The 52125-nt window shown below is 65.1% G+C and carries 67 protein-coding genes and 1 tRNA gene (1 of these 68 only partly in view); 39 read left to right on the forward strand and 29 right to left on the reverse strand.

Annotated features, from left to right (window positions below; genetic code table 11):
• Positions 1-208 precede the first annotated feature (208 nt).
• Positions 209-301, forward strand: a tRNA-Leu gene (locus tag ACODSM_RS14900).
• Between the two features lie 141 nt (positions 302-442).
• Positions 443-1453 (forward strand): tyrosine-type recombinase/integrase, encoded by a 1011-nt coding sequence (locus ACODSM_RS14905; protein WP_488805809.1) that lies wholly within the window; start codon positions 443-445, stop codon positions 1451-1453.
• On the opposite strand, the gene ACODSM_RS14910 is transcribed toward ACODSM_RS14905, so the two are convergent.
• The 18 genes from ACODSM_RS14910 to ACODSM_RS14995 form a co-directional block, all read right to left on the reverse strand.
• A complete protein-coding gene (locus ACODSM_RS14910) occupies positions 1416-1646 on the reverse strand; it encodes a helix-turn-helix transcriptional regulator (RefSeq protein ID WP_488805810.1) in 231 nt (76 codons plus the stop codon). The two genes, ACODSM_RS14905 and ACODSM_RS14910, sit on opposite strands and share 38 nt — an antisense overlap.
• The gene (locus ACODSM_RS14915; protein ID WP_488805811.1) at positions 1643-1840 is read right to left on the reverse strand and encodes a hypothetical protein; all 198 of its coding nucleotides are present in this window, start codon (positions 1838-1840) and stop codon (positions 1643-1645) included. Before ACODSM_RS14915 ends, ACODSM_RS14910 begins: the two co-directional genes overlap by 4 nt.
• Positions 1837-2190, reverse strand: a complete 354-nt coding sequence (locus ACODSM_RS14920) for a DUF4031 domain-containing protein (RefSeq protein WP_440597074.1) — start codon at positions 2188-2190, stop codon at positions 1837-1839. Before ACODSM_RS14920 ends, ACODSM_RS14915 begins: the two co-directional genes overlap by 4 nt.
• Positions 2190-2630, reverse strand: a complete 441-nt coding sequence (locus ACODSM_RS14925) for a hypothetical protein (RefSeq protein ID WP_488805812.1) — start codon at positions 2628-2630, stop codon at positions 2190-2192. The genes ACODSM_RS14920 and ACODSM_RS14925 overlap by 1 nt, the downstream gene beginning before the upstream one ends.
• Positions 2630-3565, reverse strand: a complete 936-nt coding sequence (locus ACODSM_RS14930; RefSeq protein WP_488805813.1) for a hypothetical protein — start codon at positions 3563-3565, stop codon at positions 2630-2632. The genes ACODSM_RS14925 and ACODSM_RS14930 overlap by 1 nt, the downstream gene beginning before the upstream one ends.
• A gap of 10 nt (positions 3566-3575) precedes the next feature.
• Positions 3576-4010 (reverse strand): hypothetical protein, encoded by a 435-nt coding sequence (locus ACODSM_RS14935; protein WP_488805814.1) that lies wholly within the window; start codon positions 4008-4010, stop codon positions 3576-3578.
• Positions 4011-4073: 63 nt separating this feature from the next.
• On the reverse strand, positions 4074-4715 hold the full coding sequence (locus ACODSM_RS14940) for an ASCH domain-containing protein (protein ID WP_488805815.1): 642 nt from the start codon (positions 4713-4715) through the stop codon (positions 4074-4076).
• Positions 4712-7030, reverse strand: a complete 2319-nt coding sequence (locus ACODSM_RS14945) for a ParB/RepB/Spo0J family partition protein (RefSeq protein WP_488805816.1) — start codon at positions 7028-7030, stop codon at positions 4712-4714. Before ACODSM_RS14945 ends, ACODSM_RS14940 begins: the two co-directional genes overlap by 4 nt.
• Before the next feature lie 5 nt (positions 7031-7035).
• Positions 7036-7401 (reverse strand): hypothetical protein, encoded by a 366-nt coding sequence (locus ACODSM_RS14950; RefSeq protein ID WP_488805817.1) that lies wholly within the window; start codon positions 7399-7401, stop codon positions 7036-7038.
• Positions 7398-7712, reverse strand: coding sequence for a hypothetical protein (locus ACODSM_RS14955; RefSeq protein WP_488805818.1), 315 nt, complete (start codon positions 7710-7712; stop codon positions 7398-7400). Before ACODSM_RS14955 ends, ACODSM_RS14950 begins: the two co-directional genes overlap by 4 nt.
• Entirely contained in the window at positions 7709-8029 is a 321-nt protein-coding gene (locus ACODSM_RS14960) for a hypothetical protein (protein WP_488805819.1), read from the reverse strand. Before ACODSM_RS14960 ends, ACODSM_RS14955 begins: the two co-directional genes overlap by 4 nt.
• A 14-nt stretch (positions 8030-8043) precedes the next feature.
• The gene (locus ACODSM_RS14965) at positions 8044-8193 is read right to left on the reverse strand and encodes a hypothetical protein (RefSeq protein ID WP_488805820.1); all 150 of its coding nucleotides are present in this window, start codon (positions 8191-8193) and stop codon (positions 8044-8046) included.
• Positions 8190-8321: a hypothetical protein gene (locus ACODSM_RS14970; RefSeq protein ID WP_488805821.1), complete on the reverse strand. Its 132-nt coding sequence runs from the start codon at positions 8319-8321 to the stop codon at positions 8190-8192. The genes ACODSM_RS14965 and ACODSM_RS14970 overlap by 4 nt, the downstream gene beginning before the upstream one ends.
• Complete coding sequence (locus ACODSM_RS14975; RefSeq protein ID WP_488805822.1) at positions 8318-8854, reverse strand: hypothetical protein; 537 nt, start codon at positions 8852-8854, stop codon at positions 8318-8320. The genes ACODSM_RS14970 and ACODSM_RS14975 overlap by 4 nt, the downstream gene beginning before the upstream one ends.
• A complete protein-coding gene (locus ACODSM_RS14980) occupies positions 8851-9165 on the reverse strand; it encodes a hypothetical protein (protein ID WP_488805823.1) in 315 nt (104 codons plus the stop codon). The genes ACODSM_RS14975 and ACODSM_RS14980 overlap by 4 nt, the downstream gene beginning before the upstream one ends.
• A 131-nt stretch (positions 9166-9296) precedes the next feature.
• Positions 9297-9920 (reverse strand): BRCT domain-containing protein, encoded by a 624-nt coding sequence (locus ACODSM_RS14985; RefSeq protein ID WP_488805824.1) that lies wholly within the window; start codon positions 9918-9920, stop codon positions 9297-9299.
• 11 nt (positions 9921-9931) lie between these two features.
• Entirely contained in the window at positions 9932-10300 is a 369-nt protein-coding gene (locus ACODSM_RS14990) for a hypothetical protein (protein WP_488805825.1), read from the reverse strand.
• 73 nt (positions 10301-10373) lie between these two features.
• A complete protein-coding gene (locus ACODSM_RS14995; RefSeq protein ID WP_488805826.1) occupies positions 10374-10850 on the reverse strand; it encodes a hypothetical protein in 477 nt (158 codons plus the stop codon).
• A 41-nt stretch (positions 10851-10891) separates the two neighbouring features.
• Between ACODSM_RS14995 and ACODSM_RS15000 the strand changes: the two genes are divergently transcribed.
• Positions 10892-11116 carry a hypothetical protein gene (locus ACODSM_RS15000; protein ID WP_488805827.1) on the forward strand — a complete coding sequence of 75 codons (225 nt, stop codon included), beginning with the start codon at positions 10892-10894 and terminating at the stop codon, positions 11114-11116.
• Between the two features lie 14 nt (positions 11117-11130).
• Here the strand turns inward: ACODSM_RS15000 and ACODSM_RS15005 are convergent, their stop codons facing one another.
• Positions 11131-11379, reverse strand: coding sequence for a hypothetical protein (locus ACODSM_RS15005; RefSeq protein WP_488805828.1), 249 nt, complete (start codon positions 11377-11379; stop codon positions 11131-11133).
• A 261-nt stretch (positions 11380-11640) separates the two neighbouring features.
• Between ACODSM_RS15005 and ACODSM_RS15010 the strand changes: the two genes are divergently transcribed.
• The 33 genes from ACODSM_RS15010 (at position 11641) to ACODSM_RS15170 (ending at position 39165) form a co-directional block, all read left to right on the forward strand.
• Positions 11641-12123 carry a phage regulatory CII family protein gene (locus ACODSM_RS15010; RefSeq protein ID WP_488805829.1) on the forward strand — a complete coding sequence of 161 codons (483 nt, stop codon included), beginning with the start codon at positions 11641-11643 and terminating at the stop codon, positions 12121-12123.
• Positions 12120-12416 carry a hypothetical protein gene (locus ACODSM_RS15015; RefSeq protein ID WP_488805830.1) on the forward strand — a complete coding sequence of 99 codons (297 nt, stop codon included), beginning with the start codon at positions 12120-12122 and terminating at the stop codon, positions 12414-12416. Before ACODSM_RS15010 ends, ACODSM_RS15015 begins: the two co-directional genes overlap by 4 nt.
• Before the next feature lie 77 nt (positions 12417-12493).
• Entirely contained in the window at positions 12494-15193 is a 2700-nt protein-coding gene (locus tag ACODSM_RS15020; protein ID WP_488805831.1) for a virulence-associated E family protein, read from the forward strand.
• A 369-nt stretch (positions 15194-15562) separates the two neighbouring features.
• The gene (locus tag ACODSM_RS15025) at positions 15563-15880 is read left to right on the forward strand and encodes a hypothetical protein (RefSeq protein WP_156379503.1); all 318 of its coding nucleotides are present in this window, start codon (positions 15563-15565) and stop codon (positions 15878-15880) included.
• The gene (locus tag ACODSM_RS15030; protein ID WP_488805832.1) at positions 15867-16289 is read left to right on the forward strand and encodes a hypothetical protein; all 423 of its coding nucleotides are present in this window, start codon (positions 15867-15869) and stop codon (positions 16287-16289) included. The genes ACODSM_RS15025 and ACODSM_RS15030 overlap by 14 nt, the downstream gene beginning before the upstream one ends.
• A gap of 531 nt (positions 16290-16820) precedes the next feature.
• On the forward strand, positions 16821-17195 hold the full coding sequence (locus ACODSM_RS15035) for an HNH endonuclease (protein WP_488805833.1): 375 nt from the start codon (positions 16821-16823) through the stop codon (positions 17193-17195).
• A gap of 142 nt (positions 17196-17337) precedes the next feature.
• On the forward strand, positions 17338-17901 hold the full coding sequence (locus ACODSM_RS15040) for a phage terminase small subunit P27 family (protein ID WP_488805834.1): 564 nt from the start codon (positions 17338-17340) through the stop codon (positions 17899-17901).
• The gene (locus ACODSM_RS15045; RefSeq protein ID WP_488805835.1) at positions 17898-19616 is read left to right on the forward strand and encodes a terminase large subunit; all 1719 of its coding nucleotides are present in this window, start codon (positions 17898-17900) and stop codon (positions 19614-19616) included. Before ACODSM_RS15040 ends, ACODSM_RS15045 begins: the two co-directional genes overlap by 4 nt.
• The gene (locus ACODSM_RS15050) at positions 19613-20923 is read left to right on the forward strand and encodes a phage portal protein (protein WP_488805836.1); all 1311 of its coding nucleotides are present in this window, start codon (positions 19613-19615) and stop codon (positions 20921-20923) included. The genes ACODSM_RS15045 and ACODSM_RS15050 overlap by 4 nt, the downstream gene beginning before the upstream one ends.
• Positions 20924-20925: 2 nt before the next feature.
• Positions 20926-21786 (forward strand): head maturation protease, ClpP-related, encoded by an 861-nt coding sequence (locus tag ACODSM_RS15055; protein WP_488805837.1) that lies wholly within the window; start codon positions 20926-20928, stop codon positions 21784-21786.
• 26 nt (positions 21787-21812) lie between these two features.
• A complete protein-coding gene (locus tag ACODSM_RS15060) occupies positions 21813-23168 on the forward strand; it encodes a phage major capsid protein (RefSeq protein WP_488805838.1) in 1356 nt (451 codons plus the stop codon).
• 115 nt (positions 23169-23283) lie between these two features.
• Positions 23284-23496 carry a hypothetical protein gene (locus tag ACODSM_RS15065; RefSeq protein WP_488805839.1) on the forward strand — a complete coding sequence of 71 codons (213 nt, stop codon included), beginning with the start codon at positions 23284-23286 and terminating at the stop codon, positions 23494-23496.
• 11 nt (positions 23497-23507) lie between these two features.
• Positions 23508-23822 (forward strand): hypothetical protein, encoded by a 315-nt coding sequence (locus tag ACODSM_RS15070; RefSeq protein WP_488805840.1) that lies wholly within the window; start codon positions 23508-23510, stop codon positions 23820-23822.
• Between the two features lies 1 nt (position 23823).
• Positions 23824-24156 carry a phage head closure protein gene (locus tag ACODSM_RS15075; RefSeq protein WP_488805841.1) on the forward strand — a complete coding sequence of 111 codons (333 nt, stop codon included), beginning with the start codon at positions 23824-23826 and terminating at the stop codon, positions 24154-24156.
• Complete coding sequence (locus ACODSM_RS15080; RefSeq protein ID WP_488805842.1) at positions 24149-24634, forward strand: HK97-gp10 family putative phage morphogenesis protein; 486 nt, start codon at positions 24149-24151, stop codon at positions 24632-24634. The genes ACODSM_RS15075 and ACODSM_RS15080 overlap by 8 nt, the downstream gene beginning before the upstream one ends.
• Positions 24631-24996 carry a hypothetical protein gene (locus ACODSM_RS15085; RefSeq protein ID WP_488805843.1) on the forward strand — a complete coding sequence of 122 codons (366 nt, stop codon included), beginning with the start codon at positions 24631-24633 and terminating at the stop codon, positions 24994-24996. The genes ACODSM_RS15080 and ACODSM_RS15085 overlap by 4 nt, the downstream gene beginning before the upstream one ends.
• Before the next feature lie 27 nt (positions 24997-25023).
• On the forward strand, positions 25024-25245 hold the full coding sequence (locus ACODSM_RS15090) for a hypothetical protein (RefSeq protein WP_488805844.1): 222 nt from the start codon (positions 25024-25026) through the stop codon (positions 25243-25245).
• Positions 25246-25286: 41 nt separating this feature from the next.
• The gene (locus ACODSM_RS15095; protein ID WP_488805845.1) at positions 25287-26222 is read left to right on the forward strand and encodes a phage tail tube protein; all 936 of its coding nucleotides are present in this window, start codon (positions 25287-25289) and stop codon (positions 26220-26222) included.
• A 97-nt stretch (positions 26223-26319) separates the two neighbouring features.
• Positions 26320-26640 carry a hypothetical protein gene (locus ACODSM_RS15100; protein ID WP_488805846.1) on the forward strand — a complete coding sequence of 107 codons (321 nt, stop codon included), beginning with the start codon at positions 26320-26322 and terminating at the stop codon, positions 26638-26640.
• Between the two features lie 68 nt (positions 26641-26708).
• The gene (locus tag ACODSM_RS15105; protein WP_488805847.1) at positions 26709-27068 is read left to right on the forward strand and encodes a hypothetical protein; all 360 of its coding nucleotides are present in this window, start codon (positions 26709-26711) and stop codon (positions 27066-27068) included.
• A gap of 6 nt (positions 27069-27074) precedes the next feature.
• Positions 27075-31343 carry a hypothetical protein gene (locus ACODSM_RS15110; RefSeq protein ID WP_488805848.1) on the forward strand — a complete coding sequence of 1423 codons (4269 nt, stop codon included), beginning with the start codon at positions 27075-27077 and terminating at the stop codon, positions 31341-31343.
• Positions 31340-32842: a hypothetical protein gene (locus ACODSM_RS15115; RefSeq protein WP_488805849.1), complete on the forward strand. Its 1503-nt coding sequence runs from the start codon at positions 31340-31342 to the stop codon at positions 32840-32842. Before ACODSM_RS15110 ends, ACODSM_RS15115 begins: the two co-directional genes overlap by 4 nt.
• A 4-nt stretch (positions 32843-32846) precedes the next feature.
• Positions 32847-33701 carry a hypothetical protein gene (locus ACODSM_RS15120; RefSeq protein WP_488805850.1) on the forward strand — a complete coding sequence of 285 codons (855 nt, stop codon included), beginning with the start codon at positions 32847-32849 and terminating at the stop codon, positions 33699-33701.
• 1 nt (position 33702) lies between these two features.
• Positions 33703-35298, forward strand: a complete 1596-nt coding sequence (locus ACODSM_RS15125; protein WP_488805851.1) for a hypothetical protein — start codon at positions 33703-33705, stop codon at positions 35296-35298.
• Positions 35298-35744: a hypothetical protein gene (locus tag ACODSM_RS15130; protein ID WP_488805852.1), complete on the forward strand. Its 447-nt coding sequence runs from the start codon at positions 35298-35300 to the stop codon at positions 35742-35744. Before ACODSM_RS15125 ends, ACODSM_RS15130 begins: the two co-directional genes overlap by 1 nt.
• Positions 35745-35746: 2 nt before the next feature.
• The gene (locus ACODSM_RS15135) at positions 35747-36220 is read left to right on the forward strand and encodes a hypothetical protein (protein ID WP_488805853.1); all 474 of its coding nucleotides are present in this window, start codon (positions 35747-35749) and stop codon (positions 36218-36220) included.
• On the forward strand, positions 36220-36642 hold the full coding sequence (locus tag ACODSM_RS15140; RefSeq protein ID WP_488805854.1) for a hypothetical protein: 423 nt from the start codon (positions 36220-36222) through the stop codon (positions 36640-36642). Before ACODSM_RS15135 ends, ACODSM_RS15140 begins: the two co-directional genes overlap by 1 nt.
• Positions 36639-36938, forward strand: a complete 300-nt coding sequence (locus tag ACODSM_RS15145) for a hypothetical protein (RefSeq protein ID WP_488805855.1) — start codon at positions 36639-36641, stop codon at positions 36936-36938. The genes ACODSM_RS15140 and ACODSM_RS15145 overlap by 4 nt, the downstream gene beginning before the upstream one ends.
• A gap of 3 nt (positions 36939-36941) precedes the next feature.
• On the forward strand, positions 36942-37400 hold the full coding sequence (locus tag ACODSM_RS15150; protein ID WP_488805856.1) for a D-Ala-D-Ala carboxypeptidase family metallohydrolase: 459 nt from the start codon (positions 36942-36944) through the stop codon (positions 37398-37400).
• Positions 37397-37759, forward strand: a complete 363-nt coding sequence (locus ACODSM_RS15155; RefSeq protein WP_488805857.1) for a hypothetical protein — start codon at positions 37397-37399, stop codon at positions 37757-37759. The genes ACODSM_RS15150 and ACODSM_RS15155 overlap by 4 nt, the downstream gene beginning before the upstream one ends.
• Positions 37756-38058 carry a hypothetical protein gene (locus ACODSM_RS15160; protein ID WP_488805858.1) on the forward strand — a complete coding sequence of 101 codons (303 nt, stop codon included), beginning with the start codon at positions 37756-37758 and terminating at the stop codon, positions 38056-38058. Before ACODSM_RS15155 ends, ACODSM_RS15160 begins: the two co-directional genes overlap by 4 nt.
• Positions 38055-38234: a hypothetical protein gene (locus ACODSM_RS15165; protein ID WP_488805859.1), complete on the forward strand. Its 180-nt coding sequence runs from the start codon at positions 38055-38057 to the stop codon at positions 38232-38234. The genes ACODSM_RS15160 and ACODSM_RS15165 overlap by 4 nt, the downstream gene beginning before the upstream one ends.
• Positions 38235-38370: 136 nt before the next feature.
• The gene (locus ACODSM_RS15170; RefSeq protein WP_488805860.1) at positions 38371-39165 is read left to right on the forward strand and encodes a DNA adenine methylase; all 795 of its coding nucleotides are present in this window, start codon (positions 38371-38373) and stop codon (positions 39163-39165) included.
• 719 nt (positions 39166-39884) lie between these two features.
• On the opposite strand, the gene ACODSM_RS15175 is transcribed toward ACODSM_RS15170, so the two are convergent.
• Both ACODSM_RS15175 and ACODSM_RS15180 read right to left on the reverse strand, forming a co-directional pair.
• Positions 39885-40097: a hypothetical protein gene (locus ACODSM_RS15175; protein WP_488805861.1), complete on the reverse strand. Its 213-nt coding sequence runs from the start codon at positions 40095-40097 to the stop codon at positions 39885-39887.
• Complete coding sequence (locus ACODSM_RS15180; protein WP_488805862.1) at positions 40094-40498, reverse strand: hypothetical protein; 405 nt, start codon at positions 40496-40498, stop codon at positions 40094-40096. Before ACODSM_RS15180 ends, ACODSM_RS15175 begins: the two co-directional genes overlap by 4 nt.
• Positions 40499-40704: 206 nt before the next feature.
• Here ACODSM_RS15180 and ACODSM_RS15185 point away from each other — a divergent pair, with 206 nt between their 5' ends.
• Both ACODSM_RS15185 and ACODSM_RS15190 read left to right on the forward strand, forming a co-directional pair.
• Positions 40705-41337: a DUF6806 family protein gene (locus ACODSM_RS15185; RefSeq protein ID WP_015014841.1), complete on the forward strand. Its 633-nt coding sequence runs from the start codon at positions 40705-40707 to the stop codon at positions 41335-41337.
• A 159-nt stretch (positions 41338-41496) separates the two neighbouring features.
• Positions 41497-42021: a M48 metallopeptidase family protein gene (locus tag ACODSM_RS15190; protein ID WP_488805863.1), complete on the forward strand. Its 525-nt coding sequence runs from the start codon at positions 41497-41499 to the stop codon at positions 42019-42021.
• A gap of 100 nt (positions 42022-42121) precedes the next feature.
• On the opposite strand, the gene murI is transcribed toward ACODSM_RS15190, so the two are convergent.
• From murI to ACODSM_RS15205, 3 genes are all read right to left on the reverse strand, one after another.
• Positions 42122-43000: a glutamate racemase gene (murI, locus tag ACODSM_RS15195; protein WP_110961102.1), complete on the reverse strand. Its 879-nt coding sequence runs from the start codon at positions 42998-43000 to the stop codon at positions 42122-42124.
• A gap of 133 nt (positions 43001-43133) precedes the next feature.
• Positions 43134-43832 carry a DUF6882 domain-containing protein gene (locus tag ACODSM_RS15200; RefSeq protein WP_488805864.1) on the reverse strand — a complete coding sequence of 233 codons (699 nt, stop codon included), beginning with the start codon at positions 43830-43832 and terminating at the stop codon, positions 43134-43136.
• A gap of 172 nt (positions 43833-44004) precedes the next feature.
• Positions 44005-45561 (reverse strand): fumarate hydratase, encoded by a 1557-nt coding sequence (locus tag ACODSM_RS15205; RefSeq protein WP_110961104.1) that lies wholly within the window; start codon positions 45559-45561, stop codon positions 44005-44007.
• 191 nt (positions 45562-45752) lie between these two features.
• Between ACODSM_RS15205 and fumC the strand changes: the two genes are divergently transcribed.
• Positions 45753-47162 carry a class II fumarate hydratase gene (fumC, locus tag ACODSM_RS15210; RefSeq protein WP_110961105.1) on the forward strand — a complete coding sequence of 470 codons (1410 nt, stop codon included), beginning with the start codon at positions 45753-45755 and terminating at the stop codon, positions 47160-47162.
• 17 nt (positions 47163-47179) lie between these two features.
• On the opposite strand, the gene ACODSM_RS15215 is transcribed toward fumC, so the two are convergent.
• From ACODSM_RS15215 to ACODSM_RS15235, 5 genes are all read right to left on the reverse strand, one after another.
• Positions 47180-48346 (reverse strand): DNA topoisomerase IB, encoded by a 1167-nt coding sequence (locus ACODSM_RS15215; protein WP_110961106.1) that lies wholly within the window; start codon positions 48344-48346, stop codon positions 47180-47182.
• A gap of 188 nt (positions 48347-48534) precedes the next feature.
• A complete protein-coding gene (locus tag ACODSM_RS15220) occupies positions 48535-49233 on the reverse strand; it encodes a response regulator (RefSeq protein WP_488805865.1) in 699 nt (232 codons plus the stop codon).
• Complete coding sequence (locus ACODSM_RS15225) at positions 49230-50909, reverse strand: ATP-binding protein (RefSeq protein WP_488805866.1); 1680 nt, start codon at positions 50907-50909, stop codon at positions 49230-49232. The genes ACODSM_RS15220 and ACODSM_RS15225 overlap by 4 nt, the downstream gene beginning before the upstream one ends.
• Positions 50910-50915: 6 nt before the next feature.
• The gene (locus ACODSM_RS15230) at positions 50916-51194 is read right to left on the reverse strand and encodes a hypothetical protein (protein ID WP_488805867.1); all 279 of its coding nucleotides are present in this window, start codon (positions 51192-51194) and stop codon (positions 50916-50918) included.
• Between the two features lie 44 nt (positions 51195-51238).
• Positions 51239-52125, reverse strand: the 3' portion of a protein-coding gene (locus ACODSM_RS15235; protein ID WP_488805868.1) for a dioxygenase family protein. It continues 28 nt past the right edge of the window; the window shows 887 of its 915 coding nt (coding positions 29-915); the start codon falls outside the window, past its right edge; its stop codon occupies positions 51239-51241.

Here is a 52125-nt window from a genome sequence, read left to right on the forward strand (position 1 = left end):
GAGCGCAACCTTGCCAAGGTTGAGGTCGAGAGTTCGAGACTCTTTTCCCGCTCCATATTTGAAAAGGGAAGCTTAGGCTTCCCTTTTTTCTTGGTGGTACGGGGCGCGCTGTTTTCAAACAGCGGTCCTGACCAGAGATACGACAGGGCATTGCGCGCATGCGCTGCCCGGGTTACGCTGCAACGCAGGTATGCGCTCAGCAGCCGGCGCCCCGATGGTGAAATTGGTAGACACTGCGGACTTAAAATCCGCCGCTTTCCTGAAAAGGGGCGTGCCGGTTCGACCCCGGCTCGGGGCACCACTCGACTGACCACGTTTGCGCAGCAATTGCGCAAAGCTAGGCAAATCAAGGCTCTAGCGCTTCTCTCTTTGGTGGTACAGTGCGCCCGCTGCGCAATTTTGCGCAAGTGGTGCCCCCGAAATCCCCCCACCAATCCCCCCAATGGCAACCCCCATCAAAACCGCCCAAGGCACGTGGCGCATTCAGATCGAGGTGAAGGGCCAGCGCGACAGCAATACGCTGCCCACCAAGCGCGAGGCCAGCGAATGGGCCGCCAGGCGCTCGGCTGAGCTGCTGGCCACGGCCACCGGCCGCGCTGGTGAGGTGAAGACGCTCGGCCAGGCGCTGGTGCGCTACGGCGAAGAGGTGTCGAGCGATAAGAAGGGCTGGCAAAAAGAGTTGATACGTCTGCAGGCCTTCCCGCGCCAGCCGCTGTTCCCCGCCAAGCGCCTGCTGGCCGAGCTGACGCCCGCCGACATCGTGGCTTGGCGCGATGCCAGGCTGAAGGTGAATGCGCGCGGCTCGGTGCTGCGCGATATGGTGCTGCTGTCCCACGTCCTGGAGGTGGCCCGGCGCGATTGGCAGTGGTTGAACTCGAACCCCATGCGCGACGTGCGCAAGCCGTCAGAGCCTGATCACCGCGAGCGGATCATTTCCGGCCCCGAGGTGCGGCGCATGCTGCGCGCCTTGGGGTGGAGTAGGGGGCCCGTGCGGTCGGTGGGCCATGCGGTCGCCAACGCCTTCCTGCTGGCCCTGCAGACGGGGTGCCGGGCCGGTGAGATCTGCGGCATCCGCTGGGATGATGTGGGGGCGGGCTACTTCAAGGTGGACGGCAAGACCGGCAAGCGCGATGTGCCTGCCGTGCCGTCCACGATGCGCACCATTGAGCTGATGCGCGGCTTTGACAAAGACCTGGTGTTTGGGCTCAAGACGCAGAGCCTGGACGCGATGTTTCGCAAGTACCGGCAGCGGGCGGGCCTGGAGGGTTTTACCTTCCATGACAGCCGCCACACCGCTGCCACGCGCCTGGCCCAGCGCCTGCATGTGCTGGACCTGTGCAAGATGTTCGGATGGACCAGCACCACCCGCGCGCTGGTGTACTACAACCCGAAGGCCGTAGACATAGCCCAGCGCATCACGACTGGCGCTGCTCCCATTCAATCACCTCGCTGAGCAGCCACTTGCCGTCGCGGCCGGGGCGGGGGAAGTCCTTGTATTTCTCCATGCGGCTGCGCAGCGTATTGCGGCACACGCCGAATCGTTCTGCCAGCTGTGCGCGGTCCAAGCGTGTACCGAGCATGCTTGCCATCAGCTGCATGGCGCTGGCCATCTTGTCGATGCGTTCCAAAAGCTGTGCTTCGCTCATGGCGTGACTTCCTTCCGTGCGGCTTGCGTCATCAGGTGCGGCGGTGTGCCCGCCTGGTTGTAGGTGTCCCACAGCGCTTGACCGGTGGGGCAGCGCTGCAGATGGCCGGGGCGGGCTCCTGCAGCCCTGCAGGTGTTGCACTGGCTGTGGTGGGCTTGGTAGGCCTTGTCGGCGGTGTACCAGTCGGTGGTCATGTGGTGGATTCCTTCACAGCGCGCTTTGCGGCCCTGAACTCTTCCACCCAGGCCTCGGCCGTGGCGGGGTCGCCCAGCTGGCCGGTGGCGCGGCGGCGCAGGTTCATGGCGCTGGCCTGGCGCAGGGTGATCGAGATTGCGCCATGGGCGAGCGCCTGGGCGCGCTTGCTGAGTGCAATGTCGTAGTGGCTGTCATGGCGGGGTGGCGCCTGGTGCCAGCGGCGAGCAACGCCGATCTTGTCGGCCATGGCGTGCAGCTCTTCGTCGGTGTCGGCCAGCAGGTGCGACATCTTCATGCGGCCGAATTGGCCCATGGGGTAGAGGTGCATGTCGTCAACGTAGACGGGCATCAGCGCGCTCCCTTCTTCGTCGTGTCCAAAGGAAAGCCCCAGTTCGCCAGCTCGCGGGCCTTGGCGCGGGTCTCGAAGTGCGCTGCACCGAAGCCAGATGCCTGGCGCTGTAGGTGATCCAGCTCGGCGCGTGCATTCTCCAGCGCTGCCAGGTAGTACAGCTCAACCCATCCGTGGTCGAAGATGGTTCGGCCCTGGGGTGTGCCACGGTCAAAGACCCGATGTGCCTGGTTGGGCGGCAACGTGAAAACCTGTACCTGCAGGCCGCGCTCCTTGCATTGCCGCTCCAGGTGCTGGGCTTCTGCCCCTGTGGCGCAGAAAACGCGGTCGCCGTCTTTCAGGCCGTCGAGGAGCGCCGTGGTGCGGCCGGTTCTTCTGGCTGATTGGAAATAGACGCGGGCCGCGCCATAGATGGCTGCACCGATTCCAAAGTGGTCCATCAGGCGCCTCCCTTCGCATTGGCAGCGGTACTCATCAGACCCTTGGGCGCTGGAGATTTTGCTTCTGTCTCCTGGTGGGCGTGGCGCAGCCTTTCGGCTGCAGAGTTGTAGTTGCAGCAGCTCATCTCATCGAGAGCCAGCGCAACCTGGTCGCGGAGGTGTTTCAGCTGTGCGCCCCAGCCGTTCCAGTAGCCGTCCGATTCCACGTATGCACCCAGCGCCATCTTGAGCGGTGCGGTGCGGTTGTTTGTCGCCGGGTCGATTCCCGAGGCCACGCGCTGGTGCAGCATCATGGCGAAGTTGGCTACGTCCACCGGATCGCCCTTTGCCACGTGGTGGACCAGCATAGTGGCCAGCTTCTTGGGGCTGCAATGCTCAGGGCTATCCCAGCCGCTGTGGCCCTTTGCGCGGGCTTGAGCCAGCTTGTCCTTCATGGCTGTGACAAAGCGGTCTGCGGCCGCGTCGTCGGGTTGGGCTGCGGGTGGCACCAGCCCCAGCGCATCCCGCGCCTCGTACGTGGCCACCTTCTTGCGCAGGGCCTGCAGCTCGCGGGCGTAGTCGGTGGAGCTGGGATCTGTGAGCGACACAAGCCCGTGCTGCACGGCGTGGTGGATCACCTGCAGGGTTTCGGGGAGGTCGCGCCGATCCTGGGCGAGGTCGCTTGGAGCGCCGTCTCCATCGATGATGCGCCTGGCCTGGGCTCGTGCGGTTGCAACGATGCCGAGCAGCTCGGTGCCCAGGCGGGCGCTGTAGTCGGCCGCAAACGGTGGCGGGCGGCGGGCCTCGCGCACCGACACGCTCATGTCGTGGTTGCCCATGGCCAGGGGCTGGTGGGGTGTAGTCTCGATGGTGACCACCACGCCGCAGCGCTGGGCCTCGGTGACCAGGTTGAGGGCTGCGCGGTGGATGGCGGTGAGGACGGTTGGTGTGGTCATGGTTGATCCTTCAAGCGGCCATCAGGGCCAGGTCGGTTTCTGAGACGCGGACCACGTTGCCGCCGGTGCTGGCGGTGCGGGCCATGGTTTGCTGGACGATGCGGTGCAGCTCGCCTGCGCTGAGTTGCTGGAGCTGGTATTCGTGCAGGTCCACGGCCGTGGCCAGCGCGTCCAGTTCCTGGAAGTAGAGGGCGGTCTGCCGCCATGCACCCGAGGTGAGGGCACGGGCCTCGATGGCGCTGCAGGCCTGCAGGGCGCTGGCGATGTGGTCTGCCAGGCCGCGCACGATGCCGCTGTGCTCGATGGCTTCGGCGATGACCATGCTGGACTGCAGCACCTCGAACTGCATTTGTGTGGCCACGCCTTCGCGCACGGCCTTGAGACAGGCGCGCATGGGCGTCATGATGCTGGCCAGCTCTTCAGGCGTGTGCTTTGTGGCGCGCATCAGGGCGGTCACGAAGGGGGGAGCGCATTTCGCGGCGCTGGAGGGGCTTCTTGCGGCCGTGGGTCATGGCAGCCTCCGGAACTCGACCACCCACACCCAGGGGTTGGCGGCCCAGCTTCCGGGGCCGTTGATCTGCTCCCACAGTTGGGCATACCAACTGCGAGGGAAGTCCGCATAGCCGAACTCGCGTGAGATTCGGTCGATGCTTGGATGGCTGGGTGGTGCGCCCTCGGCCATGGCATCGGCCTCGCTGATGTCCTGCAGCCGCTCCACGCGCACGCTGGTGATTTCCAGGGTGATGCGGCTGGCCCAGCGTGGCATGTGAATGCTTGGGCGCAACTTCCCCTTGAATTTGGTGCCTCGTCCGTTGTTGCGCTGCTGATCGTCAGCCTCATACCAAAGCGCCGCTACATTGGGGATTCCGGACGGCTTGGTAGTGTCCCAAGTCAACTCGGCGCGCCACGCCTCCCGCACCCACAGCCTGTCGCCGGGCTGGCCGTAGGGGCAGGTGCTCAGAATCTTCTCTTTCCCATTTGGGTAGAGAGTGCCCCCGCCTTCGCTGCGCGGTAGATACCAGGAGTTAAACAGGCCGGCAACGGTTCCGTAGACCAATTGCGGCTTCATGACCCGCCGCGTCTGCGTCTTGCTGCCATCCAGCAGCGCGCGGACCATGGGCCCGCTGAAAAGAATGGGGCGTTCTTTCATGCCAGCGCCTCCAGATCCTCAGCGAAGAAGGTGCCGCGCTCGGCGTGTGCCGGTGGCTTGTTGGACTCGCGGGCCTTGATGCTGGCGCCTTTCACGCCGGTGACGGTGACCGTGCGGCCGCGCCAGCTCACGGCGTCGCAGGTGTCTTTGACCATGAGCACCATGCCCGATTTGATCATCAGCGCCTCGCCCCCTTCCACTGCTGCCCCTGTCTCTGCGTCTGCACCGGCCTCGCCATTGGGCGCAGCGGCGGAGTCGGTCGCCGTTGCTTCGGTCCAGCCGTTCGGGCATGGCCACGCGACCGACGGACCTATCGGCGCGGCGCTGTTGCTGGGCGCGGCTTCACCCGCGACACCGCCCGCAGGAGCGGGGGCGCCTTCGTTGCCTTGCGCCGTAGGCGCCTGGTCCTGGTTCCCTTCGGCCTCGGCCAGCGCAGCGGCGATCTGCGCAGCCGCCTCGGCCTTCGTGGTCTTGGGCGCGGTGGCGCGGGCTTGCGCAGCGGGGGTGGTTTTGCCCTTGGCCCCTTTGGCCTTGCCTCCATCGCGCGTAGGTATAGCTTGCGCAGCGGGGTTAGGGGTAGAAGCGGTTTTCGGGGCTGCAGCTTTGACGGGCTTGGCCTGGGCTTTGGCTGCTGCGCGCAGGTGCGCAATGGCTTCGGCCAACTCTTCCTTTTCGCGGGCTACGGCTTGGGCCTCGATGTCGTGTGCGTCCAGGCCCAGGGCGCGGGCTGCGGCTTTGACCATGGGGGTGCCGTCGTCTTCGCCGTAACGGTAGGCGTTCTCCACCAGTAGGCAGGCCAGCATGCAGCTACGCACCTCGCCATCGGTGGCGCGGTCAATGCGGGCCAGGGCGCGGGTTTGTGTGGCGTCCCATGCCTCATCTTCGACCTCGGGCAGCGAGCACACGGCCAGCTGGTCTTGAGCGTCCATGTCGCGCGTTTTGAGCTTGAGCCACTCGCGCAGTAGCTCGGCATCAGCCAGCACTCTGGCGGGCTGTGGGGTGCTGTGTGCGGCCTGGGTGAGCGCCTTGTACAGCGCAGTGCCTGCTGCGCGGCGTTGGCGGTGTGCTGACTGCTGTTTGAGGCTGGAGATGCGCTCTTCCAGGTTGATCTGCTTTTCAGTGGTCTTGAGCACACCACGCTGCACCAGCACGGCTTCGGCCTCTTCGGTGGGGACTGCCTCGATCAGCTCTTTGGTGGTGGGATGCTCGATGAGCACAGGCTGCGGGCCGTGGCCGCCCAGTAGGTCGCGCATGGTGGCTGGGTCGCGGCCAGGCAGGCAGTGAGTGGTGTCCAGCTTGGTGTAACCCTTGATCTGGCTGCTGTACGCGCTGGTGATGGCCTTGGCTTCTTTGCCGTCGATGATGCGCATGCCCTTGGCCTCGGCCTGGGCGCGCAGGGCAGTGGTGTGTGCGGCCTCCTTGGCGTGGTAGCAGGCGGGGTCGGTGCACAGGTCCGGGCTGTTCACATCGGTGAACAGGTCGGGGTTGGCGCCGGTGCGTTTGGGGCATTCCTTGCAGCTGCCGACGCCGGGGCACAGGTCCACCGCTGTGATGTTGAAGCGAGCGCTGTCTAGGCGCAGCATGACGTTCATCTGCAGCCAGGCTTCGAACTCGCGCACGCCGGTGGCGAAGTCGCCGCGATGGTTGCGGCGGGATGCCTCTGCCAGCGCCTTGGCCTGCAGCTTGGCATCAGGGATGCGGGCGATGCGCAGGGCGCGGCTGGCATCGATGAGTCCCTCCTCGGTGGCCTTGCGGGCCTCGGGCGACAGATCCAGCAGCTTGAGGCGGGCGTAGACGTAGCTTTTGCCTTTGCTCTTGCTGTCGCCCTTGCCGATCTTCTCTGCCACCTGTTCGACGGTGAGGTGGCTGTGCTCCATCAGAGCGCGGTAGCCCTCGGCCTCCTCCAGCTCGCTCATGTCCACGCGCTGCAGGTTCTCGATGAGCTGGATCTCCAGCGCCTGGTCATCTGTCAGCTCGCGGATCATTGCGGGCACTTCGGCCACCTTGGCGAGGCGGCAGGCGCGCAGGCGGCGTGCACCGGCTACCAGTTCGTAGGCGGGCAGGGGCGCGCCCTGGCGGCGAAAGCCGAAGGTTTCGGCCAGACGCGTGCCGGGCAGCGGCCGCAGCAGGATGGGCTGGTGCACGCCGGTGGCCTTGATGCTGTCGGCCAGCTCCTGCAGCTTGGCCTGGTCGAAGTGCTTGCGGGGGTTGGTGAGACTCTCTTCGATGAGGGCCACCTCCACCATGCGCATCTGCGGGCCTGCGGCCGGGGTGGGCAGAGCGGTAGTTACGGTGTCGTGCTGATCGGTTGCCATGGTGCTCATCCCTTCTTTGCGAAGCTGGTACGGCTGGGCAGGCGGAACGCGTCGGCGCTGCCTGGGCGGTAGGGGTTGGTGCGCAGCTCGGGGCAGGTGTAGGGCTTGCCGCGCTGGGTGCTGTTGCGCACCGGGGTGGAGTCGGTGGCCATCTCCAGGCGCTCGCTTTTGCGGCGGGCGAGCAGCTCGGCCTGGCTGGGCACGGGGCTGATCAGGGGCTTGCCGTGGGCCGATGTGGTGGTGGTGCCGATGGGCTGCAGGCCTGCCTGGCGCAGCGGTGCGGGCTTGGGGCGCACGATGTGCACGCTAGTTTCGTTGGGCTTGGCCAGCGTGATGCTGTCGGTGCCACGGGTGGGGCGGGCGCGGGTCATGCTGGCACCTTTGCGGTGGGGTCCAGGGGCAGGCCCATCACGCGGCGGGCCGCGCGGTGCACCTCGGGGCTGACTGCGTAGCCGTATTGGTCGGGGTTGAGCAGGTCTTGCACCAGCTCCATGGCCTTGTCGGTGCCGTGCCAGTAGCGCACGTCGCTGGCGCGGTGGGTGCACAGGTTGAGCAGGTCGGTGGCTAGAGCGTGGCCTGGGGTGAGGCGCTGGCCGGGGATGGGGGCGCCGCCCGTGGTGTACACCATGACGCCGCCGCCTGGTTGGTCGATGATGTGGATGGTGATGGTGTTGGAATTCATGCGAGATCTGCGCGCTCTGCGCTGGTTTGGTTGGGGTTGATCAGGTCGGCCTCGCACTCCAGGCGCTTGGCTTTGAATTGGGGGTTGATGGCCTGCAGGTCGGCCAGCTGGCCGCGCATGCGGGCGGCGAGGGAGCGCGCGGCCAGGCAGCTGGCGCTGCCCTTGTCGGGGTAGCGGTGTGTGATGCACACGGTTTGGCCGGTGGCGCGGTCTGCAATCTCCAGCTCCACCACGGGCAGGCCGTGGCGGGTGTAGCGGCAGGTGCTGCTGGTGACCTGGCCCCGGATGTGCAGCGTGAAGGTGCTGGTGGTGGGCATGGCGGGCCTCTTTGTCAGCGGGGCAGGCTCAGGTACACCCAGGCGAACACGGTGAAGAACACCGCAGCGCACAGGGCGAACATGCCGATGCGGGCGGCAATGCGCAGGCCCTGGTGCCGGGTGCGGCGGGTGCGCAGGCGGATGAGCTGGATGGGGGCGCTCATGGCAAAGCCCTGACGCTGATGCTGCGGGCTGCTGGGAAGCGTGTCATGGCGTCGATGACGGCCGCGCAGGTGCTGGGGAACAGGCCCGCGTAGGTGAGGGCGCCCACGGTGATGGTGCAGGGGATCATTTGCGGGCACCCCCCAGGGTGGAGCCGATGGACTCGAACCTGTCTGCCAGGCCTGTGAAAAGGCCTGGGCTGGACACGCCGCCCAGCGTGGACAGCGCACCACTCGCGGCAAGGCGGCGTATGCACGCGAGCATGGGGTCAAGCTCAAGCTGCCAGATGGCTTGCTTGGCGTCGGAGTGGTAGAGGTCGCAGGCGTCGCGCAGCCGCTGGCGGATCTGACGGCTCTCTTTGAGCTGTTGCCCCATTTCAAAGCCGCTGACCACCTCAATGATGTCCCGCACGCTTTGGCGGGCGTCTGCGCACATGGCGTCCAGGTCGAACGCGGGGGCGGGCGCTGGTGCTGGCTCGGGCTCTTCGCGCAGCACCAGGTCGAAGTGTGCGGCTGTGGGCTCCAGCGCCTTGCCGTCCAGCAGGTATTCCATGGTGACCACCGGGGGGTTGGTGGGGTGCATCTGGATCTGCAGGGCGGTGATCAGCGGCTCGGTGATGCCCAGCACCTTGAGCAGCGCGTTGTTGGTGGCGCGGGCGTTCATGCTGCACCGCCGTTGCGCGCCGCCACCAGCTCGCCAAAGTTGTCAACGACGAAATACTCGCCTGGCGTGTGCCTGATCCATTGCTGGCCGTCGCTGTCCGTACGGGTCTCGCTGCCCCACCAGGTGCCGATGGGTGCGGATGCATAGGCGCTCTTGTGCGACGGGTGGAACGCCCTTCGCACTCCTCCGCAGCCGCTGCGCAAGAACATAGGTCCGTGCGTGTCGTTGGGGAATTCGCTGGCCAGCGGCGTCGCGCCGCCGGGCAGGATGGTTGTGCACACGTGTGCACTGGGGGTGGGATGGGATTGCATTTCGGCCCTCATTTGGTGAACGTGGGACGAATTTAAACACGATGTTTATTTGCAAGTCAAACACGATGTTTAAAACAAGGCGCAAACAACAAGGCCCGCATTGAGCGGGCCTGTGTGCGTACTGCGGGTCTTTATGACTGCTGAAGGAGGTTCAGCCAGTCGCGTTCACGAAGGATTCCTATCTGGTGCCCTTCTTCACGCAGTTCCATGGCGCGGAGGATCTTGGTGCCGTAGGAGGTGTTCACCCAGTGGGGGGAGATATTCGTCCCGACGATGAGGTAGTGCACCTTTTTGCTGACGGCAGCGACCGGTGTGCATCCAGCCTTTTCTGCCAGGCGCTCGCATGCGGACCTTGTCCCGTAAACGAATTCGCCAGTAAGGCAGATGCGACTGTTCTGGAGTGGCGTTGCGGCCGTTTCGTCGAAGGGCAGGGCGGCAATCTCGGGTTCGACCGCGCCCGATTCGGCGAAGTCGGAGCCCACCAGCTGCTGCAGTGTTTGCAGAAGGTGGGCGCGCTCTTCTGGGGTGATCACACCGTCCGCCATGGCATCGGCAAGGTATCTGGCCACGGCAGATCCGGGCCAGCTCTGCGCAACTTCAGGATTGGCGCTGATCCAGGTGCTGAGCATCTGGATTTCCATGTCATGGAGATGGCCGTCAGCCACAATGCCCGTGATGATGCCGCTGAGCACCTGGGCAGACTTGACGAACTGGCGGTGCGCCAGAACGTTTTGAATGGCTTGTTCCTGGGCCATGGCGCTATTGGTCAGGCGCTGGTGCGCAGTTTTTCAAAGTCCATGGTGTAGAGCACGGGCACGCCTGTGCGGGTGCACGTCATGGACAGCTCGGTATCGGTGTCAACTTGCAGATCCTCACCGCGCAGGCCCTGCCACATGGCCACATACAGCAGGTGCCCCACTTTGGTTTTGGTCTTGATTGCGGCCTCAACGCCGCCCCGAAAGGGGAGCACGGGCAGCTCGCCTGCGGTTGCTTTTGCCGCAAGCTCGGGCGCGTCCACACGCTTTGCCAGGCCGGTGATCCATGCATTGATTAACCCCTTGTCGGGCCCCTCCATACGGACTGCGTAGTCTTCGCTGATGGGAGGCGGGTTGTGCGCGGAGTGCGTGACGATCATGCTATTGATTTGTGGACCGACTGAATTTTTTTAGTTACAAAGTTCACGGTATACACCCACCCTTGCGCCCAGGTCAGGCGTGTTTGTCAAGTTTGGGCTGTGTGGCTTGTTTCATGCGCGTGATGGCGCCCAGCAACTGGTCTTCGATCTTTTGCCGGTAGTCGGCATCGAGGAGCTTGAAGTATTCGTCGGGTGTGAAAGTGCTGAAAGGCCAGGTCTTTGCCACCTGGTAGGTGGCTGTCTTTTCATGAACTGCATGCGCTGTGGGCTGGGGCGTCCATGCGCTGGACGCCATCTGTTGCTCACCATACAGAACCCAGTTCGCGTCGCAGCCTATGTGCTTTTGGGCTTTGAGCGCGCCGCCTTCAGAGACGCCGCGCGCCTCCCAGTTCTTCATGACCTGGGGTGATATGTCGAGCAATCGCGCTACAGCAGACTGACCAGTCACATCCCGCAACTCCCGCGCTGCCGTGTACAGCCTCTCGGTGGTTGAGTGGATTTGTGCCATGGCTGTGATTGTTCCGGCACTAAACACCGCGTTGTTAAACATGGCGATTTGATTTTTATTAAACGCCGTGTTTAAATCGCGGCATGAACGCTCTGCAAAAAGACATCCAGATCATCACCGCCCTGGGTGGACCGTCGAAGGTGGCTGAACTGTTGCATCTGCCTAAAAAGGGCGGGCAACAGCGTGTGCAGAACTGGCTGGCGCGGGGTATTCCGGCGCACGTCAAGGTCGAGAGGCCGGACCTGTTCATGCCGGAGCTGGTGCAAGCACCCACCGCGCCCGCTGGGCAGGGGGTGGCGCATGCGTAGCAGGGCACTCGGTGTCAGTGCTTCGGCAGTCCGGTGCCTGGAGGTGGTCCGCTTTCCAGCTTTTCGCACGCCACCAGTATTCGCTGCGCCAGCTCGCGCGCTTGTGCCGTTTGAATCACGAACGTTGGGCTCTTGTGCGCTTGGTCTGGCGACTGCGTTGCGTGCGTCAAGTAGTCGAGGCGCAGCATGAGTGCGCCGTATGCAGGCACGGTGCCGATTTCCCACCCTGCTACGGGTGACAGCGCGATTTCTTCTTCTTTCATGCTCGCCCTTTCTGGCGGTGGTTGTGTAGGAACTCCCATCGTATGTCGGAAGAGGGCGGGCACCCCCTTTTGCACCCGCCACGCCCCAGGCCGCATCGCCGGGGCCTCTCTCCAACCCCTTCACATGGTGTGCCGCGCGCGGGCAGGTGCGCGGCGCTTTGTGCGGCTGCGTGGTGGTGCGCTTTTCTTTTCTCTTTGCCATGGCCGCAGTGTCTTGCTGCGTGCCTGTGTGTGTCTTTAGCGTTTGGATAGGTGGAGCAGATGGACATTCTTGATTCGGTGCGGCGCCAGGTGCGCCATTACCCCGGCGGCCTGGAGGCCGTGGCCGCGCGGCTGGGCAAGAGCCCTAGCACGCTGGAAAAGGAACTGCGCGCGGCGCCTCAGTACAAGCTGGGCGCGGTGGATGCGGCCGAGATTGCGGCCATGTGCGTGGACGCTGGCACGCAGCATTGCCTGGAGTACCCCACGCGGGTGGCCGAGGCGGTGGGCTGCACGCTGCTGGCCTTGCCGCCCCATGGCCACGGCCTGGATGAGGTGACGGCCGCAGCGGTGGCCGAGCTGATGCGCGACCTGGCCGAGGTGGTGACCACGGTGACCACCGCCGACCAGGACAACGAGATCAGCACCCGCGAGCTGCGCGACATTCAGGCAAAGTGGGCCGAGCTGGTGGGGGCAGGGCAGGTGCTGCTGCAGATGATGCAGGCCAAGCACGACCGCACCATGGCGAAGTGGGAGGGCAAGTGACGCGGCCCGCCGGTGAAGTGCGCCAGGCGCTTTTCAACGCCTGCACTCAGTTGGCTACACCTGAACGCGGTCCGACCCTGCGCGAGATGGCTGCAGTGGCCTGCGTGGGCCTGAAAGCGGCCACACATACGGTCAAGCACATGAGCCGGGCAGGGCAGGTGCGCATAGCGCGCGAGCGGCGCGTGGAGTACCGCAACCGCCCGGTAGCCGAGTATGTGCCTGCTGCCCTGGTGGATGGCCAGGACGATGGCTTTGTGGATTTGAGCGCAGTGCTGCGGGTATGGGGCGGCTGACACGTTATGACCCTTGCACTGAACGCCGCTGGCGGTGGAGACGCTGGCTTCTGTGACTTTTGCGGTGGGGTGCGTGCATGAGCGGCGCCCCATTGCCTCCGATTCAATTTGCTGCCCTGGCTGAAGCACTGCTGGCCAGCGCGGACCGGCTGGTGCCCCTGTGGTTGCCTGATGGCGAACGCCGGGGGCATGAGTATGTGTGCGGGTCGCTGAGTGGCGGCAAGGGCAGCAGCTGCAGCGTGAACCTGGTCAATGGCCGCTGGGCGGACTTTGCCAGTGATGAGCAGGGCGGCGACCTGCTGAGCTTGTACGCTGCGATCCATGGCCTGAGCCAGGCGAAGGCTGCTGTGCAGGTGGCGCGCGAGGAGGGGCTGGAGAGTGTGGCGGGGCTGGTGATGGCGCCTGCTGGTGGCACGCCACCACCGCCTGCGCCGCCCAGGCCCGCGCCACCGCCTAAGCCCAAAGCAGAGCCCGAGGGCTGGACCACGGTGGTGCCGGTGCCTGCGCATGCGGTGGCGCCCACGTTCAAACACTATCACCGCCAGCCGGATGACCTGGAGCACAAGGCGACCTACCGCGTGGGCGGTGCGCTGCACGGGTTTGTGGTGCGGTTTCGCACGTCTGACGGCGGTAAGGACACGCTGCCTTACACCTGGTGCCAGAGCGCCCGCGATGGCGCGGCCAAGTGGCACTGGCGGCAGTGGGACGAACCACGGCCGCTGTTCCTGCCAGGTGGCACGCTGCCGGGCGAGCGCACCGTGGTGCTTGTGGAGGGCGAGCGCAAGGGCGAGTGCCTGCAGGCGCTGCTGGATGCAGGCGCGCCGGGCGTGTATTGCGTGGCCAGCTGGCCGGGCGGCAGCAAGGCGTGGCAGAAGGCCGACTGGGCCTGGCTGCAGGGCTGCACGGTGCTGGCCTGGCCGGACTGCGATGCCAAGCATGAGCCGCTGACCGCTGCCGAGCGCAAGGCGACGCCCGACAAGGCCGCGCAGCTGGTCATTCAGCAAGCCAAGCCGCTGCTGCCGGTGCATGAGCAGCCGGGCATGAAGGCGATGCTGGGCATTGGCGCGCGGTTGAGGGATGCGCACGGCTGCACGGTGCAGCTGCTGCCCATCCCCGCGCCTGGTGATGTGCCTGATGGCTGGGATGCGCGCGATGCCATCGAGACGGATGGCTGGGACTTTGCGCGCGTGCAGGCGTTCTTTGCGCAGGCGTATGCATTGCCGCAGGACGTGAGCGCACCGGAGCCAGCGGCTGGAAAAAAAATCGATGGCCTCGTTAGCACCGGGAGCGGTGGTAACGGGGGGGATGGCGGGAGCGGGGGCCCTGGCGGTAGCGCGGCCCTGGGTGATGACGACGACGATGCGGGCATGACGCGCATCGGCGCGTACATGGTGCCCGACTGGCTGGTGCCGTACTACGACAAGGCCAACAAGCGTTGGCTGGCCAGCCGCAAGATGGTGATCCTGATCCTGGAGCGCGACCCGGCGCTGCGTGATGTGCTGGCCTACAACGAGCTGAGCAACAACGTGCAGGCCCGTGTGGCGTGGCCGTGGGCGTATGCCAAGGCGGGGGATGTGACCGATGCGGTGGACCTGCTGCTGGGCAAGTACCTGACCGACACCTACGGCCTGCCCAGCATCTCGCGCGCGGCCCTGGCCGAGGCCATCCAGACGGTGGCGCACACGCGGCGGTTTCACCCCATCCGCGAGATGCTGCGGGGCCTGCAGTGGGACCAGAAAAGCCGCATTGATAACTGGCTGGTGCATGTGCTGGGCGAGAGCCCGGACACGCTAAGCAAGCCGATGCTGGAGTACCTGCAGATCGTGGGCCGGTGCTGGCTGCTGGGCATGGTGTACCGGGTGATGGAGCCGGGCTGCAAGTTCGACTACTGCCCGGTGCTGGAGGGTGCGGGCGGCCTGCGCAAGTCCACCCTGGTGGAGGTGCTGGCGGGCAGCGAGTATTTCAGCGACACCCCGTTTGAAGTGGGGCGCGGCAAGGAGGCGCAGGAGCAGGTGCAAGGCCTGTGGCTGTATGAGATTGCCGAGCTGACGCACTTCAGCAAGGCCGAGGTGGGCGCCATCAAGGCGTTTATCAGCAGCAAGGTGGACCGCTACCGGGTGGCCTATGGCGCCACCGTGGGCAGCTTTGCACGGCAGTGCCTGCTGGTGGGCACTACCAACGAAAACACGTATCTGCGCGACCGCACGGGCAACCGGCGGTTCTGGCCCATCCCGGTGCGGCACATCATCAACACCGATTGGCTGAAGAAGTACCGCGACCAGCTGCTGGCCGAGGCGTTTGCGCTGTACCTGCAGGGGGCGGTGTACACGCCCACCACCGAGCAGGAGCGCAGGCTGTTTGTGCCGATGCAGGAGAGCCGCCTGGTGGAGACGGCGGTGCTGTCTGAGCTGCTGCATGTGCTGACCAGGGCGCCCACTGCAGCGGGCATTGGCGCGGTGGTCAACGACCTGACGGAGTTTGTGACCATTGCGCAGCTCACCCTGGCCCTGGGTGTGGATGCGGCGAAGAGCACGCCCGCGCTGGAGGGGCAGATCCGCAGCTGGCTGGACCATGAGGGCTGGGAGCGGGCCAAGAAACAGATCAACGGTGCCAGGGCCTGGGGTTATGTGCGCCCCAAGAACTGGCCGCCGCAGGACAAGGATGATGGGCTGGATGCGGGCATGTTGCCGCCCGATGCGCCCACGCCACCGGCACCGCTGGCCCCGCCGCCAGCGTCAAGCCCATACACACAGGAAGGTGACGATGCGCCGTTTTGAGCAAAAGCTCATGGCGCTTGAATCGCGCCGTGCCGCAAACGCTGGGGGAGGCGTGATTCGCGCCAGCGTGCCCGAAGGGCAGGGGAGCGCTGTGCGCCCCCGTTGCGGCGCGGTGGCGGGGATGTCACTGCATGCGCCTATGACCTGAGTGTCCAAGTGTCCAAGGTGTCCAGCGTTTTGCATGGACACCACCAGCACCCCTACTTCCCCAGCAACTGGGGGTTGAGGCTGCTGCATTGCCCGGTGGGACTGAGGGCGGTGCCCGGCGCCAATCACCAAGGCGGGCGGGCACAAGCAGGCACACCCACGGGCACGTGCGCGCGAGCGCCTTCACCCTTCCCGTGATCTCTATAGAAAAGGATGGACAGTATGGACACTGCTACCCCAGCAAAGTCAGTGGACGACAAGATCGCCGAGATCAAGGCGCATATGCCTGATGTGTACGCCTCGATCCAGCGCAAGGCCCGCGAGATCGGGGGCGATGCCTTCACGCTGGTGCGGCGCGGCCTGCGTGGTGAGCGTGGTTGCTTCTACGCCATGGAGGCTGGCCGCGTGGTGGGCGCGCCGTTTGACAAGGCCCACCCGGACATGCAGATCGCGGCGCGGGCGATGGTGGAGTTTGGTTGTGCACACGTGTGCATTTGGCCCCTGAGCGAAGAAGAGGCGCGGCAGTATGGCGCGGCTTGAGCACATCAAACGCAGGCTGGAAAACTGGGCTATCTGGTCGATGCGTGGCTCAGGTGGTGGGCGTGGCTTTGCCAAGCGCTCAGTGCTGGTGAGTGAGACTTGGTCGCGCGGCAGCTATAACCACATGATGATCCCGGTGGAAGATGAGGAGGCTTGGGAGACTGACCGTGCTGTGACTTCACTCAAGCTGAGCAAGTCTCATCTGTATGTGATGCTGGTGCATATCTACCTGCATGACAAAGGTATCCCTGGCACTGCAAAGCTGATGAATCGGGCACAGTCAACGATCAAGGCACAGCTGGAGCAAGCCGACCGCGCCATCGCCGCCTGGCTGGATGCTCAGGCAGAGGAGCGTGAGCGTAAACGGGTTGCGGCCCGTGTATCCGAGCAGAAATCCAAGGCGCTATAGACAGCGAAAGGAGTTCTGCTCCTTAGACCTTTTGGGTACATTTCAGGCACTGTGTGTGTATTGCGCCTCCACCCGCAATGCATCGAGTGGGAACCCCGGCAAGTGTTGAGCTTGTCGGGGTTTTTCTTTGCTCAGTCTGTCCCGGACCCATCACAGGAGGTCGCATGTAGCACCGACTAGCCCTTCCCCTCTGATCAGCATTGCTGGTCAGCGTCTAGAGCCGCGCGAGAGCTGGCATGGGATCAAACTTGGCTGATGGTTGCGGGAGTGCCCACCCCGTGTACACCAGGTGACGCCGCTCAAGGTCGCACGTGCCCATCCCAGCGGCGTTAAAGGCTGGGGTCACCATCGAAGCGAGAACGCACCACCAAGGGTGCGACGGTTGAAGAGCAGCCCGCTTCGATGGTGGCCGCATGACTGGATCTGGCTGGCTCGTACCCAGCCCGGAAGAAGTGACAACACCCCGGCCTGGCCGGTATCGAGATTGCGCTCAATCACGAGCAGTGAAGGTAGCCCGGCTGCCATTGACCAATGCCCATTGCCGCCCCTCGCCCCTGCAGTCATCCCGGCTGCGGGGTGCTGGTGCGTGACGGCACAGGCCGCTGCCCCAAGCATCCAAAGAAGGCCTGGGCGCCAGCGGCGAAGGAAACAAAGCGCATCACCGGCCGCAGGCTGCAGGCCATGCGCGCTGATCTGTTCAGGCGCAAACCGCTGTGTGAGCCATGCGAGGAGGCTGGGCGTGTGACGCTCGCCACCATCCGCGATCACCGCATCCCGCTCGCCGAGGGCGGTGCTGATGACACGACGAACGAGCAGTCGATCTGCGCTGACTGCCACGAAAAGAAGACCAAAGCCGAGACAGCGCGCGGTGTACGCCGCGCCTGGGGCAACTACCGCGAGGGCTGACCCGGCCCACGCGCCCGGCCCCAGGGGGAGGGGGTGGTCTGAACTTTGGAGCCTTTGGCCTGGAAACTGACCGCTGAGTCGAATTTTTACGCGCGCAGGTTTTGGGAGGGGGGGTACCCCGCAAGGGCAATAGGAGGTTGATATGTCTGGTTCACGCGGTCCACTGCCGAAGCCGCTCCCGTTGCGGGTGCTGGAAGGCAATGCGGGAAAACGCCCGCTGGATCTGGCGGCCGGGGTGAACCCCCGCATCGAGATCCCCAGCCCGCCGAAGCACCTGGGCATCGAGGCGAAGAAGGAATGGAAGCGCATCACCCCGCTGCTGGAAGAGCTGGGCCTGATCAGCGGCCTGGACCGGGCGGCGCTTGCGCTGTATTGCCAGGCTGCGGGACGGTTGGCCGAGCTGGAAATGGCCTTCAACGGCAAGGTGCAGGCGAAGGTGGACGGCGGTATGGACTATGCCGATGCCGTGTATGAGGCCAGCTACGCCACCACGCCCAGCGGCTACGCCCAGCAGAGCGTCATCGTGCAACTGATCGGCAAGCACCGCGAGCAGCTCAACCGCTACCTGATGCACTTCGGCCTGAGCCCTGCGGCCCGTGGCCGCGTCCAGGCCAGCAACTACGTGCAGCCCACGCTGCCCGGCATTGATCCCAAACCCGAAACGAAGCCCCAGGGCTTCGCCATGTTCACCAACCCGAACCGATGACCGAATACGTCGAGCGCGCGCAGCAGTACATGCGCGATGTTCTCGGCGGCACGATCCCCTCCTGCAAATGGGTCCGCCTGGCTGTGCAACGCCAGGTGGATGACCTAGCGCGCGAGCCCAGTGAAGACTGGCCCTGGGTGTTCGATGCCGAACGGGCATCGCGCCCGTGCGCCTTCATCGAACTGCTGCCCCACATCAAGGGCAAGTGGGCACGCGAAGGGCGCCGACTGGAGCTGGAGCCCTGGCAGTGCTTCATCCTCACCACCGTCTTCGGGTGGGTGCACCGTGAAACACGGCTGCGCCGGTTTCTGGAGGCCTACGAGGAAGAGGCCCGCAAGAACGGCAAGAGCGCCAAGGGCTCCGGCCTGCTGCTGTTCATGCTAGCCGCCGACGGTGAGCACGGCGCCGAGTGCTACACCGCCGCCACCACCCGCGACCAGGCGCGCATCGTGTTCGATGACGCCAAGGCCATGGCCGAGCGCTCGCCCGGCCTGCGCACGCACCTGGGCGTGGCCATCATGCAGCACAGCCTGACGGTGGCCCACACCAGCAGCAAGGCCGCGCCCCTTGCCGCCGAAGGCAGCACGCTGGACGGCCTGAACGTGCACTTTGCGCTGCTCGATGAGCTGCACGCGCACAAGACGCGGGCGGTGTACGACGTGATCGACAGCGCACGCGGCGCGCGTGAGCAGTCGCTGTTGTGGACCATCACCACGGCGGGCACCGACCGCAGCGGCATCTGCTACGAGCGACGCACGCACGTCACCAAGATCCTCGACCGTGTGGTCCAGGACGAACGGGTGTTCGGCATCATCTACACGCTGGACGATGGTGATGACCACTTCGACCCGGCGGTGTGGATCAAGGCCAACCCCAACCTGGGCAAGTCGGTCCAGCTCGATGAGCTGCAGGCGCAGGCCAGCAAGGCCATGGCTATGCCGAGCGCGCTGTCCAACTTCCTGACCAAGCGCCTGAACGTATGGGTCAGCGGGGAAAGCCCGTGGATGGACATGCGGGCCTGGGAGAAGTGTGCCGACAAGGAACTGCGCATTGAAGCCATCCCGGACGGCGCCAAGGTCTACATGGGCTTGGACCTCGCGCAGAAAAAAGACTTCGCGGCGCTCACGCTGGCCTGGCAAGACCAGGAGACCGGAAAGTGGAACGTGTGCACACGTCTGTACCTGAACGAGCTGGCGATCCAGGAGAGCGGAAACGCCCACCTGGCAGGCTGGGCGCGGCAGGGCTACGTGGTGGTCACAGACGGTGCACTCACCGACTTCGACTGCGTGGCAGACGACATGCGCATGTACTGCCGCCGATTTGACGTGCAGGAGATCGCATTCGATCCGGCCCTGTCCATGTACTTCGCGGGCAAGCTGATCGAGGAAGGCCTGCCGCTGGTCGAGATCGCGCAGCGCGCCATGTTCTTCACCCCGGCACTGATCCAGGTGGAGAACCTGGTGCTGGAGGGCCAGCTGCAGCACGAAGGCAACCCGGTGCTGGCCTGGATGGTCAGCAACTTGGTGGTCAAGCAATCGAAGTTCAACGAGCTGATGCAGCCGACGAAAGAGCGCCCCGAAAACAAGATCGACGGCGTGATCTCCATGCTGATGGCACTGGGCCGAGCACTGGCCAACACCCCCGACGAAGGCGACCGGGACGGATTCTTTTCCGCGCCCGCAGGCATTGGCGCAAAACCAGCAGGTAATCCATGAAGAAACCAACCGCACAACGCCGACAGGGCCGCATCCGCGCAGCCGTCACCGCGCTGTTCGGCGGCGAAGGTGTCAGCGTCAGCGATGTGTCTGGTATAGCTGCCGTGCTCGGGTCTGACAGTGCGACGGGAGTCACGATCAGCCCGCGCACCATGCTGCAGATCTCTGCCGTGTGGGCTTGCGTGCGACTGATCGCCGAGACCATCGCCACCTTGCCGCTCAGCATCTACGAGCGAACAGGGGCCAACGGCAAGCGCCTTGCGCAGCAGCACCCGCTCTACAGCGTGTTGCATGACGTACCCAACCCCGACGCCACGGCGGCGGTGTTTTGGGAGTCCATGGTCTCGGCCATGCTGCTGCGTGGAGCAGGCCGTGCTGAAAAGCTGATCTTCAACGGCCGCCTGGTCGGCTTGGTGTTCCTCAACCCCGACCGGCTCACCCCGCACAAGCGCCAGGGCAATGTGGTGCTGGAGTGGCACTACACCGATGAGAACGGCACGCGCCGCATCATTCCAGCGGCCCGCGTCTGGACTATTCCAGGCTTCTCGCTGGACGGCAAAAACGGTGTCAGCGTTGTGCAGTACGGGGCAACGGTCTTCGGCCAGGCCATCGCTGCCGACAAGGCTGCAGGCAAGGTGTTTCGCAACGGCGCGTTGCAGAACATCTACTACACGTTCAAAGACTTCCTCAAAAAGGAGCAGCGCAACGACTTCCGCGAGAACGTCCTGGGCTTGCTGGAAAAGGGCCAGACCCCGCTGCTGGAAGGCGGCATCGATGTCAAGCCGCTGACCATCAACCCCAAGGACGTGCAGCTGCTGGAGTCCCGAGGGTGGAGTGTCGAAGAGATCTGCCGCTGGTTCCGCACACCGCCCTGGATGGTGGGCCACACCGAGAAGTCCACCAGCTGGGGCAGCGGCATCGAGCAGCAGATGATCGCCTTCCTGATGTTCACGCTCGGTCCATGGCTCAAGCGCATCGAACAGGCAATCAGCAAGGATCTGCTCACACCCGGTGAGCGCACCCGGTACTACCCCAAGTTCGCCGTCGAGGGCCTGCTGCGGGCCGACAGTGCGGGCCGGGCGGCCTTCTACACCGCCATGGTCAACAACGGCATCTTGACCCGCGACGAAGTGCGCGAGCTGGAAGACCGCGACCCGCTGGGCGGCAACGCAGCGGTGCTCACCGTGCAATCCGCCATGACCACCCTGGATGCCCTGGGCCAGGGATCCACCACCGACCAGCAGGCGCGGGCCTCCATCCGCGCCTGGCTGGGCCTTAGCAACGACACCGAGCCGCAGAAAGGCTGACCATGAGCGTGAAAAACCTACCGGCCGCCCCCATGGGCAGGCCGAGCGCCAGCGTGCGCAGCGAAATCCTACCCCGCGCATTCGAGCGCTGGAACCCGGGCCTGCGGGCCGCTGCGGGAGAGGATGAGCAAGACCGCAGCATCAGCGTCTATGACGCCATCGGCTACGACTACTGGACGGGCGAGGGCGTCACTGCCCGGCGCGTTGCGTCGGCCTTGCGCACCCTGGGCGCCGGGCCCGTCACAGTCAACGTCAACAGCCCAGGCGGCGACATGTTCGAAGGCCTCGCCATCTACAACCTGCTGCGCGAGCACAAGGGCGATGTGACCGTCAAGGTGCTGGGCGTCGCGGCATCGGCCGCCAGCATCATCGCCATGGCTGGCGACACCGTGCAGATCGCGCGCGCCGCCTTCTTCATGGTGCACAACAGCTGGGTGGTCGCATCAGGCAACCGCAACGACCTGCGCGAAACCGCCGACTGGCTGGAGCCCTTCGATGCGGCAATGGCCGATATCTACGTGGCGCGCACCGGCGCAGATACCAAGGCTATCGCCAAGCTGATGGATGCGGAGTCGTGGATCGGCGGCAGCGCTGCTGTCGAGCAAGGCTTCGCGGATGAACTGCTGCCGTCCGACCAGGTGGGGCAGGGCGACGCTAAGGCACAGGCCCACGCGGCCCGGCGCCTGGAGGCTGCCCTGCGTGCCAGCGGCATCCCCAAATCTGAGGCCATGCGCCTCATCTCCGAGTTCAAGTCCAGCGCGGGCGATCCCGCTGGCAGCGGTGCGGGCGATCCCACCGAACGCGCTCCGGCCCAACAGGGTGCCGAGGTGCTCTCCGTGCTCCGTGATTTCTCTCTGTCCTAACCCACCACCTGAAAGGTAAACACACCATGCAACGCAAACTTCTCGCGGTCGCTGTGATCGCCCTCTGCGCCTTTTCGATTGGCGCCCAAGCCATGGGGGTCGATGTTGCGGCTCCCATTCACGCCTTCCTGCTGGCCCACCCCGATATCGTCCTGGGCCTGGGCGGCGCCGCCTTCCTGGGCGACACGCAGAACTTCAACCCCACGGAAATCAAGGCTGCGCTCGACAAGATCAGCGGCCAGGTGAAGGAGGCCGGGGAGAAGGCGCTGGCAGAAGCCGCCAAGGGCGTCCAGATGTCCACCGCCAACAAAGAGAAGGTGGACGAAATGCTGATCAAGCAGGGCGAGCTGCAGGCCAACCTGAAGGCAGCGGAGCAAGCCCTCGCACAGCTCCAGGCCAGCGGCAACGGCTCCAATGCACCGCACCAGTCGCTGGGCCAGCGCTTTGTGGAAAGCGAAGACGTGAAGGCCTTCCTGGGCAAGACCACGCCACGCGGCCGCGTCGATATGCCGGTGAAAGCCGCCATCACCAGCCTTACCACCGATGCGGACGGCTCTGCGGGTGACCTGGTGCAAACGACCCGCGTGCCCGGCGTGGTTGGCCTGGCAGAGCGACGCATGACCGTGCGCGACCTGATCTCGCCCGGCACCATGGATGGCAGCTCGCTGGAGTACGTCAAGGAGACAGGCTTCACCAACAACGCAGCGCCCACCGCTGAAGGCGCGAAGAAGCCTGAATCGAGCCTGAAATACGACCTGATCACTACCAACGCCAAGGTGATCGCGCACTTTGTGAAGGCATCGCGCCAGATTCTGAGCGACGCATCGCAGCTGGCAAGCCTTATCGACCACCGCCTGCGTTATGGCCTGGCCTACAAGGAAGAGCTGCAGCTCCTCAACGGCGACGGCACCGGCCAAAACCTGCTGGGCATCATCCCGCAGGCAACCGCCTATGTCGCCCCGCTGACCGTCGCCGATGCTACCCAGATCGACATGTTGCGCCTTGCGCTGCTGCAGGCCGAGCTGGCAGAGTACCCATCCACCGGCATGGTGCTCAACCCTATCGACTGGGCGCGCATCGAGCTGACCAAGGACGACACCGGCCGCTACATCATCGGTAATCCGCAGGGCGTTATCGGCGCCTCGCTGTGGAATCGCCCAGTGGTCACCACCCAGGCCATCGCGGTGGACAAGTTCTTGGCCGGTGCCTTTCAGATGGGCGCGCAGGTGTTCGACCGCTGGCAAGCCCGCGTGGAAGTGGCCACCGAGAACGAAGACGACTTCACCAAGAACCTGGTCGCTATCCTGGCCGAAGAACGTCTCGCCCTGGCGGTGTACCGCCCCGAGGCGTTCATCTACGGTGACTTTGGCCTGGTGGCCTAACGCCTCGGGCGCACCCCGTGCCCGCCTCTCTGTCTCGATCTAGCGCACAACCGCCCTTCGAGACCATTGGCCTCGGCTTCGGCCGAGGCCTTCCCCCCACCGCAAGGAGATCAGCATGTTGATCAAGTTCGTGAAGCCCGACCCACGCGCGGGCGACGTGGTGCGCCTGGACAGCCAGCGCGCCCAGCAGTTCATCGATGCGGGCACCGCCGAGCGGGTGCAGGAGGGCAGCGCAGCGCCTGCACAGGATGCTCCAGCGCCTGATGCCAAAGCGTCCGCACAGCCCAAGGCCCTTGCGCAGCGCAAGGCACCCACGGCGAAGAAGTAAGGCGCGAAGGCATGCCCATTAAACCGACACCGGACGAAGCCATCCAGCGCCTGCGGCTGGATGACAGCCTGGATGGCGATATCGGCAACGCCATCGACCAGGCGCACGCGCAGGCCGTGGCGTTCCTGGACGGCGCGTTGTATGAGGACGACGCAGCCCTTGAGGCTGCTGCCGACATGCGCGGCATCATCTGCACGCCCGACATCATTGCCGCCCAGCTCCTGCTGGTGGACGTGCTGGTCGGCAACAACAGCGCGCAGGACCGCGAGCGCAAAGAGACGGGTGCATTCAACATGCTGCGTATGCACCGGAACATGGGGGCCTGACATGAATTCGCAGGACCTCGACACCCGCATCAACATCGACAGCCTGCAGGTTGCCAAGGGCACATCCGGCGGGATGCAAAAGGCCTGGGTGCTGCACAGAACGGTGTGGGCCAAGCGCATGGACTACTCCGGCGCGGAGCGCAGGGCCTCCAGCGCAGGCGGCGAAGTGGCTGTATCGCGCGTGGAGTTCCTGATACGCCTGCGCGACGACCTGCAGGAAACCATGCGTGTGCGCCACAAGGGAAAAGTTTTCGACATTCAGCACATCAAGCCCCTTGCCAACGCGCGGGGCTGGATGGTGCTGACATGCGACACGGGGGCGAACGATGGCTGACTCCAAGATCCTCGGCATCGGCGAGCTGAGCCAGTCCTTCCAGCAGCTCAAGACCGGCATGGAAACGCGCACCGCCCGCGTGATGGTGGCGGCTGCAGGCGGTGTGGTGCGCGGCAAGGCGCGCGGCATTGCCCAGGCCAAAGGCCTGCGCAAGACCGGCGCCCTGATCAAGAACATCGTCATCAAGCGCGAGCCGCAGGCCCCCGCAGGCACGGCCCAGTACAACCTGGGCGTGCGGCATGGCCGCCAGCTCACCAAGAAGCAAAAGACCAATAGCAAGCTGGCTGTCAACAAGGGCGGCCGCATCGTCAAGCGGTACGAAGACGACCCTTACTACTGGCGCTTCCCCGAGTTCGGCACCAAGAAGCAACAGGCCACACCCTTCCTGCAGCCTGCGCTGGAGCAGGGCAAGGAAGAGGCCATCAGCGCCATGGCCGAACGGCTGGACAAAGAGCACGCAAAGGCAAGCAAGGCATGAGCACCATCCACCAGCTGCTATCTGTGGCCCTGGCGCCAGCGCTCGCCAACACCTGGGCGGTGGAACTGCCGCCCAACCCCACCTGGCCCGCTGCCGTGTTCGATGTGGACAGCAAGCCCGAAGACGCCTGGTGCGCCGGGGGCGGCTACACCCAGCACGATGTCAACCTCATCGTGCTGGCCCGCACTGTGGAGGAGCTGGACGTGCTGCTGCCCCTGGATGGCAGCGGCCCCTTCCGCACCGCGCTGGAGGCTATGCCCGCCTACCAGTACGAAGACGACGCAGGGGATGCTGACTACGAGCCCGACCCCGACATCTTCGCCCGCTACATCTCAGTGCGCCTGCGCACACCCCGCCACTAACCGCAACCCACCACCCCTGGAGCCACCATGGCAAAAAGCACCGCAGCCCCTGCGGCGGCTGGCGCAGCTGCGCCCGTCGCCACCCCCAAGCCCACCAAGCCAGCGCACCACCTGCCCACGCCACCGCGTGCGCGCGATGAGTTCACTGGCCTGGGCGGCACCTACATGCGCGACCCGGCCACCGGCAAGCGCACCCGCGTCCCGCCCCCGGCCGAAGCCGAGGGCGACGACAACACCGCAGCAGCCTAAGCAGCGGCCGTTTCTGAACCCCTCACCTGAAAGGAACCCCCATGGCCAAGTCCATGAAGAAAATGCTGCTGCTGGCAAAGAAAGAAGTCACAGCTGGCACCGACGCTCTCCCCACCGCAGCGGCTAACGCCATCCTGTGCCGCGCCCTCATGCCCGAGCCCATCACAGCCGAGCAGGTGCAGCGCAACCTCATCCGCCCCTACAAGGGCAACAGCGGCAGCCTCACCGTGGGCGAACACCGCAAGTTCACGTTTGAAGTGGAGCTGGCAGGCGCTGGCGCCGCAGGCACAGAACCCAAGTGGGGCCTGCTGCTGGAGGCCTGCGGCTTTGCCGCCACCATCACTGCGGGCACGGATGTGACCTATGACCTGGTGAGCGAAGGCGAGCCAACCCTCACGCTGTACGGCATTCTGGACAAAACCCAGTTCGTCATCACCAACGCCAAGGGCACCGTATCGTTCGAGCTGAATGCCAAGTCCATCCCGGTGATGAAGTTCGAGTTCCTGGGCACCTACACCGCCGCGACCGAGCTGGGCAGCATGCCGGTGGATGCTGACTACAGCGACTTCATCCAGCCCAAGACGGTCGGCAAGGTCAACACGCCCACCTTCAGCTTCCACGGCCTGTCGGCCTGCATGTCGGCCTTCAGCGTCAACCTGGCCAACGCCCTGGCCTGGCGCGAGCTGGTCAACTGCGCAGCGCCCCACAGCCCAGACCGCCAGCCCTCGGGCAGCGTCACCATGGAGATGCCGAGCATCACCACCAAGAACTGGGCCGAGGTTGTGCGCAACAGCACCGTGGGCGCCTGCAGCCTGGTGCATGGCACGGTGGCGGGCAACATCATCGAGCTGGCCATGCCCGCCGTGCAGTGCAAGCCGTTCACGCTGCAGGACGACCAGAGCATTGCCATGATCAACATGCCGTTCGACATCAACCCCGTGGACGGGGACGACGAACTGCAGGTCATCGTCCGCTAACCCAGCCCACCCGTGCACACGCGTGCACACCCCGAAAAAGAGCCACCCATCGCGGTGGCTCTTTTGCTTTCTCCCCCTCTCATTGCACTCACACACCATGTTCATCCTTGCCCCCACCGAAACCTTCAAGGCCACCGTTAAGGTCAATGTCGCCACGCCATCGGGCGGCTGGCGCGAAGAATCCTTCGTCGGCATCTTCAAGCGCTCCAACGAAGACGAGCGCGAGGGGCTGCTGGCCCTCAAGAACACTGATCTGCTGCGCTGTCAGATGGTCGGCTGGGAAATGGTGGACGAAAACCGCGCCCCTGTGGAGTTCAACGAACAGAACTTTGAGGCCTTCCTGCTGCTTACTGGCGCCGTGCGCGAGGCGGCCATCACCTACTGGAACCACAACGTAGGCGCCAAAGCAAAAAACTGATCGAGGCCGCGCGCTGGTGGGCGGGCCTGCGCGATGAGCCACCCGGTGCGTTTGAGCCCGATGACAGCGTGCTGGAGTCCATGGAGGCCATGGGCGCCAGCGCCGCGCAGATCGAGGCCGTCCGCGCTCGCATTGATGCCGCACGCCAGGCTCCCCAGGCAGAGCAAAGCGCCTTCGGCGTGTATGCCGAGAACCTGCCAGTCGTCGCGGCCTTCGTGGCACTTGCGCCCCGATGGCAGCACATTGCCCTGGCACTGCAGCCCTCAGGCTTTTTGGTGCGGCGCACCGGCTTCGACTGGGCAGCGGTAGAGGCCTGGATCGACCGCCACTGCCGCCGCCGCCAGCGCCGCGCGCTGTCCAACGACCTGCAGATCATGGAGCGCGCTGTGCTCGATGCAGACCGCGAACAACTAGAAAAAGAGGAGTAACCCAACATGTCCGCACTCGGCTCCCTGGTGGTCAAACTCGGCCTGGACTATGCCCAATACACTGGCGGGCTCGACAAGTCCGAGCAAGCCGCGCTGGCTGCAGCCAAGAAGATTCAGGACACCTTCGACGGCATGAAGGCCAGGGTGGCCGCCACTGCAGGTGCCATCGCTGGCGGCCTGGCTGCGGGCTTCACCATCGCCGCCTTCAAGGGCATCATCAGCGGCGCCATCGACACCGGCGCCGCGCTCGACGACCTGCGCATGCAGACCGGCGCAACGGTTGAGGCCCTGTCTGGCCTGGTGGCCGTGGGCAAGTTCAACAACATGGGGCCCGAGCAGATCGGCGCCGCCATGAACAAGCTGTCGGCCAACCTGGCCAGCGCCACCGAAGAAGGCAAGGGCGCAGGCAAGGCCCTGGAGGCCCTGGGCATCGACTTTGACAAGTTCAAAATGATGCGCCCCGAGGACCAGATGCAGACCGTGGCCAAGGCCATGGCTGGGTTTGAAGACGGCACCGGCAAGGCCGCCGTGGCCATGGCGCTGTACGGCAAGCAGGGCGCGCAAATGCTGCCCTTCCTGCACGACCTGGCCGATGTGGGCGACCTGCAAGCCAAGGTCAGCACCGAGCAAGCCGCCGCCGCCGCCAACCTGGACGACAACCTGACCCGACTCAGCACCAGTGGTGAGGCCTGGAAGAAGGAATTGGCCAACGGCATGATCCCGGCGCTAGACCTGGGCGCCCAGGCCCTGGTGGACATGATGAACGGCTCGGGAGGCCTGCGCGAAGAAGTGCGCCGCCTGGTGGCTGACGGCAGCATCAAACAGTGGACCACCGACGCCATCAAAGGCCTGAGCTACGTGGCAGACGTGGGCCAGATCGCCTGGCGCGTGCTGCAGTCCATCGGCAAGGGGCTGGGCGGCCTGGCTGCGGCCCTGGTGCAGGCGCTGAGCGGCGACTTCCGCAGCGCGTGGGACACGCTCAAGGCCTCCGGCCAGGACATGATCGATGTGTTCGATGCCCCCACCGTGGGCGCGCGCTTCCGCGAGTCGCTGGACAAGGTGGCCGCATCTGCTGCCGCCACGGGCGATGCCGCAGCCAAGGCACGCCCCAGCTTGGACGGCTTTGCCAACACCACCGACAAGGCAGGCAAGACCGCCAAGGAGGCCAAAGACCCCTTCGACGCGCTGCGCGATTCGGTGGTCAAGGCCACCGCCGCGTACCAGGCCGAGGCCGTTGCAGGCGAAAAGCTCACCGAAGGCCAAAAGAAGGCCATCGATGTGCTGGACCAGCTGCGCTCCGGCAAGGTCAAGGTCACAGAGGCGCAGGCCATCCAGATCGGCAAAGACATCGAGGCCATGCTGGCGGCCGAGGGCGAGAACAAGGCCCGTGAAGAGTTCATCAAGACCGCCGATGCCGAGCGCGCCGCGCGCCTCAAGACCGTGCAGGCCATGGAGCAATCCGCCGCCAGCCTGGAAGAGCAAAACCGCGCCCTGCGCGACGAGATCGAACTGATCGGCCTCACCGATGCGGCGCAGGTGCGCGTGCTGCAGCAGCGCAACGAAGCCATCATCCTGACCAAGGAAGCCACCCTGGCAGAGCTGGAGCGCGCCAGCGCCATCACCGGCACCATGACGCGCGAGCAGATCGCCCTGCAGGCCGAGATTGAGCAACTGCGCGAGCGCAACAGCCTGCTGGGTGCCCGGTACGAAAAAACCGAAGTCGCCAAGGCCGCCCAAGAGGCCGCAGGCGAGTGGACCAAGTTCACCGACAGCATCTACAACGGACTGAGCGACAGCCTGTACCGGGGCTTTGAGGCGGGCAAGGGCTTCTTCAAGTCCTTCTGGGACGGCATCAAAAACACCGCCAAGACCACGGTGCTGAAGTTCGGCGTGCAGGGCATCATGACCGGCGTGTCTGGCTTCCTGGGCCTGGGGAGCAGTGCGGCCGCTGCGGCCACGGGTGGCGCAGCCGCTGTCGGTGGTGCGGGTAACTTGCTGACTGCCGCCTCCCTCGCTGGTAACAGCTCCTTCATGATGGGTTTGTCCGGCGCCTGGGGTGCCGGTGGTGGTCTCATGTCCACCCTCAATGCTGGCACATCGCTGCTGCAGACTGGTACATTGTCCAGTATCACAAGCGGCCTGGGCACCATTGCGGGCGCCCTGGGCCCCATCGCCCTGGGCGTGGGTGCAGTCGTCTCGCTCATCAAGAAGCTGGACGACAGCGGCACCATTCACACCGGCGCGCTGTCGCAATACAGCGCAGCCGGTGGCCTGGCTAACAGCACCACCCATGGCGCCTTCGGCATGGGCTTTGGCGGTGTGGACTACTCGGCAGAAACTGAGAAGTTCACCGGCGCCATGGCCCAGTCCATCGTGCAGATGCTGGACAGCACCGCCACCACCTTCGGCAAGGAGGCCGGGTACAAGGCCGCTACCGCGTTTGCCGACGACACCAGCAAAGATGGCGCCTGGGGTGGCCTGCTGATCAGCAAGCTCGAAGAGACCATCGTCAACTGGGACACCAGCCGCACAAGTCGCTGGGCGCCCAAAGAGTTTGCCGACGGTGCAGCGGGCCGTGACCAGTACCTGGCCGCCGTGGCCGCCGACGTGCGCGTAGCGCTCGAAAGCATCGGCCTGCCCGCCTGGGCCACCGGCATGCTCGACAAGCTGGGGCAGGGCGCCAGCATTGAGCAGCTGGCTGGCGCTGTGGATCAGATCAACGCAGCGAAGGCCGCGTTTGCGAGCTTTGGGCAGTACATGCCCACCTTCGCAGGCCTGGCAGATTCGGCCATCAGCAAGCTGGTGGACGCATCGGGCGGCGCGCAGGCGCTGGCGGGCAACATGGCCACGTTTGTGGACGGCTTCTACACAGACGCTGAAAAGTTGGCCATCAACACGCAAAACGTGAGCGATGCGCTTGCGAAGTTGGGCTTTGAAATGCCCGCCACCCGTGACGAGTTCAAGGCGCTCGTGCAGGCACAGATCGCACTCGGCGATGGCGGTGCGGAAACAACCGCCAAGCTGTTGGCGCTGTCCGGAGCCTTCGCTGCCGTGACCGCAAACACCAGCGCTGCTGAAGACGCTGCCAATGCGGCCGCTACGCTCGCCGCAGCCCGCCGCGCGCAAGAGATCCAGCTCATGGACCTGCTGGGCGAAAGCTCCGCAGCCCTTGCCGCCCGCCGCGCGGATGAACTGGCATCGATGGACCCGCTGCTGCGCGCCACGCAAGGCTACATCTACACGCTGACCGACCTCAACAAGTCTCTGGCCGACAACGCCGCGCAGTTGAAAGGGTTGGAAGACGGCCTGGCAAGCATCACCGGCACTGCTGCGCAGAGCGTGCAGGACGTGCTGAGCAGCCTGATGGAGCGCCTGCAGGGGACGAGGGATTTCCGCTCCAACCTGGGCGGGGCCATCGAATCTGCGCGCCTGTCCACCATGACCGGCGCCGACCAGGTGAGCTACCTCAGGGGTAAGGAAAGCGGTCTGTGGAGCCAGCTTGACACCGCTGCAGACCCGGTGGCCGTTGCAGAAAAACTGCAGCAAACCATCCTGGACCGCATTGGCATTGAGGCGCAGCTGCGCGGCAATGTCGAAAGCACCACGCTGGCAAGCCTGCAGCAGCAGCTCACGGTGGCCCAGTCCCTGCGCAGCGCGGCCGATGGCATGCAGCGCACGGTGGATGGCCTGCGCCTGGGCGGCAGCTCGGCGCTCAGCAGCTATGACCAACTGCAGTATGCAGGCCGTGGGTTTGATGCCGCGTACCAGCGCGCGCTGGCTGGTGATGTCAATGCGTTCAGCGATGTGCAGAGCTACGGCCAGAGCTACGTGCAGCTGGGCCGAGAGAACTACGCGAGCAGCACGGCCAGCGCCGATATCTTCTTCAAGGTGACGGACGCAATGGATCAGCTGGTGGCGCTGGGCATGGGCGCCGATCCGCAGATCACAGCGCTAAACACGCAGATCGACTTGCTCACCAAAGTGGGCACCAACAGCGACCAGCAAAAGTGGGCAGCAGAGCAGCAAGTGATCCAACTCACCGCACTGGACACGCGGCTGGAGCGCGTGCAAGAGCGGCAGACGCAGGCGGTGGAAAAGCAGCTCGCCCTGGCCCAGCAGCAGATTGACGAGCTGCGCAAAACCAACGCGCTGCTGGCCGCACAGATCGAGCAGACCGCGGCGGCAGTGCGTCAGCAGCAAGCCGAGCAGCAAAAGACCAACAGTGAGCTGGCAGCGCTCAAAGACAGTGCCCGCATGGCCGAGGCCACCGCATGACAACGCAGTACATTTTTGTCGCTGAAATCACGCGCGCCGTGGACTCTGCGGGCACCACAGTCACGGCCCTCGCTTGCACGGGCGAGGGCTTTGTGACCAGGCCCACGGATACTCCGGCCAACATGCCCGTGCCGCCCACGCTGATGGACCCCGGCAGCTACCGGCGCGAGATGTTTGCCGGTAATCGCGCCTTTGGCGCCGTGCGCCCCGCATTTGGAAATGTCGAGCTGTATAACGGCGATGGCACGTATGACGGCTGGGTTTCCGATGGCTTTGACGGGCGGGATTTTGTGCTGCGCTGTGGCCCGCTGGGCGGTGCGTACCCTGCCGACTTTGAGACCGTGTTTGTCGCCACCGCCGAGGGCATCACGCTCACAGAAAGCAACGCAGTGCTACGCCTGCGCGACAAGCTCACGCTGCTTGAAAAGCCCATCGTGCGCGCCACGTTTGCGGGCACGGGTGGCGTAGAGGGCGGCAGCGAGTTGACGGGCGTTGCTAAGCAACGATTTTTTGGCACCGCGATGTACCCGCCCCTGCAGCTTATCAATGCTTCGACGCGCGTGTATTTGATGAGCACGGGCCGCAACATCGGCGGAACCTTTGCGGTGTGGGACAACGGCATTCAGCTGACTGCGCAAGCCATGTCTGCGCCCACGATTGCGGACTTTCTGAGCATTGCCTACCAGCCGGACCCTGGCTTTTTTACGATCTGGCCTGGCCCGGACGATGTGTATATCCGCCTGGGCAGCAATCCAGAAGGCGACTTGCGCTGCAGTGCCACCATCGGCAAGCCCAGCGGCACCGCCTGGGCGCTGGCTGATTGGCTTGCCGAGGCGGGCTACAGCGGCACCATCATCGGCTCGCTGCCCAACCTGGGCCACGTAGTCGAGGATGCTGGCACCACATGGCTGGACATGCTCACACACATCGCCCAACACCAGGGTGCGTGGTTTGGTTTTGACCGCTTGGGCCGCTTTGTAGCCAAAGCCTTTGCCGCCCCTGCAGGGTCGCCAGTGATGACGCTCTCGCGCCAAAACTGCCTGAGCATCAAGCGCATGCCGACCGATGGCGACGGCGTGCCCGCCATGCAGCTGAGCATCAACGCAGGCACGGCCTGGAAAAGCTCTCTCGCAGCTGCTGCATCGGTGACCCGTCAGGAGTTCTCCAAAGAGCAGTGGTCCGCGCGCTACACGTACAGCGACTCCGCTGTGCTCGCAAAGCATCCGGCGGCGGGCTCCATCCACATGGACATTGCGCCCCGTATGACCAGCGCGCAGTGGGTAGCCCTGCGCGACAAATACCGCGCCTGGTTCTTTGTTGATCGCTCGCTGATCGTTGCCACTGTGCCGCTCACCAGCGAATCCATGGCACTCGATTTGGGCGACGTTGTGCGCGTGCAGTGGCCGCGTTTCGGGCTCAGCGGCGGCAAAGACTTTGTGATCGTGGCCACACGCTACGACCTGCGCAACCGGCAGATCGAATTCGTTTTGTGGGGATAACACCTTGAGCAACAGCATCATCATCGGCTGGCCCAACCGGGCTCCGTCTGCTGCGTTTTCGGGCGGTGCATGGGCGGCAGGCCTGCCCCTGTCCAACTTGCAAAAGCGTGAGCCGTGGCTGGTGGCACGCAGCAGTAACGCCACGAACGCGGCCACCCAGTTTGCCGCTGACCTGGGCGCGGTGCGCAACCTGCGCACGTTTGCGCTGGGAAATCACAACCTCAGTCTCACCGCGCGGTGGCGTGTGCTGCTGGGCACCACTGCAGGCGCATCGGACGTGTACGACAGCGCCTGGCAGGCCGCGTGGCATTTGAGTTTTGACGGGGACTTGCTGGAGTGGGAGAGCGCCAGCTTTTGGGAAGGCGTGGTGGATGACCCCAGCGCCTACGCCGGGTATCCCTACCTCGCCACACACCTGCTGCCCGAATGGATCAACGCACGCTATGTGACCGTGCTGATTGATGACACCACAAACCCCGATGGGTACGTGCAGATCGGCCAGTTTTTTGTCGGTGGCGGTTTGCAGCCCAAATACAGCGCGAGCTATGGCCTCAAAGATAGCTGGGTTGACAGCACGCAGGTCACTGAGAGCGACAGCGGCTATGCCTTTGCCGACCCCCGCCGCCGCCGCCGTCGCGTGCAGTTTGCCACCGAGCATCTGAGCAAGACCGAGGCCGCTGTGGCGCACGAGCTGCAGCGCAGGCAAGGCGTGTGGGGCGATGTGCTGTGGGTGCCGTATCCGTACAACCAGGCCGAGAGCCAGCGCTACGGTTTCATTGGCCGCATGGCTGAGCTGTCGGCCATTGACTACCCGTACTTCAACACCCGCGCAGTCGGGTGGTCCATCACCGAGATTTGACATGACAAACATCGTAGCCAACGGCAACGCATACAGCGACGACGGCAGCAGCAGCCGAGACATGCAGGGGGGCGGGTTTCGGCAGTGGCTGCTGCCCATGTTGGGTGACGTAATGCAGCAGGCGGGCGATGGCTCAAGCGCTGCGACCGATGCCGCAGACGCCGCAGCGCTATCCGCATCAACGGCGTCGAGCGCTGCCATTGCGGCTCAAGAAGCCCTGGACGCCATTGCGCTCATCGGCAACGGCTGGACGCCCGTGCCTCGCATTGCAGTTGACGGCGCCCGCTACGTGCTCGAAATCTACGACTGGACTGGCGGGCTTGGGCCAAAACCAACAACTGGTTTTCTGGCTGCGTCCGGGCTTGTGCCAAACGTTGCCGATGGCCTCAATTTTCGCGGGGCTGTGGCCTATGCTGACTTGACCGGCAAACCCACATTGGGCACTGCAGCCGCGCTCAACGTGCCCGCAACTCCGGCAACTGAGGCGGCGGCTGGTGAGGTTGTGCGCGGCGATGACCCGCGTCTGAGTGGCACTCTCAACGTAGCCACGCTGCCGCGCGAAGCTCGAACATCCAACACGATGATTGTTGTGGGCGACCAAGGCAAGCTGATCGACTTTACGACCGGTGGTTTCACGCAGACTTTTGCGGCGTGCGCGACGCTGGCCAACGGCTTTACGGTCTGGCTGCGCAACAGCAGCACGACGGAAGTCCTGCTGGACCCTAACGGGTCGGAAACCATCGACGGGTACGCCAGCTTTTACATGTACCCCGGCGAAGTGCGGCAGGTCTACTGCGATGGTTCTGTGTTGCGGTCGTTTGTCATCACGCCGTTCGTTGTCTCAAAGCGGACGTCGTTCACGTTGTCGAGCATGCCGCCCGGCTACAGCCTCTACGGCTACGACCTGCTGGGCGGCAGCGGGGGTGGCGGCGGGGGCGGCTCTGGTGCGCGTCGGCTCACAACCGCAGGGGCCGCATCGGGTGCATCTGGTGGTGGTTCTGGGTCTGCTGCAGGGCGCCAATACGGCACGCTGCCAGCGCGTGACTTTGTCGGCCTGTCCATCGGCATCACCGTGGGCGCTGCGGGCCTCGGTAGTGATCCTGGTGTGACAGCAGCAGGGACGACGAACACGAACGGCACGCAAGGCACGGCAGGCACGAACGGCGGTGCAACGACGCTTGTTTTGCCCATCTCGCTCACTACATATCCGGCCTCAAACGGCGGCTTGGGCGGTGCATTTGGGCGTGGTGGAACATACGCCAGTTCCGGCACTGTAACGGGCGGAACATCAGCAAATGGCGGTGCTGCGCCAAACATCGTCCCGCCCAGCCCCGCCATTATCGACGCCCTTGGAGTCGTTGCGGCAGGGCTCGCAGGCAACGCATCGGCAGCTGCCCCATCGTCTACCGCAGGCGACGCAGTTGCAGGCGTTGGCACCGTGGGCGGCGCTGCACCGACTCCTGACGGCCTGCGGCCAATCCCTGCGGGCAAGGGCGGCGACGGGGCTGCAGCAACTACCGGCACGGGCACATCATCAAGCGGCACGCGCGGCGAGGATGGGCAGGCTGGGCGCGGCATTTTGTGGGGGATTTTGTAATGGCACGTTACTCAATGATCGTGGCCGGGCGCGTAGCAGATCACGTCGAAGCAGAGCCGGATTACGCATCCTCCCAGGGCTGGGTGCCTGCGCTCAACTCGCGCCCAGGTGATCTGTGGGATGGCGAAAACTACACGCCCGGCACGTCCAACCAGTTTGCACTGGACGAGGCGCGCTACAAAAAGCGCGCGGCGGTCAAGGACGAGCTGCTGGCGTACATGGCCGCAGACAACATGAGCCGTGTGCGCGCGCAGCAGTGGACCGTGCAGGACCTCACGGGACTGGTTGCAGACCCTGCGATCAAAGCTGCGATGGACTTCATGGGGACGCTCAGTTTTGAGTTAGCGGCCCAGGCAATAGCTACGGCCTCCACGCCACTGCTGACACCTGCGATCCGCGCCGACTGGATCGCGCGGCTGCAGGCACATTTCTATCTTGAGGGCTGAGCATGCAAGCCGCGTTTTACAGAGGCACGCGCCCCGGTCTGCAGGGCCTCTACAGCCGCGCCGTGCGCGCTATTGATCGCGGCCCGTACTCGCACTGCGAGCTGGTGTTCAGCGACGGCCTGAGCGCATCGGCAAGCTGGGTAGATGGCGGTGTGCGGTTCAAGGACATCGACTACAGCCAGCACCCTGAGCATTGGGACTTCATGGCCCTGCCGGGCGAGCTGGAGGACTACGCCCGCAGCTGGTTCGAGTTCAACATGGGCTTGCCCTACGACCTGGCGGGCAATGTGCGCTTCGTGCTGCCATGGGTGCGCGACAGCGACACCGGCTGGTTCTGCAGCGAGGCCTTCGGCGCCGCACTGCGGTGGCGTGAGCCCTGGCGCAACGGGCCCAATGGGGCCGCCGCGCTTGTGCTCACCATGTACCCACAGCAACCCGCCCTGGCGGGTTTTTTTACGCCCGGAGACTCGCCCTGATGCCAGAGCCCACCACCACTGCCGCCGGTGTGCTCACCGTGGCCACGGCCACCGCCACCAGCACCATGATCACCGCGTTTGGTGTGTCGCTTGGTCTGCGCGTCGATGTGCTGATCGCGGGCTTTGCCGGTGCCCTGGTGGCCATCATTCTGCTGAACGCAGTGCCGGGCAGCAGCGACACCTGGCGCGAGCTGCTGCGCACCACCATGCGCCGCATGTTCGTGGCCTTTGCCAGCAGCTTGACGGCGGGCTACCTGGCGCCCCTGGCCCTGCTGGCGGCGCAGCTGCCCGACAGCCTGCTGCTGGGCGGTGCCTTTGCCGTGGGGGGCGGGGCGCAGCAGGTGCTTGTGTTTGCCATCAAGCGCATCAGCGGCCAGGCGCAGCCCGCCCCACAGCCTCCAGGTGGAGGGGCCACACCATGACCATCACCCTGTCTGCCTTCACCGCCCTGGCGCTGGTGCATTGGCTGTCGGGCATCGTCGTCTTGGCCGAGGCCCTGAACAAGCTGGAGCGCACGGCGCCCTGCAGGCGCGGGCTTGCACCGCGCGAGCGCGCTACCGAATGGCTCAAGGCCATCGCATGGGCCTTGCTGGCCGCAGGCGGTGCCGGGGCCTTCATCACGCCACTACTACCGCTGGAACGGCCCACGCTGCAGGATGCCTGCGTGCTGCTGGGCTTTGCGGTGCTCATCGTTCGTACACGCGTCAAGGAGGGCTAGCACATGCAGCTCACGCAACACTTCACCCTGGCCGAGCTGACGGCCAGCAGCAAGGCCCGCCAGCTGGGGCTGGACAACACGCCACCGCCAGAGATCGTGCCGCGCCTGGTGCTCACAGCCGAGATGCTGGAGCGCATCCGCAGCACGCTGAATGCGCCCGTCATCGTGACCAGCGGCTACCGTGGGCGCCAGCTCAACGCGGCTGTGGGCGGAGTCACCAGCAGCGACCACACCCAGGGCCACGCGGCCGACATAGTGGCACCTGGCTACGGCACCCCCACGCAGATCGCGCGCTGCCTGGCGCCGCTGGTGTCGGTGCTGGGCATCGGCCAGTTGATCCTGGAGGGCGTCAAGGGCAAGCAGTGGGTGCATGTCAGCACCCGCGTGCCCGACAAGCCCGCAAACCGCGTAATCACCATCACGGACCAGGGCGCCCAGCTGGGCATTCAGGAGTTGTCATGATCCCGCTGCCCTCTATCACCCCCATGATGGTTGTGCTGGCGATCAGCCTTGCCGCAAACGCTGGCTTGGGCTGGGCCTACCTGGGCCAGCGCGACGAAACCACGGCTGCCGCAGGGCAGCGCGACCAGGCGCGGGCAGATGCCACCGCCTGTAGCGATGCGGCGCAGGATCTGCGTGACCTGGCAGACAAGCGCAAGGCTGCGGCCGCACCGGCACGCGCGGCCGCCGCGTCCACCGCGCAGGGCCTGCAGCAGCGCGCCGACTACACCCTGGGCCTGCAGCCCAAGGTGCCGGGCGATATGTGCGCCAGCATGCAGGCGCTGGGCGACGAATGGCTGCAGGGGAGGGACCGCAAATGAATGGAACATTTTTGAAAAAGCACCAGGTGCTTTTTGTTCCAACGCTGGCCGCAGCCTTGCTGGGCGCGGGTTGCGCTGGAACACCTCAGTACACACGTGTGAACGTGCCCGTTCCAGTGGAGTGCAAGGAGGTGGTGCCCGACCGGCCCCCCATGCCCACCGAGACGCTGGCGCCTGGTGCTGCGCCCTGGATGCTGCTGCGCGCAGCCCTGGCTGAAATCGACCGCCGCGAGGCCTACGAGATCCAGATGCGCGCGGCCCTGGTGGCCTGCACTGCGCCTATTGAGGCGGCGCCATGACTGTGCACACGCATGCACAGCAGGGCGCCCGCCCTGGCCTCGGCCGCAAGGCCGTCAAACGGATGGATGAGCGCCGGCGGCGAGACCAGCGCGATGAGCAGCAGCGAGTGCTGGAGAAAGCGCTGCGTTACGCCATCCCGCGAAACGATGAGGGGCCACCGCCTCGCATCGACTGAAAAAAGAACAAGGCGACCGAGAGGGTGTTGGAGCACCCCCACGGCCACCTGACCCACTGAAGTACCCAGTAAGTCAAGCCAAGGCCCTGCCCACCTGTACAGGCGGGGCGAGTGTAAACGACGAACCTGGAGCCCTATGGCAACCCCAATCATCCCGTGGCTCGGTGGCAAGCGCCGCCTGGCCGATATCCTGATCCCGCGCTTTCCGGCGCATAGCTGTTACGTCGAGGTCTTTGCTGGCGGTGCGGCGCTTTACTTCCTGCGCCCACCGGCTGACGTTGAAGTGATCAACGACGTCAACGGCGAGCTGGTCAACCTGTACCGTGTGGTGCAGCGGCACCTTGAGGAGTTCGTGCGCCAGTTCAAATGGGCGCTGAGCAGCCGCGAGGTGTTCAAGTGGCTGCAGATCACCCGCCCCGAGACCCTGACCGATATCGAGCGGGCGGCCCGGTTCTACTACCTGCAGCACCAGGCCTTCGGCGGTCGTGTTCAGGGCCAGACCTGGGGCACGGCCACCACCACACCGGCGCCTACGGTCAACCTTCTGCGCTTGGAGGAAGACCTGAGCGCGGCCCATATGCGGCTGCACGGGGCCTACATCGAGCGGCTGGACTGGCAAGACTGCATCAAGCGCTACGACCGCGCTCACACCCTGTTTTACATGGACCCGCCCTACTGGGAAACCGAGGGCTACGGCGTGCCGTTTGAGTGGAGCCAGTACGTAGACATGGCGCGTCTGATGCGCGAGATCAAGGGCAAGGCCGTGCTCAGCATCAACGACCACCCAGCCATCCGCGAGTGTTTCGCGGGCTTCCAGATGGACACGGTGCCCATCACCTATCAGGTGGCCGGGGGCGGCAAGGGGGCTGATCGCACAGAGCTGATCATTTACAGCTGGGACCGTGAAGCGGAGCCGGTGCAATTGTTCTAACAAAAAGCCGCCCCAAGGGGCGGCTTAGTGGCTCAACGCCTCAGATCAAATTGTCTTGACCTGGCAATGAGCGGCAGTGTTCGCACACATGTTCGACGCGGCCAAGCCGGAAGCGAACGTATGGATTCACGTGCACACTCTTGGGGTACATGCAGGTTGGCATGACTAAATCCCTATAAATGTGTTTTTTCATTTTGGGAATCTTGTCCTGTGCCTCCACAGCCCGTAAACTGTGGATGTCCGACCAAAGACATGGCTAGGGGATTACCTCGAACCCGAATCAAGCCTCCAGCTCATAACTGGAGGTTTTTTTCGTTGTGGGTGCCGTAGTGGCGCCTCCTTGCGTTTTGACATTCCTAAACAGCCCATGTTACGGCTGGGAACTGTTGCTTGTGCGCACTATATATGGTGTGTAGAGGCGGTTCAATACACTACCGGTAGTGTACCGTCGTGATGTGGATCGAAAACCGAAACAGCATGTGCGCAAGAGCACTGCTGCCATTTGTAGGTCGGCCCTTGGCTGCTTGATTTGCCTGCTTTTCGTATGGAAAATCGAGTGCTGGTGCGGCTTTCGAGCGGCTTTTGCTCTGTTCCCCGCATGGGTGCTGGTTATCAAAAACTGTGCGAATGCACAAGAAAAAAACGAACTGTATGAGTTTGGTCACGATGGAATCGACGTGGCACTATTTGATGTATTCGTCCGTCTGACTGGGTCGGCGTTAGAACGGGGCTGAAGACTCCACGACTTCAACTGGTCCAATTCCCCGATAGAGCACCTCACCCGTGTGCTTCACGGTCACCATCCAGCGGTCGGGCTCTACCTGCTCAACCCTATAGGCCGCAGCCTCGAGTGGCAGAACCAGCTCATCGGGCAAACCGCCGTACCACGTCGGAGTGCGCAGCAGGGTGGGGTAGAGAATGGGGCCGTTCATGGTGCTGGCTCCACAGTGACGGGGCCACGCCCCTTGTAGACAATGCGGTGCGGGCTGGTAGCAGTCGAAGTCACCGTCCAGATGTCATCAGCCTCGCTGATCTGATACAGCGCGGCCTCTTGGGGTAGTGGTACGAACTCATCCTCCTGTGGCACGGTCTTTGGCCGATGGAGCCGGGACAAGCGCACTGGCGCCGACCCTATACCTCGGGACACCAGATCGATGTTGGCCTGGTCAATCTCGCAAGGTTGGTCACGGATGAGAACCTCTTCCCTGGTGTTGTCCAGTCGCACCGCGTCGGGCGATGCCTTGCGGGCCTGCTCCTCAGTCATCTTGATGCTCGACGTGACCATGCGCCCGCCCCACTTGTACCGCCAGGAGTAGCGGACTTCAATTTTCATGCTGCTCTCCAAAACGCTGGAAAAGCATACAGTGTTTCTATTTCACCCGTCCAGCGGTTGGCCGCGTGCGAAAATGGGGCTATCGTGGCGCTGAGAGGTAGCGCCTTAGAAGAAACGGTCCCCCCAATTTCCCCCCGGAATCGGCGCCAAAGCCAATAGGCATGCGGCAGGCCGACCCCGGCTCGGGGCACCACTACGATTCAATCATGTCAAGTTACAACGCTCCCTTTGAAATCCATGTCCACGGACAGGTCCTCCTGCGGGCTGATGTCGGTTTTGACCAGCTTCAAGAGGCGCTCAAACCGCTGTGGAAGTACGCTGGAGCACGTTCGCTGGCCGACGGTGCCGCCAGTGCCTACGAAGAAGAGCCAGGTATCAAATACGACGCGCAAGAGCATTTGCTGCAGATGTGCTGGACGGTGCGAGGCGATGAGGACTTCCGCCAGTCGCTTGACGAGATGTGCATGAGCCTCAATGAGCTGGCCGAGCAAGGTGCAGCCATTGAGGTCACTTTCTACGACACCGACTTTGATGAAGACGAGGAAGAGCAGGGCGCAGAGTCACGCGACGACTTCGTGATGCTTTTCGTCGGCCCCACGCCCGCTGCCATCATGCAGGTGCAGCGTGACCTGCTGGTGCAAGACGTAGTGAACATGATGGAGCGCCACTTTGACGGTGCCGAGCTCGGCGGCGTGGTCGCCGAGATCGATAAGCTGTTCAGCCAGCGCTTCGACGCCCTGGTGAACTCGCTGGAGATTGGCAAGCCGCCGCGTGGCCCTGGCGGCCCCAGCGGTGGTCACGGCGGTGGTGGTGGCCGTCGCCCGCGCCACCTGCACTGATCTGCGCCGCCGGCTTGCGGCGCATGCGCTGCTTGTGGGGGCAAGCCCTGCGGCACACCTTACTCATACTTCCCAGGTAGTGGGTGATTTCTCCCGTCGCTTCAATGCGCATGTGCGTTCGCGCCACCCCATGTCCTGGCCATCGCCGCCTTGTTGCCCATGAGCACTGATCTTCCCTATCTGCGTTCCTACCCCGCTTCGTTGCAGGACCAGGCGCGTGATCTGTTGCAGCAGGGCAAGCTTGGCACGGTGCTGCTGCGCAAGTACCCGCAGGCGCATGCCGTGCGCAGCGACAAGGCGCTGTATGACTATGCGCAGGAGCTCAAGGCTCGCTATCTGCGGAACTCAGGCACGGTCAACAAGGTGCTGTTCGACAACAAGATCCACGTAGTGCGCCATGCACTGGGTTTGCACACCGCCGTGTCACGCGTGCAGGGCAATCGGTTGGCCGCCAAACATGAGATTCGCATTGCCGCGATGTTCAAGCAGGCACCCGAAGAGTTCTTGCGCATGATCGTCGTCCACGAACTGGCCCACCTGCGCGAGAAGGACCACGACAAAGCCTTCTACCAGCTCTGCACCCACATGGCGCCTCAGTACCACCAGTACGAATTCGACCTGCGCCTGTACCTTACCCATTTGGAGCAGGCGGGTACGCGGCTGTGGGGCTCTGACGCTTCCTGAGGATTCAGGACTATCAGCGCATCAGGTGCATCAGCTGATGGTGCTCCAAAAAAGATAGCCGTCAGCGCTTATAAAACCTGCACTAACGGTCTTTTTCCCATCAAGGCACTGACACGCTCTGGCAGAGCCTGGCAGGCAGGTTCAGCCAGCGCTGGGCCGCTGCCTGCATCATGGCGACAGGGCCGGTGGTGAGCAGTTGTACGGGCTCCGGGCCCTCGGGGGAGGTGGGCTGCTCGGACGGTGGTAACGCGAGCAGGTCGGCCGCCTCCAAGAGGCGCCGCGTCTGGCGTGCCACAGGTTCACCCGTCTCGATGAACTGAACCTCCGGCCCCACCAGTGCGCGCAACTCGTGGGCCACAAAAATGTAGTGCGTGCAGCCGAGCACCAGGGTGTCCATCTGCCCTGGCCCCGTGCCAAAGCTGCCCATGGCCTGCACGTAGCGTTCGCACAGCGCGCCGGTCTCTGTGGTGCTGACAGGGCTGTCAGGGGCAGCGGCGGGCAGGGCCACGCTGCGCTCAATGGCGTGCGCCAGACCGTCGCAGGGCTGCACCACAAAATGGGCCTGGTCGGCCAGCGAGGCCATGAGCTTGCCGAACTTGGCGCTGGTCAGCGTGCCCCGGGTGCCGATGACACCCACATGCCCTGTTTTGGTCACTGCCAAAGCCGGCTTCACGGCGGGCTCCAGGCCCACCAGTGGCAAGTCCGGATGGCTGCTGCGCACCTCGTGGATGGCGGCTGCCGTGGCTGTATTGCATGCCACCACCAGGGCCTTGATGTGGTGCTGCTGGCACAGATAGTCGGTGATGGCGTGGGTGCGCGCCGCCACAAAGGCGTCGCCGCGCTCGCCGTAGGGGGCATTGGCACTGTCGGCCAGGTACACGAAGCGCTCGTGGGGCATGGCGGCCAGCAGGGCGCGAAGCACGCTCAGCCCGCCGACGCCGCTGTCAAACACACCGATAGGAGAAGAGGCCTGCGGCATCAGGAAGCCCGTGGTTGGACAAAAGGCTGGATTGTAGGAAAACGGGGATGGCCTGCAGCGTGGGCTTTGGAGCTACGCCTCTGGCTGCGTCGCCGACCGCGCAGCTGCAGAGCACTGGCGGAAGGCAAAAGGCTCAGCGTGCGGGCGACTGGGTCTTGCTGCCACCGGTGGGTGCGTCCGTGACTTTCGGGTGCGACAGCAGGTAGTAGCGTTTGACCACGGCCTTTTGCCCTTCTGAGCCCCCTGCGACCAGCTCGCTGCTGATGCTCACCAGCACGCCACTGGCCTGGTTGAGTTGCGCGGTGAGTGCGCACAGATACCAGGCGGCCTCTTCGCTCGCCAATTGCGCGGTATCGGTCTGCAGGATGTCGATGCCGTGCTCACGACCATACAGGCGCGTGAGTGCGCTGCCCGTGGCAAACGATTTGCGCTTCGGGTCTTTCAGGTCGGGCACCCGTTCGACGGCTTCCCATGCCCAGCGCTTGCTTTCGGGCCACCAGGTACCCAGCAGCTCTGCATCGAACACGGTGCGCTTGCTGCCACGGAGCACGGTGAAGGTCTTGTTGAAAAAGTCCAGGGTGCGCAGTTGGCTGCCCGCCAGGTGCTGGCTGTTCAGCAGCTGTTGGCGTTCGATGTGGGAGGCAAGGCTGGCGTCTAGCAGCGCAGCGTCGCGGGCCGGCAGCGCGCCGCCAAAGGCAGTTTGCGCGTCATGCTGTGGAACCATGGGCGGGTTGGCGCTGGCCGCCAGGGGCAGGGCGCTGATCAGTGTGGCCAGCAGCAAGGCACGGAGGGGCTGCTGAAGGGACTGTGCAAACCCGTGGTTCAAAAGCATGGTGGGGGCGGCCAAGGCCGAGAAAGAGGAGTCGTATCGAGCCCGTATTTTTGCCGAACCGGGTGCAGGGATGTGTGTCGGGGCGGCTACAAAAAAACCGCCCGAAGGCGGTTCTTTGTCATTGCCTCCTGTTGCAGCAGGCACCTTACGGGCCGTGCCACACCAACGCGCATCAGGCCGCAGCGACGCCGATGCCCTTGAACTCGCCCGAGGCTATGCGCTTTTGCCACTCAGCCGGGCCGGTGATGTGGGCGCTGGTGCCGCCGGCGTCCACGGCCACGGTCACGGGCATGTCCACCACGTCGAATTCGTAGATGGCTTCCATGCCCAGGTCTTCAAAGCCCACGACCTTGGCGGTCTTGATGGCCTTGGAGACCAAATAGGCGGCGCCGCCCACGGCCATCAGGTAGGCGCTCTGGTGCTTCTTGATGGCCTCGATGGCGACCGGACCGCGCTCGGCCTTGCCCACCATGGCGATCAGGCCGGTCTGGGCCAGCATCATCTCGGTGAAGCCGTCCATGCGCGTAGCGGTGGTCGGGCCTGCAGGGCCCACGGCCTCACCCTTCACGGGGTCCACAGGGCCCACGTAGTAGATGACGCGGTTGGTGAAGTCCACGGGCAGCTTCTCGCCCTTGGCCAGCATGTCCTGGATGCGCTTGTGCGCGGCGTCACGGCCGGTCAGCATCTTGCCGTTGAGCAGCAGCGTGTCACCGGGCTTCCAGCTGGCGACTTCTTCCTTGGTCAGCGTGTCGAGGTTGACCTTCTTGCTCTTGTTGTAGTCCGGCGCCCAGTCCACGTTGGGCCACAGGTCCAGGCTGGGGGGCGTGAGGTACACGGGGCCCGAGCCGTCCATCACGAAGTGCGCATGGCGCGTGGCGGCGCAGTTGGGGATCATCGCAATCGGCTTGCTGGCCGCGTGCGTGGGGTACATCTTGATCTTGACGTCCAGCACCGTGGTCAGGCCGCCCAGGCCTTGCGCGCCGATGCCCAGGGCGTTGACCTTTTCAAACAGCTCCAGGCGCAGCTTTTCGACATTGTCGAGTTCGGCCCCACTGGCTTGCTTGGCCTGCAGTTCGTACATGTCCAGGTCGTCCATCAGGCTTTCCTTGGCCATGAGCACCGCCTTCTCGGCCGTGCCGCCAATGCCGATGCCCAGCATGCCGGGCGGGCACCAGCCTGCGCCCATGGTGGGCACGGTCTTGAGCACCCAGTCCACCACGTTGTCGCCGGGGTTGAGCATGTACATCTTGGACTTGTTCTCCGAGCCGCCGCCCTTGGCTGCCACGGTGATGTCCACGGTGTTGCCGGGCACGATCTCGGTGAAGATCACGGCGGGGGTGTTGTCCTTGGTGTTCTTGCGGGCGAACTGCGGGTCGGCCACGACCGACGCACGCAGTGTGTTGTCGGGGTGGTTGTAGCCACGGCGCACGCCTTCGTTGATGGCGTCGTCCAGGCTGCCGGTGAAGCCTTCCCAGCGCACGTCCATGCCCACCTTCAGGAACACGTTGACGATGCCGGTGTCCTGGCAGATGGGGCGCTGGCCGGTGGCGCTCATCTTGCTGTTGGTCAGGATCTGGGCGATCGCATCCTTGGCCGCCGGGCTCTTTTCGCGCTCGTAGGCGCGGGCCAGGTGGGCGATGTAGTCGGTGGGGTGGTAGTAGCTGATGTACTGCAGCGCGCCGGCAATGGATTCGATCAGGTCTTCTTGGCGAATGGTCGTCGTGGTCATGGCGGTGGGGGTTTGAGGGAAAACGCGAACCCCGAATTATCCCCCGCCGGGCTTGCGTGGTCCTGTCAGGGGCCATGGCGGGTGGTGGCGGGTGCTAGCGGGTGCTGGCGCGCCGTGGCCCGGGGTGGGTATGCTGCGGTCTGGTGTTTCGTTCCACCCCCCATTCGCTCGTTGAGCGGCAAGGCCCACCCGTGAAAACCTCCACCCCCGCACCGACCGCAGTCCGCACCGAAAAAGACACCTTCGGCCCCATCGATGTCCCGGCCGACCGCCTGTGGGGTGCCCAGACGCAGCGCTCGCTGCACCACTTTGCGATCTCGGGCGAGCGCATGGCGCCCGAACTGATCCGCGCGCTGGCGCAGGTCAAGCGGGCCAGTGCCTATGTGAACCACGCGCTGGGCCTGCTCGATGCAGCCAAGACCACGGCCATCGTGGCGGCGGCGGACGAGGTGATTGGCGGCGGCCATCTGCAGGAGTTTCCGCTGGTGGTGTGGCAGACCGGCTCGGGCACGCAGACCAACATGAACATGAACGAGGTGCTGGCCAACCGCGCGAGCGAGCTGCTGGGTGGCCCGCGTGGCGAGGCGCGGCTGGTTCACCCCAATGACGAGGTGAACAAGAGCCAGTCAAGCAACGACGTGTTCCCCACCGCCATGCACCTGGCGGCGGTGGACGCGCTGATGCACCGACTGCTGCCCGCGCTGCACGGCCTGCGCACCACGCTGGGGGCGAAGGCCAAGGCGTTTGATGGCATCGTGAAGATTGGCCGCACACACCTGCAGGACGCAACCCCGCTCACGCTGGGCCAGGAGATCTCGGGCTGGGTGGCGCAGCTGCAGCATGGCGAACAGCATGTGCGCGCCGCGCTGCCGCACCTGTGCGAGCTGGCCCTGGGCGGCACCGCTGTGGGCACGGGGCTCAATGCGCCTTCTGGCTACGCGCAGGCCGTGGCCAAGGAGCTGGCCGACCTGACGGGCCTGCCGCTGGTTACCGCCCCTAACAAGTTCGAGGCCCTGGCCAGCTGCGATGCGCTGGTGCATGCCCATGGCGCGCTCAAGACCCTGGCGGCCAGCCTGATGAAGATTGCCAACGATGTGCGCTGGCTGGCCAGCGGCCCGCGCAGCGGGCTGGGCGAGATCACCATCCCCGAGAACGAGCCGGGCTCGTCCATCATGCCCGGCAAGGTCAACCCCACGCAGTGCGAGGCGCTGACCATGCTGTGCGCGCAGGTGCTGGGCAATGACGTGGCCATCAATATCGGCGGGGCCTCTGGCAACTTCGAGCTGAATGTGTTCCGCCCGATGGTGATTCACAACTTCTTGCAGAGCGTGCGCCTGCTGGCCGATGGCATGGCCAGCTTCAACGAGCACTGCGCCGTGGGCATCGAGCCCAACCAGGCGCGCATCAACGATCTGGTGGAGCAGTCGCTGATGCTGGTGACGGCGCTGAACCCGCACATCGGCTACGACAAGGCGGCTTTCATTGCGAAGAAGGCGCACAAGGAGGGCAGCAGCCTGCGTGCCGCTGCCATCGCGTCGGGCCATGTCACGGGCGAGCAGTTTGACCAGTGGGTGGTGCCGGGGGATATGGTCGGGCGCTGATTTCCTTCGTGCAGGCCCTATGCCCGAGGCTTGCTCAGAAACGCCAGCAGTCTGCGCTCGGCAGCGCTGAGGCCGCGGGGTGATGTGGCACCGCCAAGGCGGGCCCACACCTGCTGGCTGCGTGGGCTAGGGTCGGACGCGATCTGTGCGCCCAGCGCAAGGACGGCGGGGTGCACGTACGACTTTTTGCACACAGCGGGCGTGTTGCCCAATTGGTAGGCCACCTCGGCCAGGACGGCCTGGGCGCTGTAGCGCAGGCCCTTGTCCGAGGCGTTGGCTGCATCGGTGCCGGTACCATTACCGGTGCAGGCCAGCCGGGTCAGCTCCAGCGCCTGCGTGGTTCCGTGCCAGGTCCGAAAGTCCTTGGCGGTAAAGCGTTCGCCGTCGGCCTTGCCAGCGGTGCGGGTGATCTCGTTCAGGTAGTCATTCACGTCGCCAGAACCCAGGGTGCGCAGGTTGCCGTCCTCGTCCGCATACTGAAAAAGCTCTTGCCCCGGCAACTGCTGGCAGCGGCGCACCACGCGGGCCACCTGCGGGTCGTTCAGGGTGGTCTCTTGCTGCACCCCGCTCTTGCCGCGAAAGCGCAGCCGCAGCTCGTTGCCCTGCAGCCGCGCATGCCGCGTGCGCAGCGTTGTCAGGCCATACGAGCGGTTGGTGCTGGCGTATTCCTCATTGCCGACGCGCAGAAAAGTGGTGTCCAGCAGGCGCACCAGCGTGGCCAGCAGCCGCTCGCGCGTGAGCACCGGGCCTCGGCGGGGTGTGGCCAGGTCGCGCGCCACGCGGGCCCGGATGCGTGGCAGCGCCCGGCCAAAGGCCTGCATGTGCTCGAACTTGCCTTCGTCCCGCTGCCGGCGCCACAGGGCGTGGTAGCGGTATTGGCGCCGCCCGCGTGCATCGAGCCCGGTGGCCTGCAGGTGTCCGTTGGGCAGGGGGCAGATCCACACCTGGGTGTAGGCCGGCGGGATGGCCAGGCGCCGGATGCGATCGATCTCTGCCGGGTCTTGCAGCCATTGGCCATCAGGCAGGCGGTAGCGAAACGCCTTGGCGCCGCAGCGTACCCGGGTAATGCCCGGCAGTGTGGGGCTGACGTACACCAAGCCACCTTGCAGTCCGGGTGATGGGGAGGGCGCGGGTTCGGATGAGCGGGCCGAGGATGGGGTGCCGGGCTTGGGGGATGCGGGCATGAGGGGCAGTGGATAAAGCCGGTGAGTGGGCTTTGATCACACCCGCTGGTGCCCGCGAGCGGTGTAGGCCTGTGGCGTGCGCTGCGGTGAGCGACCCGCGCAACCGTGCTGTGGAATCCGTGCCGCGATGTGGTGCAAAAGAGGCTGTAGCGCTTATTGAATATGCGCCTGCTGCTATCAAAATAGTATCAATCTGGCGCCGTCGGGTCCAGCGCAAAGCCCACGCCATACACCGACCGGATCCAGTCGCTGCCGTCCGCACTGGCGGCCTTGAGTTTCTTGCGCAGGTTCTTGATGTGGCTGTCGATGGCGCGCTCATTCACATCCAGGGTGTCGTCATAGGCTTGGTCCAGCAACTGGGCCCGGGAGAAGATGCGCCCGGTCTGCCGCGCCAGCACCTGCAGCAGCTTGAACTCGCGGCGGGTCAGTCCCAGCGGCCTGCCGTGCAATGTGGCTTGCCAGTGCGATTCGTCCAGCATCAAGGCGGCGGTGGTTGTCTGGTGGGCTGGCGGCTCTTGTGCGGCAGCGGTGCGGCGCAGCACGGCCTTGACGCGGGCCACCACCTCGCGCGGTGAAAACGGTTTGCAGATGTAGTCGTCCGCTCCCAGCTCCAGACCGATGAGGCGGTCCACTTCTTCCACACGGGCCGTGAGCATGATGATGGGGTGCTGCGTGTGGCGCCGCGCCTGGCGCAACATCTCCAGGCCGTCCATGCCGGGCAGCATGATGTCCAGCAGCGTGAGGTCGGGCGGTGTGGTGATGAGGCTGGCGAGGGCTGCGCGGCCTTCGGCCTGGTGCTCCACCGTGTAGCCCGCGTGGCGCAGGTAGTCCACCACGATGGCGGCGATGTCGGGTTCGTCTTCGACGACAAGAATGCGGGGGCTCATGAAGGGTTGTCCAGCAAGGGCAGTTGCAGCGTGATGCGCAGTCCGCCGAGGGGGGAGGGTTCGGCCGTCAGTGTGCCGCCGTGCGCGAGCACGATGGCGCGGCAGATCGCCAGGCCCAGGCCCGAGCCGCCGTGGTCGCGGTTGCGCGAGGTTTCGGCGCGGTACAGGCGGTCAAAGATGCGGGGCAGCTCGTGTGCGGGCACGCCGGGCGCGCTGTCGTCCAGCTGCACCTGCAGCTGTGGAACTCCATCAGCCGGTGGCAGCAGGCGCGCCGCAATGCGCAGCAGGCCGCCCGCGTCGGTGTAGCGCAGGCTGTTTTCCAGCAGGTTCAAAAACACCTGGTGCAGCTGCTGTGCGTCGCCGCGCACCAGGGGTGCGGGCTGAGCAGTGCCCTGTGCGGTCAGGGCGTCCAGACCGGTGGTGTCCACATCAATGCCAGCCTGCGCCAGACGGGGGCGCATGGAGGCCAGCGCCTCGCCCAGGAGCGACAGCGGGTGCACGGGCACCTGGGCCGAGGGCGCGCTGGTGCCCGCCGCATCCAGGCTGGCGCGCAGGTCGCCCACCAGCTGGATCAGGCGCATCACCTGCCGGTGCAGGCGCAGCGCGGTCTTGTCGTCAAAGGGGCGGATGCCGTCCTGCACAGCCTCGATCTCGGCGCGCATGGCGGCCAGGGGTGTGCGCAGCTCGTGGGCCACGTCGCCCAGCCACTGGCGGCGGCTGGCCTCGATGCTGCCCAGCTGTTCGGCCATGGTGTTAAAGGTGCGGGCCAGCTGGGCCAGCTCGTCGTTGCCGTGCACGGGCACGCGGGTGTGCAGGTGACCTTGCGCGATGCCGCGCGCGCCGGTGGCCAGGGCCTCGACCGGGGCCAGCCAGCGACGCGCCAGCCATCCTGACAACAGCAATGCCAGTGCCAGCCCGGCCAGGCCGGTCCACGCCACAAAGCCCAGGTGCTGGGCCAGAAAGGCCTGGTCGGCCTCGCTGCGCACGCCCTGGGGCGGTGCCAGCACCAGGTGGCCGATGACCTGGCCGCTGGCGCCGCGCAGTGCCAGACGGGCGCCCCCGGGCTGGGGCGCAGTGCCTGCGACCAGCTGATCTTGCGCGTCCAGCAGGCCCAGGCGGGGGTAGATGTCATCCGGGTGGCGTTGGGGCGGGGCAGCGCCCCGGTCCCTGGGGCGCAGGTCGTCGTTGGGCGGGCGCGGGGGCGGGCCATTGCCCGGGTCGGTGCTGCGGCCACCTTGGCTGTCGTTGGCCGCAGGGGCACTGGCCGCGTTGGCAGACTGCGTCAAGAGGTCGGATTGCGCGGAGGGGGGAGGGGACGCAGACGGCGCGGCAAAGGGATTGCTGCGGTCCGGTGGCGGGTCGCTGGGCGGGCGGGAGCCGCCGGGCCCGCGCGGGCCGCCGCTCGGGTGGGTGAGCCGTCCCCACAGGTAGGGCTGCCCGCGCAGGCTGTCCCAGCCGCCCGTCTGGGTGTGGTGAGACTGCAGGCGTTCGGCCAGCCAGTCCATGCGGGCCAGCTCGATCTCGGCGACATACGGCCCCAGGCCCCGCTGCAGCCCCAGGCGTGAGAACCCCACAAAGATCAGCAGCAGCGCCAGCAGCAGCGCGGCCAGGGCGATGAAGGCTTTGCGGTGCAGCGTCAGATGGGGCACGGGGACAAGGGAGCGCAGGGGCGGCATGGTGGGTCAGCGGGCGGGGGGCGGGCCACCCGCGCCGGGGCCACCGGGCCCGCCAGCGGGCATGGCCACCAGGGTGCCGTCCATTGTGCGGCAAGTGCCGGTCAGGGTTTTGCCATCAGGCATGGTGAGCGTGACGGAGGCGCCTTCGGTCTTGCCCTTGCAGGCGGCATAGGCCTCAGGGGGCGGCGCGGGCGGTGTGCCGCGGGCGGGCTGGGCGTGGCTGGGGGGTGCGGCGGCCAGGGAGATCAGGGCCAGGCTGGCGAGAAGGGTGTGCATCTGGTGCATGGTGTGCCTTTGAAAAGAGCGGAAGAAGCGATGGTGATGGGGGCTCAGACCGCAATGGAGATCGTGATGCTGGCGGAGTAGCCACCGCCGGAGTTGGCTTGCATGGTGGTCATCTCCAGATCGGTGCCGTCGCTGAACACGTTGTCGGTGGCGAAGGTGATGGAGGCCAGGTTGCGCACGCTGGCGCTGTAGCCGGAATTGGCGCTGTAGATGCTGCTGAGCAGCTCGGTAGGAAAGGCCAGCTGCGTGGTCTTGATCTTGTTGGCGGCCTTCGTCGCCGATGCCAGCGTGGGGTAGATCTCCAGGTGCATGTGGGGCATGCGGCCTGCATAGCAGCCCGGCACGATGGTGGTGAAGGTGACGGTGCCGTTGGCATCCGTGGCCTGCACGCCGCGCAGGTAGTTGTCGGCGATGTTGTTGGAGGAATAGACGGAGTAGTTGCCGTCTTGCGTGCAGTGCCAGAGGTAAATGGCGTACCCCGACAGCGGTGCGCAACTGGCCTTGGTGTTGGTCAAAGTGATGGTGATGGACAGCGGCACACCGCTGACCTGGGTGGACGAACCCACCGAGCTGCGGATGTCCGAACGCACGATGCCGCTGAGCGCGAGCACGTTGTAGGTGTTGTTGCTGGCCGTGGAGCCGTCGGCAGGGTAGGGGCCGGCGGTTTCCTCGGGTACGACGGAACAGGTGGTGGTTGTGCCGGTGCCCGTTCCCGTGCCGGTCCCTGATCCGGTGCCGGTGCCGCTGCCCGTGCCCGAACCGGAGTCTGTACCAGTGCCTGCGTCAGTGCTGGTGCTGTCCCCGCCTCCGCCGCAGCCCCACAGGGTGGCAACGCCCAGGGAGCCCAGCGCGCTCAATGCCAGGCGGCGGCTGGTGGCGGTGGGGGGTGTGAGGGGGGCTGCTGCGGCGGGTGCTGGCGCCGTGGCGGCGG

This window comes from Acidovorax sp. FG42 (genome assembly GCF_057809195.1).

Coding starts and splice junctions, on each gene's coding strand:
- ACODSM_RS14905 (WP_488805809.1), top strand. CDS start 443: ATGGCAACCCCCATCAAAACCGCCCAAGGCACGTGGCGCATTCAGATC.
- ACODSM_RS14910 (WP_488805810.1), bottom strand. CDS start 1,646: ATGAGCGAAGCACAGCTTTTGGAACGCATCGACAAGATGGCCAGCGCC.
- ACODSM_RS14915 (WP_488805811.1), bottom strand. CDS start 1,840: ATGACCACCGACTGGTACACCGCCGACAAGGCCTACCAAGCCCACCAC.
- ACODSM_RS14920 (WP_440597074.1), bottom strand. CDS start 2,190: ATGCCCGTCTACGTTGACGACATGCACCTCTACCCCATGGGCCAATTC.
- ACODSM_RS14925 (WP_488805812.1), bottom strand. CDS start 2,630: ATGGACCACTTTGGAATCGGTGCAGCCATCTATGGCGCGGCCCGCGTC.
- ACODSM_RS14930 (WP_488805813.1), bottom strand. CDS start 3,565: ATGACCACACCAACCGTCCTCACCGCCATCCACCGCGCAGCCCTCAAC.
- ACODSM_RS14935 (WP_488805814.1), bottom strand. CDS start 4,010: ATGCGCGCCACAAAGCACACGCCTGAAGAGCTGGCCAGCATCATGACG.
- ACODSM_RS14940 (WP_488805815.1), bottom strand. CDS start 4,715: ATGAAAGAACGCCCCATTCTTTTCAGCGGGCCCATGGTCCGCGCGCTG.
- ACODSM_RS14945 (WP_488805816.1), bottom strand. CDS start 7,030: ATGGCAACCGATCAGCACGACACCGTAACTACCGCTCTGCCCACCCCG.
- ACODSM_RS14950 (WP_488805817.1), bottom strand. CDS start 7,401: ATGACCCGCGCCCGCCCCACCCGTGGCACCGACAGCATCACGCTGGCC.
- ACODSM_RS14955 (WP_488805818.1), bottom strand. CDS start 7,712: ATGAATTCCAACACCATCACCATCCACATCATCGACCAACCAGGCGGC.
- ACODSM_RS14960 (WP_488805819.1), bottom strand. CDS start 8,029: ATGCCCACCACCAGCACCTTCACGCTGCACATCCGGGGCCAGGTCACC.
- ACODSM_RS14965 (WP_488805820.1), bottom strand. CDS start 8,193: ATGAGCGCCCCCATCCAGCTCATCCGCCTGCGCACCCGCCGCACCCGG.
- ACODSM_RS14970 (WP_488805821.1), bottom strand. CDS start 8,321: ATGATCCCCTGCACCATCACCGTGGGCGCCCTCACCTACGCGGGCCTG.
- ACODSM_RS14975 (WP_488805822.1), bottom strand. CDS start 8,854: ATGAACGCCCGCGCCACCAACAACGCGCTGCTCAAGGTGCTGGGCATC.
- ACODSM_RS14980 (WP_488805823.1), bottom strand. CDS start 9,165: ATGCAATCCCATCCCACCCCCAGTGCACACGTGTGCACAACCATCCTG.
- ACODSM_RS14985 (WP_488805824.1), bottom strand. CDS start 9,920: ATGGCCCAGGAACAAGCCATTCAAAACGTTCTGGCGCACCGCCAGTTC.
- ACODSM_RS14990 (WP_488805825.1), bottom strand. CDS start 10,300: ATGATCGTCACGCACTCCGCGCACAACCCGCCTCCCATCAGCGAAGAC.
- ACODSM_RS14995 (WP_488805826.1), bottom strand. CDS start 10,850: ATGTTTAACAACGCGGTGTTTAGTGCCGGAACAATCACAGCCATGGCA.
- ACODSM_RS15000 (WP_488805827.1), top strand. CDS start 10,892: ATGAACGCTCTGCAAAAAGACATCCAGATCATCACCGCCCTGGGTGGA.
- ACODSM_RS15005 (WP_488805828.1), bottom strand. CDS start 11,379: ATGAAAGAAGAAGAAATCGCGCTGTCACCCGTAGCAGGGTGGGAAATC.
- ACODSM_RS15010 (WP_488805829.1), top strand. CDS start 11,641: ATGGACATTCTTGATTCGGTGCGGCGCCAGGTGCGCCATTACCCCGGC.
- ACODSM_RS15020 (WP_488805831.1), top strand. CDS start 12,494: ATGAGCGGCGCCCCATTGCCTCCGATTCAATTTGCTGCCCTGGCTGAA.
- ACODSM_RS15025 (WP_156379503.1), top strand. CDS start 15,563: ATGGACACTGCTACCCCAGCAAAGTCAGTGGACGACAAGATCGCCGAG.
- ACODSM_RS15030 (WP_488805832.1), top strand. CDS start 15,867: ATGGCGCGGCTTGAGCACATCAAACGCAGGCTGGAAAACTGGGCTATC.
- ACODSM_RS15035 (WP_488805833.1), top strand. CDS start 16,821: ATGCCCATTGCCGCCCCTCGCCCCTGCAGTCATCCCGGCTGCGGGGTG.
- ACODSM_RS15040 (WP_488805834.1), top strand. CDS start 17,338: ATGTCTGGTTCACGCGGTCCACTGCCGAAGCCGCTCCCGTTGCGGGTG.
- ACODSM_RS15045 (WP_488805835.1), top strand. CDS start 17,898: ATGACCGAATACGTCGAGCGCGCGCAGCAGTACATGCGCGATGTTCTC.
- ACODSM_RS15050 (WP_488805836.1), top strand. CDS start 19,613: ATGAAGAAACCAACCGCACAACGCCGACAGGGCCGCATCCGCGCAGCC.
- ACODSM_RS15055 (WP_488805837.1), top strand. CDS start 20,926: ATGAGCGTGAAAAACCTACCGGCCGCCCCCATGGGCAGGCCGAGCGCC.
- ACODSM_RS15060 (WP_488805838.1), top strand. CDS start 21,813: ATGCAACGCAAACTTCTCGCGGTCGCTGTGATCGCCCTCTGCGCCTTT.
- ACODSM_RS15065 (WP_488805839.1), top strand. CDS start 23,284: ATGTTGATCAAGTTCGTGAAGCCCGACCCACGCGCGGGCGACGTGGTG.
- ACODSM_RS15070 (WP_488805840.1), top strand. CDS start 23,508: ATGCCCATTAAACCGACACCGGACGAAGCCATCCAGCGCCTGCGGCTG.
- ACODSM_RS15075 (WP_488805841.1), top strand. CDS start 23,824: ATGAATTCGCAGGACCTCGACACCCGCATCAACATCGACAGCCTGCAG.
- ACODSM_RS15080 (WP_488805842.1), top strand. CDS start 24,149: ATGGCTGACTCCAAGATCCTCGGCATCGGCGAGCTGAGCCAGTCCTTC.
- ACODSM_RS15085 (WP_488805843.1), top strand. CDS start 24,631: ATGAGCACCATCCACCAGCTGCTATCTGTGGCCCTGGCGCCAGCGCTC.
- ACODSM_RS15090 (WP_488805844.1), top strand. CDS start 25,024: ATGGCAAAAAGCACCGCAGCCCCTGCGGCGGCTGGCGCAGCTGCGCCC.
- ACODSM_RS15095 (WP_488805845.1), top strand. CDS start 25,287: ATGGCCAAGTCCATGAAGAAAATGCTGCTGCTGGCAAAGAAAGAAGTC.
- ACODSM_RS15100 (WP_488805846.1), top strand. CDS start 26,320: ATGTTCATCCTTGCCCCCACCGAAACCTTCAAGGCCACCGTTAAGGTC.
- ACODSM_RS15110 (WP_488805848.1), top strand. CDS start 27,075: ATGTCCGCACTCGGCTCCCTGGTGGTCAAACTCGGCCTGGACTATGCC.
- ACODSM_RS15115 (WP_488805849.1), top strand. CDS start 31,340: ATGACAACGCAGTACATTTTTGTCGCTGAAATCACGCGCGCCGTGGAC.
- ACODSM_RS15125 (WP_488805851.1), top strand. CDS start 33,703: ATGACAAACATCGTAGCCAACGGCAACGCATACAGCGACGACGGCAGC.
- ACODSM_RS15130 (WP_488805852.1), top strand. CDS start 35,298: ATGGCACGTTACTCAATGATCGTGGCCGGGCGCGTAGCAGATCACGTC.
- ACODSM_RS15135 (WP_488805853.1), top strand. CDS start 35,747: ATGCAAGCCGCGTTTTACAGAGGCACGCGCCCCGGTCTGCAGGGCCTC.
- ACODSM_RS15140 (WP_488805854.1), top strand. CDS start 36,220: ATGCCAGAGCCCACCACCACTGCCGCCGGTGTGCTCACCGTGGCCACG.
- ACODSM_RS15145 (WP_488805855.1), top strand. CDS start 36,639: ATGACCATCACCCTGTCTGCCTTCACCGCCCTGGCGCTGGTGCATTGG.
- ACODSM_RS15150 (WP_488805856.1), top strand. CDS start 36,942: ATGCAGCTCACGCAACACTTCACCCTGGCCGAGCTGACGGCCAGCAGC.
- ACODSM_RS15155 (WP_488805857.1), top strand. CDS start 37,397: ATGATCCCGCTGCCCTCTATCACCCCCATGATGGTTGTGCTGGCGATC.
- ACODSM_RS15160 (WP_488805858.1), top strand. CDS start 37,756: ATGAATGGAACATTTTTGAAAAAGCACCAGGTGCTTTTTGTTCCAACG.
- ACODSM_RS15165 (WP_488805859.1), top strand. CDS start 38,055: ATGACTGTGCACACGCATGCACAGCAGGGCGCCCGCCCTGGCCTCGGC.
- ACODSM_RS15170 (WP_488805860.1), top strand. CDS start 38,371: ATGGCAACCCCAATCATCCCGTGGCTCGGTGGCAAGCGCCGCCTGGCC.
- ACODSM_RS15175 (WP_488805861.1), bottom strand. CDS start 40,097: ATGAACGGCCCCATTCTCTACCCCACCCTGCTGCGCACTCCGACGTGG.
- ACODSM_RS15180 (WP_488805862.1), bottom strand. CDS start 40,498: ATGAAAATTGAAGTCCGCTACTCCTGGCGGTACAAGTGGGGCGGGCGC.
- ACODSM_RS15185 (WP_015014841.1), top strand. CDS start 40,705: ATGTCAAGTTACAACGCTCCCTTTGAAATCCATGTCCACGGACAGGTC.
- ACODSM_RS15190 (WP_488805863.1), top strand. CDS start 41,497: ATGAGCACTGATCTTCCCTATCTGCGTTCCTACCCCGCTTCGTTGCAG.
- murI (WP_110961102.1), bottom strand. CDS start 43,000: ATGCCGCAGGCCTCTTCTCCTATCGGTGTGTTTGACAGCGGCGTCGGC.
- ACODSM_RS15200 (WP_488805864.1), bottom strand. CDS start 43,832: ATGCTTTTGAACCACGGGTTTGCACAGTCCCTTCAGCAGCCCCTCCGT.
- ACODSM_RS15205 (WP_110961104.1), bottom strand. CDS start 45,561: ATGACCACGACGACCATTCGCCAAGAAGACCTGATCGAATCCATTGCC.
- ACODSM_RS15215 (WP_110961106.1), bottom strand. CDS start 48,346: ATGCCCGCATCCCCCAAGCCCGGCACCCCATCCTCGGCCCGCTCATCC.
- ACODSM_RS15220 (WP_488805865.1), bottom strand. CDS start 49,233: ATGAGCCCCCGCATTCTTGTCGTCGAAGACGAACCCGACATCGCCGCC.
- ACODSM_RS15225 (WP_488805866.1), bottom strand. CDS start 50,909: ATGCCGCCCCTGCGCTCCCTTGTCCCCGTGCCCCATCTGACGCTGCAC.
- ACODSM_RS15230 (WP_488805867.1), bottom strand. CDS start 51,194: ATGCACCAGATGCACACCCTTCTCGCCAGCCTGGCCCTGATCTCCCTG.